This window comes from Streptomyces musisoli (assembly GCF_016741855.1).
Lineage (GTDB): Bacteria > Actinomycetota > Actinomycetes > Streptomycetales > Streptomycetaceae > Streptomyces > Streptomyces musisoli.
Genome location: NZ_JAERRH010000006.1, coordinates 55914 through 112188, shown reverse-complemented (window position 1 = coordinate 112188; position 56275 = coordinate 55914). Strand labels below are relative to the sequence as shown.

Below are 56275 nucleotides of genomic sequence, written 5' to 3'. Positions count from 1 at the left end.
CTGCTCCGCCTGGCCCACCCGGTCGACCCCCACGACCACGCCGAACCGTCCCGCCCGGCCCGCCGCCACACCGGCGAGGGCGTCCTCGAACACGGCCGCCTCGGCCGGTTCCCTCCCCAGGGCGCGGGCCGCCTCCAGGAAGGTGTCCGGGGCGGGCTTGCCCCGCAGCCGGCGCTCGTGGGCCACCACGCCGTCGATCCGCTCGTCGAACAGGTCCTCGATCCCGGCCGCCACCAGGACGTCCCGGCAGTTCGCGCTGGACGACACCACCGCGCAGCTCAGTCCGGCCGCCCGTACGGCGTGCACGAAACGGACCGAGCCCTCGTAGGGTTCCACCCCGTCTTCCCGGATCCGCTGGAGCACCAGGACGTTCTTCCGGTTGCCCAGCCCGTTCACGGTCTCCGCCTCCGGCGGGTCGTCCGGCGCTCCCTCGGGAAGGCTGATGCCGCGGGCGGAGAGGAACGTGCGCACCCCGTCCTCGCGGGGCCGCCCGTCCACGTACTCGTCGTAGTCGTGCACCGCGTCGAAGGGCACGAACGCGGCCCCTTCGCGGGCCGCGCGCTCGCGGAGATAGCCGTCGAACATCTCCTTCCAGGCGGCCGCGTGCACTTTCGCGGTTTGGGTGAGCACCCCGTCGAGATCGAACAGACAGGCACGGACGTGAGCAGGAAGCCCCAGCATGCCGCCGAGGCTAGAAGGCGCGCGCGGCCGACGGCGGCAGCCCGCCGCCCCGGCACGCCGGAAGGCACCCGCACGGCGCTCCGCCCACCGGCCCGGGGAGAACCACCGGGCCGGTGACATGGCCGGCTCGGGCCGCGGGAGCGGCTGGTGCGCCGCGCCCCCGGACAGCACCCGCGCGTGACCGCCCACGGCGACCCGGCCCACGGTTCACCGACCACATGCGGGACCGCCGACGCGCACCGCCCCACCCGAAGGCGGCGGAGCGGTGCGCGTCGGCGGACGGCTGCCCTTCCGGGCGGCTATCCCCTCCCGGCCCTGGCCGGTGCCGGTACCGCGCGGACGCCGGACGCGGCGGCCTGGTCGGGCAGGGTGAGGAAGAGGGTCATGGCGGCGCTCGCCAGATAGAGCCCGGCGAAGATCCACATCACGCCCTGGACGCCGAGCGGCCCGAGGAAGAGCGCGACCACGGCCGGGCCGACGAAGGTGCTGGCACCCGCGCCGAGATTGAGCGCCGACATCGCCTGGCCCTTGTGCTCGGGCGCCAGGCAGGGCATGAGCGCGGACAGCGGCACATAGCCGGCGAGCGTGGCACCGAAGAGGCTCACCAGCACCATGGCCAGCGGGAAGTCGTCGCCGGAGGCCACGGTCCCGTAGTAGAGCAGGAGCGTGGTGACCGCGCAGCCCACCCCGCCGAACCAGGCGACGGTGCGCTGCCAGCCGAGGCGGTCGCCGACGAGGCCGAAGAGCAGGTTGAAGAAGATGTTGGTGGCGAACATCGCCGACAGCAGGCGCAGCCACTCGGTCAGGGAGAAGCCCAGCGTGTCGGTGAAGAAGACCGGCAGGAACACCAGGAAGCCGAACTGCGCCGCGGTGTTGACGGTGCGCACCACCGCCCCGACGCCGATGCGCGGCCTGCGCCAGACGATGGACAGCGAGCCGAGCAGCGTGGCCACCGGCCGCTCACCCGCGGGCGCCAGCCGGCTCCGGCCCGTCGGCTCGCGCACGAGGAACAGCGCGATCAGGCCGCCCGCGACGACCAGGACCAGGGCCAACCACAGGGTGCGGTACGTGCCCACCCACGGCACCGTGAAGCTGGCGACCAGCGAACCGAGGGTGGGCAGCCCGCCCGTGAAGGCGAACCAGAACCAGCCCACGGCGGAACCGAGCCGGTGCCGCGGGGTCACCGCCGTCACCCAGACCAGGAAGCCGTAGGCGAAGAGCGGATAGCCGAAGCCGCGCAGACCATAGCTGACCATCAGCAGCCAGTAGTGGTGCGCCGGGACCGCGAGGCCGAGGAAGGCCACCTGGAGCGCGGCCCAGATGCCGAGGCCCAGCATCATCACGCGGCGCGGGCCCCACAGGTCGGAGAGCGCCCCCGAGAACCACGCGGAGACGCTCGCCGTGACGCCGTACACGGTGAACAGCAGCGCGACGCGTTCCTTCGAGATTCCCTCGTCCAGCAGATAGGGCGAAAGGAATCCCGATTCGACACCGTCACCGATCATGAAGACCAGGACACCGAGAAAACCCCAGGAAAGGGCCTTCGGAATGCCGATGCGGTCCAGAAAAGCGGGTGATTTCGTCACGGGCACGGAATGCGGATCCACGGGGACGGACACGGCGGCCACCTTCTTGCGGAAACGGGGAGAGCGGAGTGCCGAACGGCGTGGCACCGATGAAAAATCCGCAGCGGGGCGGGGTCAATCCGTCGGAGGGAAGACCTCGCGGGCCGTGTCGCCCCTGGCGTTAAGTCGTCGTCGCGGCGTTGTGCGGGAGGGCCGGGTGCGGGCAGATAGCCCCTGGTCAGACGGTTGTGCGGGGCGCCGTACGGGGAGGCGCGCCGAGTGAGGACCGTGTGATGTTCACGTGGCGCCGTGCGGCCGCGGCGGGCCGGCCGCCCCGGTGACCGTGCGGACGTGGACGCCGTTGTCGCGCAGCCGCCGTACCTCCGCCGCCGGCGCCGCGTCGTCGACGAGGACCAGGTCGAAGTCGGTGAGCGGAGCGAGCGCGTACAGGCCCTGGTTGGCGAACTTGGTGTGGTCGATGATCAGTACCCGCCGCGAGGCGGCCGCCATCATCGCCTGCTTGACCTGCACCGTCTCGGGCGACATGTGATAGCAGCGGCCTCCGGTCACCGCCGTCGTGGACATGAACAGCACATCCGCACGGAACGCCTGCACGCTCTGCGCCGTGTGCGCGCCCATGAAGGCGTCGTAGGCCGGGAAGTAGGTGCCGCCCAGCGCGACCAGTGCCACGCCGGGCTCGTGAGCCAGCGCCGAGATGGCCGGGAGCGAGTTGCTGATCGCCGTGATGGGGGTGTGGTCCGCCAGATGCCGGACCAGGTTCAGGCAGGTGGTGGAGTCGTCGATCATCACGATCTGTCCGGGCGCGAGTTCCTCGGCGGCGGCACGCGCCAGCGACTGCTTGGTCTGCGCCATCGTCGTCAGGCGCTCGCGGGTGCTGCCGTGGAACTGCGTCGAGGGCAGACAGCTCGCACCGCCGCGCACCTTGCGCAGCCACCCCTGGGCCTGGAGAGCGTCCAGGTCACGGTGGATGGTCATGACGCTCACCGCGAACTCGGCCGCCAGCTCGGCGGTGCGCACGAACCCCCTGCTCGTGACGAGTTCACGCAGCCGGTTCCGGCGCTCCTCCTGGGCGTCCGTACGGGCGTCGACACCGGTCATGGCAGCCCCTCCTTCCTGAGTGCCTGCGGCTCACCGTCACATCGGACGGGAAGGGACGAGAAGAGGCTTGTGAAAATCCCACATGAACGTAACACGGCCCCGACCTGGCCGGTGCCTGTGCGAGCGGCGCCCTGGCGGGGCGGTGCGCCCGGTCCGGCGGGAGACTTAACACGAGGCCGGGGGCCGGGCACGGGATAAGTCACCCGAGCGATTGACGCCCCTTCGGACAGGCGTTTCCCTGATTTCGCGAGCCGCCCGTGACTGGACCGCTCGATCCGACGGTCCGGTCCGTGGGCGCGGCCTTTGTGAAGGGGCAGGTATTGCAGTCATGTCGGTTCTCACCATCGACGTCGGAACCTCCGTCATCAAATCCGTCGTGTTCGACGACCAGGGTCAGGAGTTGGCGGTCTCCCGCATCGGCACCGAGGTGCTGCGGCCCCGTCCCGGATGGGCGGAGCAGGACATGGACGCGGTGTGGAACGGGGTCGTCTTCACCGTGCGCAGCGCCCTGTCCCGGCTCGGCCCCGGCCGGGACCCGGTGTGGCTGGTGAGTTTCACCGCCCAGGGCGACGGCTGCTGGCTCGTGGACGGCGACGGCCGCCCCACCGGACCGGCGGTCCTGTGGTCCGACGGGCGCGCCGGCGACCTGCTCACCCGCTGGCAGGCCGACGGCGTCCTGGAACAGGCGTTCCGCCGCAACGGCTCGCTCACGTGCAGCGGCATGCCGAACGCGGTGCTCAGCTGGCTCGCCGCGCACGACCCGGAGCGGCTGCGGCGCTCCCGCAGCGCGCTCACGGCGGCCGGCTGGCTGTTCCTGAAGTTCACGGGAGTCACCGCCGTGGACGAGTCCGACGCCTCCGCGCCCTTCCTCGACCATGCCACCGGCGCCTACGACCCGGTGATCCTCGACCTCTTCTCCATGCGGTGGGCCGAGCCGCTGCTGCCGCGCATCCTCGGCGAGCACGAGCGCATCGCCGAGATCACCCACCACACCGCCGCCGAACTCGGCCTGCCCGCGGGGCTGCCCGTCGTCATGGCCCCCTACGACATCGCCGCCACCGCCCGCGGCGCCGGAGCCGTCAGCCCCGGCCAGGCGTGCGCCATCCTCGGCACCACCCTGTGCACCGAGATCGTCACCCGCGAACCCGACACCGGCGGGGAGCCCTGCGGCATCAACATCGCCTACCGCGGCCGCGAACGCATCCTGCGTGCCTTCCCCACTCTCTCCGGCACCGAGGTCCTCGACTGGGCCTGCCGCACCCTGTCCGTCCCGGACCCCGCCCAGCTCGGCAGGCTCGCCTTCGGCACCGGACCGGGCGCGGGCGGGCTGGCGTTCCTGCCGTACCTCTCGCCCGCCGGTGAACGTGCCCCGTTCCTCGACCCGCGCGCCCGCGGGTCCTTCTGGGGCCTGTCCCTCGACCACACTCCCGCCCATGTCGCCCGCGCCGTCTTCGAGGGCCTGTCCCTCGTCGTCCGCGACTGCCTGGCCGCCTCCGGGACCGACGTCCACGAACTGCGCCTGTGCGGCGGCGGATCCGCCAGCGACGCCTGGTGCCGACTCATCGCGGACGTCACCGGGGTGCCGACGGCCCGCGGTGCCGACACGGAACTGGGTGCCAAGGGCGCGTTCCTGACCGGACTCGTCCTCACCGGGGCGGAGAGCAGCATGCACAGCGCCGCCGCCAAGTACGTGCGGATGCGCGCGAACTGGCAGCCGGACGCCGAACGGGCCGCGTTCTACGACGGCCTCTACGACTCGTACCTCACCTGGCGCGCCGCCGCCCGCTCCCTCGGCTGGGCACCGGCACCCACGGCCGGACCCGCACCGGCACCTACGGCCGGACCCGGACCCGCACCTACGGCCGGACCCGGACCCGCACCTACGGCCGGACCCGCACAGGCCCCCGCACCCGCGGCCGGACCCGCACCCGCACCCGCCCCCGCGGCGCGGCCGGGCGCCGCCCCCGCCGTACCGGCCGAGTCTCCCGCCGGCACCACGGAGGCCCCGCATGTCTGACGCCCTGTCTCCCGACGCCGTCCACCTCGGACTCGATCTCGGCACCCAGAGCGCCCGCGCGGTCGCCGTGGACGGCACCGGCCGGCTACTGGGCGCCGCCTCCCGTCCGCTGACCGGCCACCGCGACGGCGTACGCCACGAGCAGGACCCCGAGCAGTGGTGGACCGCGCTCGCCGCCGCCTGCCGCGAGGCCCTGACCGGCATCGACCCGCGCCGGGTGCGCGGCCTGGCCGTGGACGCCACCTCCGGGACCGTGCTCCTCGCCGACGCCACGGGCAACCCCCTCACCCCGGGGCTGATGTACGACGACCGTCGGGCCGACTCGTACGCCGAGCGCGTCAACACGCGCGGCGCGCGGGTGTGGGAGAAGCTCGGCTACCGCGCCATGCAGCCGTCCTGGGCACTGCCGAAACTGCTCTGGCTGCTGGACGGCCCGGCCGGGCCGACCGGGCCGACCGGGCCGGGCGGACGGGGCGTCCCGGCGGGCACCCGCCTGCTGCACCAGGCCGACCTGATCACCTGGCGGCTGGCCGGACACCAGGTCGCGAGCGACGCCAGCCACGCCCTGAAGACGGGGTACGACCTGATCGACGAGCGCTGGCCCGAGGCCGAGTTCGACGCGCTCGGCGTCCCGGCAGGCCTGCTGCCCGACGTCGTACGGCCCGGGACGGTGCTCGGCACCGTGTGCGCCGCCGCCGCGGAGGCGACCGGCGTCCCCGCCGGCACCCTCGTCACCGCCGGCATGACGGACGGCTGCGCGGCACAGATCGGCGCCGGGGCGCTCACGCCCGGCGCCTGGAACTCCGTGCTGGGCACCACCCTGGTGTTCAAGGGGGCGAGCCCCCGCCTCGTCCGCGATCCCGGCGGGGTCGTCTACTGCCACCGCGGCCCCGGCGGCACCTGGCTGCCCGGCGGTGCCTCCAGCAGCGGCGCCGGCGTCCTCGCCGACCGGTTCCCCGGCGCGCGCCCCGCCGACCTCGACGCGTTGACCGCCCGGGCCGCCGCGACCGGTTCCACCGCCGTCGTCTACCCGCTCGTGGGTTCGGGCGGCGAGCGCTTGCCGTTCCGGGCCCCCGAGGCCGAGTCCTTCGTGCTCGGCGAGCCCTCCGGCGACGCGGAGGAGTTCCATGCCTGCCTGCTCGGTGTGGCCTTCGTCGAACGGCTCTGCCTCGACTACCTCGACCACCTCGGCGCTCCCGTCGACGGCCCGCTCACGTTCACCGGCGGCGGCGCCCGCAACCGCTACTGGTCGCAGCTGCGCGCCGACGTGCTCGGCCGTGTGGCCCGGCTGCCGGAGCAGGCCGAGAGCGCCCTCGGCATGGCGGTGCTCGCCGCCACCGCCTCGGGTGCCACGCTGGGGGCGGCCGCGGGCGCCATGGTGCGGCTGCGCGAGGAACTGCGTCCCGACCCCGCCCGCACCGCCCGACTGCTCCCCGTCTACCTCGACTTCGTCGACGCGCTGGCACGCCGCGGCTGGCTGGACCAGGCCGTGGCCGACCACGCGCGCGGAAAGGCCCGACAGTGACCGACTTCGTCCTCGTACGCCACGGGGAGACCGTGTGGCACGCGGAGAACCGTTACGCGGGCCGCACCGACGTGCCGCTCACCGAACTCGGCCGTCGGCAGGCCGCCGAGCTGGGGGACTGGGCCACCGGGCAGCGCCTGGACGCCGTGCTGTGCTCACCGCTGTCCCGGGCCCGGCTGACCGCCGAGCCCGCGGCGGCCGCGCTCGGCCTCACGCCCTGGGTCGACGAGCGCCTGTACGAGGTGGACTTCGGCCGTGGCGACGGTCTCACCCGCGCCGAGATGGCGGAGGCGTTCCCCGAGGCACTCGCCGGCTTCCTCACCGACCCGGTCGCTCACCACCTGCCCGGCGGTGAGCATCCGGCCGCGGCGGCGACCCGCGCGATCGACTGCCTGGAGGAGGCCGCGCACAAGCTCCCCGACGGGCGGGTCCTCGTCGTGGCCCACTCCACCCTGCTCCGCCTGGTGCTGTGCCGGCTCCTCGGCATCCCCCTCGCGCACTACCGCCAGGTCTTCCCCGCCCTCCACAACGGTGCGCTGACCGAACTCCGGCTTCAGGACGGCCGGGCCTCACTGCTCCGCCTCAACGCACCCGTCCGCTGACCGCGCCCGCCGGACCTCGGCGTATCCGTCCGCGGCCTTCGCCCGCCCGGCTTCGACATCTTTTGCCGCCGCCCTCGCCCGCCGGGCCTCGACACATCCGTCCGCCGACGCTCGCACCCGAGCCTCGACGCATCGTCCGCCGACGCTCGCACCCGAGCCTCGACGCATCCTCCGCCGACCCCAGCTCTCCGGGAGAACCACCGTGCCCACCACCGTCCTCGCCGCCGGCGACCACTTCGTCCTGCCCGAGCTGCTCGAACAGGAACTGCGCGCCGCGACGCCCGCCGGCACCGAGCTGGACGTCCGGCAGCTGCGACTTCCCTGGCCGCACACCCCGTTCGGCAAGGTCGCCGAGGTCGACGAGGCGTCCGGGACCGAGGAGGAGATGATCGAGGCACTCAGCGGCGTGCGCATCTGCGTCACCCAGATGGCGCCCCTCACCGAACGGGTGCTGGTCGCCTCGCCCGAACTGGAGCTGTTCTGCGTGAGCCGGGGCGGTCCGGTCAACGCCGACCTGGCGGCCGCCACCCGGCACGGCGTCGCCGTCTGCTACGCCCCGGGCCGCAACGCCGTCGCCACCGCGGAGCACACCCTCGCGCTCATCCTCGCCGCCGCCCGCCGGATCGGCGACGTCCACACCGACCTCAAGCAGGGCAGGTGGCGCGGTGACTACTACGACTACACCCGCTGTGGGGTCGAGATCGACGGCTCGGTCGTGGGGCTGGTCGGCTTCGGCGCGATCGGCTCGCGCGTCGCCGCTGTGCTGGCCGCCATGGGGGCCACGGTGCTCGTCCACGATCCGTACGTGCGGCCGGAAGCGGTACAGGGCGTCGCCCGGCTCGTTTCGCTGGACGAGTTGCTGAGCCGCTCCCGGATCGTCTCCCTGCACGCGCGGGTGACGGACGAGACCCGGGGCATGATCGGGCGGGACCGGATCGAGACCATGCCGAGGGGGGCGGTCCTCGTCAACTGCGCCCGCGGCGCGCTGGTCGACTACGACGCGGTGTGCGACGCGCTCGACTCGGGCCGGCTGGCGGCCGCCGGCTTCGATGTGTTCCCCGCCGAACCGGTACCGGCCGGCTCACGCCTGCTGACCACCCCCGGAGTCGTGCTCACCCCGCACATCGCCGGCGCCAGCCGCGAGGTCGCCCACAAGGCCGCCCGGATCGTCGCCGCGGAGGCCGGCCGCTTCCTCCGCGGCGAGCCGCTGGCCCACTGTGCCAATCCCGGGGCCCTGAGCAGCTGACAGGGCGCCCCGGCAGGCAGGGCGCCCCAGCTGCCGGCCGCTGCCGGCGCGGTCTCAGTGACCGGCGGATCCCTCGGGGCGCGCGTGGCGCGGCAGGAGGAACGCCAGCAGGAAGGTCAGGGCGAGCAGAGCGTCCACGATCCACAGCACCGACTTCATGACGGAGCCGAAGCCGCCGCGGAAGGCCGACGACGCGGTGTCCTCCAGCGCGGCGGGTATCCGGGCACCGGCCCGGGGCGAGGTCAGGGCGGACCGGGTGTCCTTGTCCAGCCGCGTGCAGGATGCCGGGGTCGCCTCCGGATCCTTGGCGACGGCGCGGTCCGCGGCGCACGCGCGCAGATCGGTCACGATGTGCTCCCGGGCGGCGGGCGCGACGTGCGCGGCGGCCAGCTCCCGTCGCAGACCGTCCGAGCGGTGGTCGACGGCGTCGGCGATCCCGCCGCCCAGCAGACCGAAGAACACGGTGCCGAGGAGCGCCACCCCGAAGGCGCCGCCGAGCTGCTGCATCGCGGTCATCGTGCCGGACGCCGAGCCCGTCTCGTGCTGCTCGACGCTGGAGAGCACGATGTCGAAGAACGGCGCCATCAGCAGGCCCATGCCGATGCCGGTGACGAGCAGGGAGGGCACCAGCTGCCAGGGGCCGACGCCGTCGCCCACCATGTCGAGGGTCAGCCACACACCGAACACGCCGGCCGCCATGACCAGCGTGCCCGCCTGGAGCACCGCCCGCCCGAACCGGGCGACAGCCTGGGCGACGCCGAAGCCGACGACCATGCCGCCCGACCAGGGGACCATCAGCAGGCCCGCCTTGAGCGGGGCGTACCCGAGGCCGATCTGGGCGTAGAGGTTGAAGACCAGCATGAAGCCCTGCATGGTCGAGAAGAAGACCAGCCCGAGGGCCATGCCGCCGCTGAAGCCGCGCTTGCGGAAGAGGCTGGGCACGACCAGCGGGTCCCGGCCGGCCTTGCTGAGGCGCGACTCGTAGACGCCGAAGGCGACGAAGACGAGCACCGAGGCGGCCATCATCGCGAACGTCCAGCCGGGCCAGTCGTACTCGCGCCCCTGGACCAGCGGGAAGATGATGAGCAGCGCGCCCAGCGACACTAGGAGCATCCCGGGGATGTCCAGACGCGGCTTGCTCGCGGACCTCGTCCTCGGCAGGTAGCGCAGGGCGCCGAGCAGGGCCGCGGCGCCCAGCGGCAGGTTGATCAGGAAGATCATCCGCCAGCCGGTGCCGAAGTAGTCGGCGTCCACGAGCCAGCCCGCCAGGATCGGCCCGCACACCGCGGACAGCCCCATGACCGGGCCGAACAGGCCGAAGGCCTTCTGGGACTCCTTCGGCGGGAACATCTCCTTGATCATGCCGAGGCCCTGCGGCAGCATCACCGCGCCGAACAGCCCCTGTACGACGCGTGCGGCGATCAGCATCGCGGGCGAGACGGATATCGCGCACAGCAGCGAGCCCACGGTGAAGCCGGCCGCGCCCACCAGGAACATCCGGCGGCGCCCGTGGATGTCCCCGAGCCGGCCCCCGGTGACGAGCCCGACGGCCATGGAGAGGGTGTACGCGGCGGCGAGCCACTGGAGGGTGGAGGCACCGCCGCCGAGGTCGGCCCGCATGGCGGGGCCGGCGATGTTCGTGACCACGGCGTCGAGGAGATCCATCACCTCGGCCGCGAGGATCACGAAGAGGGCAGCCCAGCGCCGGCGGTAGGGCGCCGGCGTGTCGGCGGGCGTCTCGACGGACGCGACACCGGTCGTGGACATCGGAACTCCTCGAAAGAAGGCCCGCGCCGCGATGGGCGACCGCGGGCGCGGCGGGACGTACGGATTAGCAGCGAACACTGTTCACCAACAGAACAGCGTTCACTGTAGCGGAACGGCGCTCGGCTGGAGAACGCTGTTCATCAAGATATAGCGCAATGCCAGGGCCTAGACAAGATATATCGCGTTTCTGAAGGCGGGTGAACGGTGCTCGCCGCGGAGAACATCGTTCTCCCGCACCTAGACTGTTCTCATGACCGACGACACCGCCGGCACTCCCGCAGCCCCTCCGCCGTCCCCTTGGGAGCGCGAGCGTCCCGCCCGTGCCCGCGTGGCCCCCGCACGGGAACCCCTCTCCAGTGAACGGGTCGTCGACGCCGCCTTCACCGTGCTCGACCGGCAGGGGCTCGACCGGCTGTCGATGCGCCAGGTGGCGGCCGAACTCGGCGTCGCTGTCTCGGCGCTCTACGCCCACGTCAGTTCCAAGGACGACCTCCTGGAGCTGATGTACGCCCGGCTCTTCGACAGCTTCGAGATGCCCGCACCGGACCCCGAGCGGTGGCGGGAGCAGGTGCGGGACTACGCCCGGTCCTGGCGGCACTGCCTGCTGGCCCATCGCGACATGGCCAGGATCTCCCTGGCCCACGTCCCCTTCACCGCCGAACTGCTGCCGCACGTCGAGGCGTTGCTCGCCGTCTTCCGCACCGCGGGGCTGCCCGACCGCATCGCGGCGGAGGCCGGTGACCTCATCTCCACCTACATCGACGGGTTCGTCCTGGAGGAGGGCATGTGGCGGGACCGGGCCGCGATGCACGGCGGTGACGCGTCCTCCCTGGCCCGCCCCGACTGGCGCGAGATGGCCGGCGAGATGCAGAACTACTTCGCGTCGCTGCCCGCCGAGGACTTTCCCCATCTGCGCGCCCTCGCGGGCCTCATGGTCACGGACTCCGCCGACGAGAGGTTCGACATCGGTCTGGAGATCATCCTGCGCGGCCTGGCGAGCTATCTGCCCTCACCGTCTGCGTGACACCGCCGGTAGGGGACGTGCGGGGGAAGGCCTGACGTCCGCAACGGTGTCGCGCTGCGCGGAGTGCTCCAGGGCCTGACCCGAAGCGGACCTTGTGGCAAGATCGCGGGATGCTACGACTAACCGACTTCATCATCGACTGCCCGGACACGATGAAGCTGGCGGCCTTCTACTCCGAGGTGACGGGGCTCCCGGTCAAGGAGGGCAGTGACGGGAACTGGGCCGGTATCCGGTTCGGCGAGATCGAACTGGCCTTCATCCAGGTGGAGGACTACCGCGCCCCGCAGTGGCCCGACAGCGAGCACCCCAAGCAGTTCCACCTCGACTTCGAAGTCGACGACATCGAGGCCGAACAGCGCCGCGTCCTGGCCCTCGGCGCGACCCTGCAACGGGACTGCACCGGCCCCGACGGCTACGGCTTCCGCGTCTACACCGACCCCATCGGCCACCCCTTCTGCCTCTGCCGCAACAAGGGTGTCGTCTGGACCGATCAGGGCCTCATCTGGCCCGAGCGCGACTAGCGGGCCGTATCGAAGCAGGTCGAGCCGTTCGTCGACGGCGGTGATGTGGACGGTGGCCCGGCGGCGGGCGGCGCGCCCGTCGAACCGGGTGGCCGCCGCCCGGCGGCGTTCGCTCCTTCCCGATCAGGACACGCCGCCGCTCACCTCGCTTCGAACACGCCTCAGGCGTCGGCGGCCTTCGGTCCGCTGATCCGGCGGGCGGTCTCGACGACCGCCGTGCGGTGGCGCGCCAGCCGCTCCGGTGGCCAGGGCTGCCCGGCCTCGTCCGCCCAGAACCAGGCCTGGGCGGCGGCGAGGACCATGGTGAGGAGATCGGCGGGCTCCATCCCGGGGGTCAGTTTCCCGCGCCGCTGTGCGTCCGCCACCTGCGCGGTCTTGCGCCGGAGGGCCTCCGCTTCGGGCTCGGTGGCGGCGGGGCGTTCCAGCAGCTTCCACAGCCGCAGGCGCATGAGGTCCGGCCGGGCCACGAGATGGTCGAAGATCGCGCCGGCGTATCCGGGCAGGTCGTCGGCGTCGAACGGCACGGACTCGGCGCCCGCCTCCATCGCGCGTCGCAGCACCTCGTCGAACAGCTGCTCCTTGTTGCCGAAGTAGGCGTAGATCAGCCGCTTGTTCGCCCCGGCGGTCTCGGCGATCCGGTCCACCCGGGCTCCGGCGATGCCGTAGGCGGCGAATTCGGCGAAGGCGGCGTCGAGCAGCCGGGCCTTGGTGGCGTTGGAGTCCCGTGGCATGCTCGCCACCCTAGCAAGTAACTACCTAGTTATTGACACTGGTGTCCGGAAGGTCTACCGTCCTGTATCTATCCAGTTAGTTACTGAGTTGGAGGAACCCTCATGGAACATCGTGCACTGGGCGGCCAGGGCCTGACCGTCGGCGCCCAAGGGCTGGGCTGCATGGGCATGAGCGCCTTCTACGGCGCCACCGACGAGGCCGAGTCCCTGGCCACCGTCGACCGCGCGCTGGAGCTGGGCGTCACGCTGCTGGACACCGCCGAGAGCTACGGGCCGTTCGTCAACGAGCAGCTCGTCGGCAAGGCGCTGGCCGGGCGCCGGGAGGCGGCCGTGCTCGCCACCAAGACCGGCGTGGAGATCACCGACGACGGCCGCGCGCTCGGCCTGAACGGCCGGCCCGAGTATGTGCGCCGGGCCCTCGAACGCTCGCTGCGGCACCTGGGAACCGACCACGTCGACCTCTACTACCTGCACCGCATCGACCCGGACGTGCCGATCGAGGAGACCGTCGGCGCCCTGGCCGAGCTGGTCGCCGCGGGCAAGGTCCGCCACATCGGAGTCTCCGAGGCGTCCGCGCGAACCATTCGCCGGGCCCACGCCGTGCACCCGCTCACCGCCGTCCAGACCGAGTACTCGCTCTTCGAACGCGGCATCGAGCACGACGGGGTGCTCGACACCCTGCGCGAGCTGGGGATCGGCCTGGTCGCCTACTCACCGCTCGGGCGCGGCTTCCTGTCCGGTGCCATCACCGGCCCCGACGACTTCGCCGAGGACGACTGGCGCCGCACCGACCCCCGCTTCCAGGGCGAGAACTTCGGCCGCAACCTCGACGTCGTCCGGGAGGTCCGCCGTATCGCCGCCGCCAAGGACGTCACCCCCGCGCAGCTGGCGCTCGCCTGGGTCCAGCACCAGGGCGCGATCGCCATCCCCGGCACCAAGCGCCGCCGCTACCTGGAGGAGAACGTCGCCGCGACCGCGGTGACCCTCACCGCGGAGGACCTCGCCGCCATCGAGGCCGTCGCCCCGCACGGTGCCGTCACCGGCGACCGCTACGCACCCGAGCTGATGAACACCCTCAACGGCTGACAGCCACCCCCTCCGCCGCCGGCCCGCGGGCCGGCGAGGGCCGAGACCCCTGCCGACGGGTGCCACCGCCGCCGACCGAGTGCCATGCGGGCGTCCGTCCGGCACCGTCGGCGGCACTCCGGGGTAGACGTGGAGTGATGAACGGACGGCGAGGTGATGTCACACGGAACAAGGGTCACCCGGAAGGCGGGCATCGGCTTCGGTCACGGCGCACTCCCCGGCTCGCTGCCCTGGCCGTCCCAGGCCTCGTGCCTCATCGTGGAAAGGGCTGCTGATCTGCGGGTAATCCGTTTCGCCCGACCCGCGGGGCGAGGCGGACGCGCCGATGAGGCCGGCGGAGGGAAGGAGCGCGTGCGATGAGGCGAGCGAAGCAGCACCCGGAGCGGGCGGATCCGCTGGCGGGTGCCGCGGCGGACCCGAGCGGGCTGATGGACCTGCTGGGCGTCGCCGCGGTGCTGTTGGAGGCCGACGGCAGGATCGACATGTGGAGCCCGCAGGCCGAGGAGCTGTTCGGTTACGCCCGCAGTGAGGCGGTCGGGCAGTACGCGGCGCCGCTCCTCCTCCACCCCGAACACCACGACGCGGTGATCACACTGTTCGCCGAGGTGATGGAGACCGGGCGGGGGTGGGCCGGGGCGTTCCCCGTCCGGCACAAGGACGGCAGCACCCGCATGATCGAGTTCCGCAACATGCGGCTGACGGACAACCTCGGCGACCACTACGCCCTGGGGCTGGCCACGGACCGGAACACGCTCCGGCAGGTGGAGCGCGAGCTGGCCCTGTCCAACCGGCTGGTCACCCAGGCGCCGATCGGGCTGGCCGTCCTGGACACCGATCTGCGGTATCTGGCCATCAACCCGGCGCTGGCCGCCATGCACGGCGTCCCCGAGCCCGACCACGTCGGCCGGAGCTTCCGCGAGATCCTCCCCGGCGAACCCTTCCGGGGGGCGGAGACCGTGATGCGGCACGTCCTGGCCTCGGGCATCCCCGTGGTGGAGCAGCAGGTGGTGGGCCGCACCGCCGCCGATCCGGAGAACGAGCACGCCTGGTCGCTGTCGGTCTACCGACTGGAGGACCACCACGGCCAGGCACTGGGCATCGCCACCGTGGTGGCCGACGTCACCGACCGTTACGAGGCGGCCAAGAAGGCCGACCAGGCCCAGCGGCGCCTGCGCCTCATGGCCAACAGCTCGGCCAGGATCGGCACCACTTTGGAGGTGGAGCGCACCGCCCGGGAACTGGCCGACGTCGTGGTGCCCGACCTGGCCGACATGGTCGCCGTCGACCTCCTGGACTCGGTCCTCCAGACGGGCCGTACGGACGTCGAGGAGGGCCCGGCGCTGTTCCGCGCGCTGGCGGTGAAGACCGCGTACCCCACCGACGCCGCCCAGGCGATCGTTCCCCCGGGCCGCCTGACGACCTACCACGCCGACCACCCGGCGTCCCAGTGCATCCGCACCCGCCGCCCCCTCCTGATCGCCCACCTGGAGGGCCGGGAACTCTCCCGGGTCGCCGCCGACTCCGAGGCCGCCCGCCTGCTCGCCCGGGCCGGCGTCCACACCGACATGGCCGTCCCGCTCATCGCCCGTGGACAGGTGATCGGAGTCATGGGGCTGGCCCGCGCCCGCAACCCCCTGCCGTTCGACGAGGACGACCTCACCCTCGCCTGCGAGCTGGCCTCGTCCGCCGCGCTGAGCATCGACAACGCCGTCCTGCACCAGCACATCCGCAGCGCCGCCGAGACCCTCCAGCGCAGCCTGCTCCCGCAGCTCCCGCCGCGGCGGCCCGGCCTCCAGGTCGCCGCCCGCTACCGGCCCGCCCAGGCCTTCCACGAGGTCGGCGGCGACTGGTACGACGTGATCCCCCTCGGCGGCGACCGCACCGCCCTCGCGGTGGGCGACGTCATGGGCAGCGGCATCCCGGCCGCCACCACCATGGGCCGCCTGCGCACCGCCACCTCCACCCTGGCCTACCTCGACCTGGAACCGGCCCGGATCCTCACCCACCTCGACAAGATCACCCGCGACCTGGACCCCTACATCGCCACCTGTGTGTACGCGGTCTACGACCCCCACCGCGCCCAGCTGCACGTGGCGTCCGCCGGCCATCTGCCCCCGGTCCTGGTGCGGGCCGACGAGCGGCCGGAACTCCTCGACCTGCCCACGGGCACCCCGCTCGGCGTCGGCGGCGTCCCCTTCGAGACCACCACCCTCGACCTGGCGCCCGGCGACCGCCTCGTGCTGTACACCGACGGACTGGTCGAGACGCGCCACGACCCCATCGACGAACGCCTGCAAGACCTCCTCGGTCTCCTGGCACCGGCGGACCGGTCCGTGGAGGAGACCTGCGACCGGCTCCTGCGGCAGCTGCGGCACCCCGCCGACCACGACGACGTCGCCCTCCTCGTCGTCTGCGCACAACCACTCACCGCCACGGACCCGTCGTCGGCGGCGGCGGCCGTGCACACCGAGACCTGACCCCCGGGCGCCGGCGTGCCCGACCCGCAGGACGCCGGGCCGCCGGAGCCGGTGCGGATTTCGCCCATGGGTCCCCGGCCGCAATGCGGCCGGCTTTCCCGGACGGTCGAAGATCCCCCCGGCACCGGCACCGGCACCGGCAGTTGCAGGGGTACTTCCAGTGGGGCCCCTTCATCACCATCGAGGACTCCTGACGGTCCGGCCGTGACGGGCGGCGGCGCGGCCGGCACGCGCCGCCCCCGGTCCGGGAGAGGTCAGCGCGGGGTGGGTCTCCGGTCGGGACGGGCCGGGTCGAGGGTGAAGAGGGTGCCGTCGGAGGCCGCCAGGACCAGGGCACCCTTGTGGAACCACACGGTGGGGAGCAGGCCGCTGTCGAGTACCTCCGCGCGGGCCGAGGACTCCCACAGCAGGGTGCCGCTCGCCGCGTCCAGGGCGGCCACCCGGCCGCTGCCGCCGGCCAGGTACACGGTGCGCCCGCTCGGGTCCACCGAGACCGTGCCCGGCGTCTCCAGCGTCGTACGGCTCTGCCACAGCCGCTCTCCCGTCGCGGGTGAGACGGCGGTGACCAGACCGCTGGAGGTGGCGAAGTAGACAGTGCCGTGCGCCAGGGTGGGGATTCCTCCCCGGTAGTGCTCGGGCAGGTCCGTCACCGAGCGGTCGGCGGTGCCCGGGTCGACGTGCACGATCCGGGTGTAGATCAGGTCGGGGCTGTTGGTCACGGGCCGGTCGTCCGCCTCCACGAAGAGGAGCCGGCCGTCCTGGACGCCGGCCAGGCTCCGCTGCTGCGCGGGGACGTCAGGGTGCGCTCAGAGGTGCCGGTGGGGTCGACGACGAGCAGCTTCGTGGCGTGGGAGTTCTCGGCGCCGGCGGCGCACTCCACGTAGGGGCGGTCGCCGACGGCGAGCGGCGCGCAGTCGTACCCCGTCGGCAGAGGGATCTGCCGGCGCACCGTGCCCCGGAGTGCGGAGCGGACGGTCACCGTGCTGCCGTCGCCTTCCTGTGTCAGCGTCAGTCCGGCGGCGTAGGCCGAGCCCAGGCTGTCGGTGCGTACCGGGTGGGACCAGAGTTCCCTTCCGTGGGCGGCGTCGAGCGCGAGGACGGACTGGGACCTGCCTGTGCCGTCCTCGTTGGTGATCGTCAACTCGACCAGGACAACGCCTTCATGGATGCCGAGGACGGTCGTGATGTACCGGTCGGCCGGGAGGGAGGCGGGGGTGATGCCGGAGCGCCACAGGGTGCGGCCGGTGGAGGCGTCGATGCGTTCGGGCAGGAGTGCGGTGCCGGCGCAGTAGAGGGCGTCGCCGTGCGGCAGGCAGGTCGGCGCCCTGTCGCCCTCGTACCCAGGCTTCACGCCATGTTCGGCGACCGCGTACGCGGTGGTCTCCCATGGTTCCCAGCCGGTGGGCAGGGCGCTCCACCGGGCGGCGGGTGTGGAGTTCACCCGTGCGGTGCCGTCGCCGTGGCCGTCGCCCGGGACGAACAGGAGGCATCCCGCCAGGGCCGCGGCGAGCGCACCGGAGACGGCCATGAGCGTGCGCGCCGTGCGTGGCCGGGGCCGGCGGTCGGTGGCGGTCTCGCCGGCGGCGCGGGGCGGGGTGCCTGAGGGCGCGGAGGACGTCCACGGGGTCAGGGTCTGCGGTTCACCTGCGGGCGGCTCGGGCAGGGCGTCGGCCAACTCCTGTGCCAGTTGCCCGGGTTGCGGCCGGTCGTCGGGGTCCTTCGCCAGACAGCGGTCCAGTACCGCGCGCACGGGTCCGGTCACCCCGTCGAGGACGGGCTCGTGGTGGACCACCCGGTATCCGGTGAGGAAGGGGCTGTCGGCGTCGAAGGGGCCGCGTCCGCGCGCCGCCGGGTCTCCACACGTCACGGCCGTCGGCCGACCCGGATCTGGCCGAGCGGTGGCACGGCCCGTCGGCACGGGCGGGCGGCCGCCGGAACGGTGCCGATATCCTCGCGGACGTGATCTCAAGGGGAACGACGGGTATGGCCGAGGGGGCGCCGACAACAGCTCGGCTGCGGGATGTGCTGCAGCGTGCCGGGCGCGTCGTGATCGTCGAGGGATCGCCTGCCGATGCCGGCTCAGCCGAGCGGGCGCGCACCGTGGTGACCGGTGCCGGGATCGACGACCTGGCCGGCTGCTGGCCATCGTGGACGGTGGCACCGGCGACCGGTGCCGGTGCCTCGGCTGGCCGACGATCTTGGTGTACGACGTGAGCGGCGAGCTGCTCGCCTGCTGGACCCTGCACCACCAGACCGGTCTGAGCGGGATCGGTGACTGCGACGCCGACCTGCGGGACGGTCCGGCACTCACGGCATGGCTGGCCGAGCGGGGCCTGACCCGATCGCGGGAGGTGCAGTCGGCGCTGGCCGATCAGGAGGCCGAGGAGGAGCGGCGTCGGCTGCGCTGGGTGCAGGCCGCGCCCGCCGGGCTGCGGGACGCGGCCGAAGCCGTGTCCCTCCCGCCGCGGCGTGACCAGCAGACCTGGTCGGGCCGGCTCCGGGACGCCAAGGACCGGCTGGCCGCTCTCGTCCCGCACCGCTATCCCGACGGGATCGAGCGGATCCGTGTCCTGCTGGCCTGGGCCGGCACCGCCTCCAGAGAGCCCACCGGCGGCCTGAAGTGGTACGACTCGGCGATACAGCAGCAGTTGCTGGGTGAAGACCCCGACCTGATCCTCGCCGCACTCGCGGCGCGCCCGCCGGACCCGGCCCAGCTCGACGGCGCGGCCGAGCTCTTCAGCTCCCTCGAATGGACCGGAGCGCACGGCATGCAGCTGCCCGAGCCGCTGAGGTCGACGCTGATCAGGCACATCCAGGCCGACGGCACCGACGCCATGAGATTCCGGCTGCGCCATGGCTACTACGGCGCCGAACGATCCGTGTGACGGCACCTTGCCAGCGGCCGGCGGGAGCGCCCCGGCCGACGGCAGCGCCCCGGCCGGCGGGAGCGCTTCGGCCGGCGGGAGCGCTTCGGCCGACGCGAGCGGCGACGGGACCGCGCCCGGTCCGTCAGTGGTGCCGGGCGGACCGCCAGGCCGAGGCATCGAGGAAGTGGACGTCGAAGCGCTCCTGGTGCGGCATGAGGCTGTCGTGGGACTCCAGCCCCTGGGGGATCCGGCCCAGGGGGCGGAAGTGGTCGAAGCGGTCGACGCCCGGCGTCAGGACCACCAGCAGCTCGGCGGAGACACCCGGCGCCGCGCCGAAGGCGTGCGGTATCCCGGGCGGGACGACGACCAGTCCGCCCTGCCCCACGGAGACCGCGTCCCGCCTGGCGCGTGCACCGCGGGGCGTCCGGCGTGGCCGGGCGCCCCGCGTGCGTGGTGACCCGGCCTCAGCCGGCGGGGTCGAGGACGACGGGCAGTTCCGCCAGGCCGCGGAAGGCGGGGAACGGCACCTCCAGCCACCTGGGCCCGCCGGCACCGTCGGCCAGTGTCATCCGCGGGAACCGGTCGAACAGGAGCGTGAGGGCCAGCTGCGTCTCCAGCCGGGCCAGCGGGGCCCCCAGGCAGTAGTGGCTGCCGTGCCCGAACCCGAGATGGGCGTCCTGCGCGTTGTCCGGCCGCCTCACGTTCAGCTCGTCCGGCGCTTCGAACTTCAGCGGATCGCGGTTGGCCGAGGTGAGCGCGATCTGGACCAGGGCGCCTTTGGGGATCCGGGTCCCGCTGTACTCCAGGTCCTCGGTGGCGTAGCGGAACGTCGCGCTCTCGACGGAGCCGTCGTAGCGGACCAGTTCCTCGACCGCCGCGCGGATCAGCTCCGGGTCCTCCCGCACGGCGCGCAACTGCGCGGGGTGCGACAGCAGGTGGTGGACGGCGTTGCCGATGAGGTAGGCGGTCGTCTTGTGCCCCGCGAACATCAACAGAAAGGCCGTGGAGACGAGTTCGCTCTCGGTGAGCCCGCCGTCGTCGGTGTCCCGGACCGCGGTGAGCGCGCTGAGCAGGTCGTCGCCCGGGTGTTCCCGCTTGGCGGTGATCAGCTCGGTGAAGTACGCGTGCAGGTCCTCCTCCGCCCTCTGCTGGGCCCGCTTGAACTCCTCGCCGAAACCCGTCTGCGCCACGGTGGTGGACAGGTGCTGCATCCGCGTCCGGTCCTGCGGGGGTACGCCCAGCAGGTCGCAGATCACGATGATCGGCAGCGGGAACGCGAACGCCGGGAGCAGGTCGAAGGGCTCTCGGGCCGGGCAGTCGTCGAGCAGGTCCCGGACGACCTCCTCGATCCGCGGCCGGAGAGCCTGCACACGCCGCGGGGTGAACGCGGAGTTCACCAGCCTGCGCAGCCGGGTGTGCTTGGGGGCGTCGGAGTTGAGCATGTTGTCGTCCAGCGCGACGGACGAGTCACCGAAGATCCTCCGGTAGGCGTCCATGGCCCCGTACATGTCCTTGCTCAGCCGCGGATCCGCGAGCGCGGCCCGCGCGTCCTCGTAACGGGTGATCAGGTACGTCTCGTTGCCGTGCGGCGGTCGCATGGGGCAGACGGGCGCCGCCGTGCGGAGATGGGCGTATACCGGGTGGGGATCGCGCCGGAACTCGGGGATGCACCGTTCGGCCGCGGTCACGGCCTCTTGCGTGGTGGTCACGGACGACTCCTGAGGTCGAAGACTTCCTGGGCGTTGCCGCCGAGGATGAGCTGCTGGGACGCCTTGTCGAGCGGCAGCTTCTCGATCATGTGGACGAAGTCCTCCAGCGGCGCGGCCATCGGCGGTGAGTCGGTGCCGAAGAGCATCCGCTCGGGCCCCAGCACCTCCGCGTTCAGGCTCAGGTGCGCCGCGCTGAACGGGCTCGTGTCGACGTACATGCGCCGCAGCGCGGCGGCCGGGTCGGCCGCCGGCTCCACGACCGCCCGCCGGGCGGGGCCCGGGGCGGCGGAGGGCGCCCCGGGCCGGCCGGCGGGCGGCGCGCCCCCGGCCCAGTGCCGGGGGCGCGCCGCGGTCTGCAGGCGCTCCGGCAGCAGCGCCATCGCGCCGCCGCCGGTCGCGCCGATCAGTCGCAGACCCGGGTACTTGCCCAGCCATCCCGCGAACGCGATCATGGCCATGCCCATCGTGACGTCGCCGAAGCGGCCGATCTGCTCGACGAAGCCGATCTCGTCCACCCGTTCCGTGCCGGCCGGTTCGGCCGGGGCGTGCACCAGGACCGGCACCCCCGCCTCCGCGGCCAGCGCGAAGAACGAGTCGGCGCGTTGCGAGCCGAGCAGCTCCCCGTGAACGCTGGACGTGGTGATCAGGCCTACGAAGGCGGGGTCCGCCAGGGTCTCGCGCACCCCTTCGAGGTGATCGTCGTCCCCGAACGGGTTGGCGTAGACGTACCCGCGCAACTGGTCCGGGAACTTGCGGATCAGGCCCGACATCCAGGCGTGGAAGCCGCGCAGCCGGTCGCGGGGCTGGGCGTAGTTGTCGACGCCCGGCACCCGTGCCATCGCACCCGCCCCGACCGGGCTGCCGATGATGGTGAGGTCGATGCCGGCCTCGGCGCGGGCGGCGAGCATGCCGTCCACGTCGGTCAGGCTCGGGGGCATGGGGAAGCGTGCGGCCGCTTCCGGTGGGGACAGGTGCCCGTGGATGTCGATGATCACGTATCGGTTCCCGGTTTCGGTGCGAGTGCGCGGGTGACCGCGGCACAGTCCTGGTCGCCCAGTCCTTGCTCGGTGGCGCGGACGTGGGTCTCCGCCGCGGCGGTCGCCAGCGGCAGGCTCAGGCCGACTGCTGCTGCCTGCTTGGTAGCGAGCATGAGGTCTTTCGCCATCAGCCGCAGCCGGAAGTCCGGCTCGTCGAAGCGGCTCGCGGCCAGGCGCCGCGACTTGAAGGCCATGACCGGCGAGGCGAAACCGCTGCCGGCGATGGTCTTGAGGACCTGCTGCCGGTCCAGTCCGCAGGCGCCCGCCAACTCGGTCGCCTCGGCCAGGGCCTGCACCTCGATGCCCATCAGCAGGTTGAGGAGCAGTTTCATCCGCATGCCGGAACCGAGTGCGCCCAGATGGACCACTTCCTTGCCCAGCGTCTCCAGCAGCGGCAGGGCGGCGTTGAACGCCTGGTCCTCGCCGCCGATGAACAGCCGCAGCTCGCCGTCGCGGGCGTGGTCGCGATTGCCGAGCATGCCCATGTCGAGGATCCGGGGGATGTCCCCGGCGATCTGGACGACCTCCTCGGGGGCGACGGTGCTGGCGCAGAGCAGGACGCCGGGGTAGGGGCGCTCGGCCAGCACGCCGTCCGGGCCGCGCAGCACGGCGGCGAGGGCCTCGCCGTCGGCCACGGCGCAGATGGCGGCGCTCGTGCCCGCGACGGCCTCGGCCGGGTGGGCGGCGACGTGGGCGCCCGCCTCGGCGAGCGGTGCGCTCCGGTCCGCGGTACGGTTCCAGACCCGGACCTGTACGCCCTCCTCGAGGAGGCGGCCGGCCAGCCCGGCGCCCATGGCGCCGAGGCCGAGTACGGCGACGGGGCCGAAGGCGGTGCGCGTCACGACGACACCCCCTTCGTCTCCTTGACGACCCGGAACCGGAGCGACTGCCGCTGGTCGACGAACTCGCGCAACGGGGCCACGAGTTCCTGGTGCTCCTCGCTCTGCTGCCAGGCGAAGAAGGCCTCGGCCGACTCCCATTCGCTGGTGATCACCCACTGCCGGGAGTCGTCGGCGGGTGCGCCGAGCCGCTCGACGATGTGGCCGGGGGTGCCGGCGACGGACTTGCGGAGCTGCTCGTACAGATCCAGGAATCCCTGCTCGCCGCCCTCGATCACGCGGACCGCGAAGACGACGTTCAGCTTTTCGGCCGACTGGCCCTGGTGGTTGGTGCCCATGTCTCCTCCTGAGTGAGATCTGGCGGGACACGACTCCCACGGACTCATGTCGCCCGTACGGCCGCAACTCCGAATGGGGGAGGGGCCAGTGGGGACAAGGGCTGCACGTTCCGCGATTAGCCATTTCGGGTGAGTTGCGGCCCGGGCTCGTGACGCCGGAGGCCGGACCCGGGCGGCCGCGTCCGAACGGGTCCGGGACGCTGGCCCGTTCGAGTGACCACCCCCCCTGCTCCGCGCCGGGCCCGCCGCGTCGGGAGGCATCCGCGCCGGTCGCCGGCGGTGCTGTCGCCGGCCCCGGCGGGAAACGGGTGGGCCGGCGCTGCCGTGTGTGTCGGGCTCCGCCGATGTGTGAGCCCCTGGCATGCCCACCTGCGGGATCCGGGCCCGGCTGCCTCTTTCGGGTGAGGGTGGATCGATTCGGCGGACGGTGACCGCGCGGTGCGAAGTGATCTTGGGAAGGGTGACTGCGCACGTCGTCGCTCCGTACGTCGTGACTCCGCACGTCGTCATTCCTGGTGAAGGGACACCTCTTCCATGCGTCTTCGCAATGCCGCCGTGGCCGCCCTCGGCGCCCTCGCCCTGACCCTCGCCGTTCCCGGCTCCGCCTCCGCCGCGTCCGGGGAGTTCCAGTACACCTACACCGGTCTGGACGGCACGCCCCGTACCGCGGTGCTGGAGGACCCGGACAGCGGGGAGTGCATCACCCTGCCCGAGGTCGCGGACCCCGGGTCCAGTTCCCCGGCCCACTCCCCGCGCAACCGGACCGACGAGTACGCGCTGGTGTTCACCGAGCCCGACTGCACGGGGGACTCGTTCACGCTGCGGCCGCGCACCGGGTACGGGAGCGAGCGGCTCAAGCTCCGGTCGGTCGTCTTCTTCCGCTGACGCGGGGGGAGTCGAGGCTCCCCGCACCGGTCGCCCGGCGCCCCTCCACAAGGGGCCGGGTGACCGCGTGCACGCCCCTGATGGGATGATGGCCGGTGACATAAGGCGACGGCGGTCCGAGGAAGCCGGTGTGAATCCGGCGCGGTCCCGCCACTGTGACCGGTGAGCGAGTTCCGGCAGGCCACCGCCCCCGAGGGGGTGGGAAGGCGGGGCGAGCGGCGACCCGGGAGCCAGGAGACTCACGCGGTCGCCTCCTCAGGGAACACCGGGGCGGATCTCCCCGGGAGGGGAGTGGCGCGGCATGTTCGAGCAGTCGGCGGGAGAGGGACCGGGCGGGGGCGCGCCGGCGGGCGGTCCGGCCCCGAGCCGGGTCGTGGTGTGCAGGGACTGCTGCTGCGGGAGCCCCAAGGTGAGAGGCGTCGATCACGCCGCGCAGACCGCACGGCTGCGGGCGGAGGTGCCGGTGCGCATCTCCGAGTGCCTCGACGTGTGCGATCAGGCCAACGTCGTCGTCGTACAGCCCTCCGCCGCCGGCCGGGCCGCAGGTGCGCGGCCGGTCTGGCTCGGGCTCGTCAACGACGCGGACGCGACGGAGGACATCATCACCTGGGTGCGTGCCGGCGGCCCGGGTGTCGCCCCCCGGCCCGACATCCTCGACCTGTACGCCTTCGCGCCGCCGCGGAGCGGTGCGGGCACCTGACGACCGGGACGCCGAGGAAGCCGGTCGCGCCGGTGTCCGGCGGCCGGTCGCGCTCCGGCCGTACGGGGGCCGGGGCCACCTCGGCGCGTGCGGCTTGAGAAGATCGTCCGCGACCGTGGATGCACCACATCCTGGAAGGAACCGACGAGATCATGCGCGTCATCGTGTCCCGTGGCCCGGCGAAGGCGTTCCGATGAGCGGCGGCGAACAGTCGGTCCGGCCCGGCACCGCCGACCCCGTCCTGCTGCACACCAGGGGACGGGCCGCGTACATCACGCTCAACCGGCCCAAGGCGCTCAACGCCCTCAACCACGAGATGGTCCGCCGGATCGACGAGGCGCTGCGCGCCTGGGAGCACGATCCGGCCGTGGAGACCGTCGTCCTCACCGGCGCGGGGGAACGCGGGCTGTGCGCGGGCGGTGACATCCGCGCCGTCCACGACGACGCCCGCGACGGCGACGGCACCGCCTCCGCCGCGTTCTGGCGCGACGAGTACCACCTCAACGCCCGCATCGCCCGCTACCCCAAGCCGTACGTGGCCGTCATGGACGGCATCGTCATGGGCGGCGGCGTCGGCCTCTCCGCGCACGGCGGCGTCCGCGTCGTCACCGAACGGTCGCGGATCGCCATGCCCGAGACCGGCATCGGCTTCGTCCCCGACGTCGGCGGCACCTATCTGCTCGGACTCGCCCCCGGCGAACTGGGCACCCACCTCGCGCTGACGGGTGCGCAGATCGGCGCCGGCGACGCCCTGTTCTGCGGGCTCGCCGACCACTACCTGCCGTCCGCGGCCCTCCACTCCTTCGTCGACGACCTGGCCGGCACACCTGTCGGGGACGCCCTCGCGCGGTACGTCCAGCCGCCGCCCCGGGCCCAGCTGGCCGAACGGCGCGAGTGGATCGACGCCTGCTACGCCGCCGGCACGGTCGAGGAGATCGTCGAACGGCTGCTCGCGCACGGCGGACCCGAGGCGAAGGAGACGGCCGAGACCCTGCTCACCAGGTCGCCCACCTCCCTCAAGGTCACCCTGGCCGCGATCCGCCGGGCCCGGCGCCTCGGCCCGCTGGAGCGCGTCCTCGACCAGGAGTACCGCGTCTCGTGCGCCGCCCTGAGCACCCCCGACCTGGTCGAGGGCGTCCGCGCCCAGATCGTCGACAAGGACCGCGACCCGCGCTGGTCGCCCGCGACCCTCGCCGAGGTCGGCGACGCCGACGTGGAACGCTTCTTCGCCCCGCTCGGCGAGCGCGAACTGGGACTTGCTGCGCCCGACACAGGCCAGGAGGCGGCCCGCTGAGCCGTACCGCCGCGAACGGCGCCTGGAGCACGCGGTGTTCGCGACCGCCGATGACGCGGGGCAGCGCTTCCCGCGGCCGGGCGATCAACGGAATCCGCCACCGCCGGCCCACGGGCACCAGGACCGGCCGCCCGTGCGAGAGGAAGATCACGCCGGGTGCGGGCGGTCTTGGCCGGGCGCCGGTCACGCGGTACGGTCTGTCCGATATCGACGACGGCGAGTCGGAAGCCGGTGAGAATCCGGAACGGTCGCGCCACTGTGTGCGAGGCGTCCCCTGGTCGTCTCGTGAGTCAGACCCGTGGCCGTCGTCCTGTGCACCACCGAGATGGGACGCGAACTCCCAGAGGAGGTCCTGCCATGGCGCAGACCGTCGCCCAGCCGACAGCCACCACCCCCGCCGTTCCCGCCACGCTGCCGCTGAAGGCGATAGCTCCCTGGGCGGTCTTCTTCGGCATCCTGATGCTGGTCCTGCTCTACTTCGTCGGCGCCGAGCAGGGCGCCACCTCCGTGTTCAACGGCACCGATGTCCACGAGTGGGTGCACGACGCCCGCCACCTGCTCGGTTTCCCCTGCCACTGACGCGAGGGGACAGCGCACCACCATGAACTCCGCAACGGTAAGAAACCTCCTCGTGCGGGGCATGCTCGCCGGCCTGGCCGCCGGTGTGCTCGCCCTGCTCGCGGCCTACCTCCTCGGCGAGCCGAGCGTCGACAAGGCGATCGGCTTCGAGGAAGCCCACGCCCACGCCCACGCCCATGAGCACGAGGTGGAGGTCGTCTCCCGCTCCCTCCAGTCCACCGCCGGCCTCGCCACCGGCGTCCTCGTCTACGGCGTCGCCTTCGGCGGCATCGCGGCGCTCGCCTTCTGCTTCGCCCTGGGCCGCGTCGGCCGCTTCGGTCCGCGCGCCACGGCGCTGCTGCTGTCGGGCACCGCACTGCTCACCGTCTACGTCGTGCCGTTCCTGAAGTACCCGGCCAATCCGCCGTCGGTCGGCGACCCCGACACGATCGGCAAGCGGACCACCCTGTACTTCCTGATGATGCTCCTCAGCGTCCTCCTCGCGGTCGCCGCCACCATGCTGGGCAAGCGCCTCGCGCCCAGCCTGGGCAACTGGTGGGCGACGGTCGTCGCGGTGGCCGCGTTCGCCGCCGTGATCGGTCTGGCCTACGCGTTCCTGCCGGTCGTCAACGAGGTGCCGGAGCACTTCCCGGCCACCCTGCTGTGGCGGTTCCGCCTGTCCGCGCTGGCCATCCAGGCCGTCCTGTGGGGCGGATTCGGGCTCGCCTTCGGCGAGTTGGCCGAACGGCTGCTGAACCCCAAGCCGGCGACGGCCACCGGTCGGGCGGTTCCGGCCGCGCATTGACTCCTTCCGGACAGCAGAGGGCCCTTCGGAACCATCCGGGGGCCCTCTGGCGTTCTCCGGACACCGACGAGGACCGGATCCGCAGCCGTGGCACGGAAGGCCGGTCGGCGGCGGGCACCCGGGCGAGGAGCGGAGGAACCGAGTGGCCAGAACCCCCCAGCCGCGCCGCATCAGGCTCGCCGGCCGCGAGGCGGTCGCCCTCACCCCGGAGGAGTACGAGCAACTGGTCGCCGGCCGACGGCAGATCGGCGGCCAGAGCGCGCGGGTCCGGGTGCTCGCGCACCAGGCCAAGCGCACCGAACAACTCCTGTACGAGCTGGAGACCCTGATAGCCGCCCAAGGGGACGTCTGCCGGGACCGGACCCATGTGCCGTCGGTGACCTGCCCCGACACCGAAGCCGCCCGGAAGGACGCCGACACCGCCTGCCTGCGCTGCGCGGTGGCGGCACTGCTGCGCCGCCACCGCGACGCGACGTCCTGAGGCCCCGCCGTCCGGCGGTCGGCCGGCCGGAGCCTTGTGCGGCACCTTCAGTCGCTCCCCCCTGCGGCCGGCGGGCGGCCCAGCCGTAGGTTCCAGCGTCCGGCCCGGCCGCTGAGTTCGGTCACGGTCAGCGGCGGCACGTCCAGGCGCCAGAACACCGAGTCGGGGATCCCCAGCGCGTCGACGACGGCCGCCCGCACCACCTCCGGCTCCACCACGGCGAGCGTACGGCCCTCCAGGTCCTGCGCGTTCGCCAGCCAGCGCGCGACCCTCGCGCACAGGTCCCGCACGGACTCGCCGCCGTGCGGCGCGCAGCCGGGGTCCGAGAGCCAGCGGCCCACGGCCTCCGGCTCGGCCGCCCCCACCTCGTCCAGCGTGCGGCCCCGCCAGCGGCCCACATCGAGGCCCGCCAGCTCCTGCACCGGCACACCGTCGAGGCCCAGCGCCGCCGCCGTCCGACGGCAGCGCTCGCCGGGGGAGACGAGCACTCGGGCCGCGGAGGGGAGCGCCCCGGCCGCCGACCGGGCCCGCGCCACGCCGGTGTCGTCGAGCGGGCCGCCGTCGTCGAACCGGGCCTGCCGCAGCGAGACGCTCATGGCGGGGGAGACGAGAAGGACTCGACCGGTCACGCGGGTGCTCCTGTTGCAGTCGTCACGGGACGCGGGCCGCCACCCGAGATGTAGGGTGCCTGGGCCCGATGTGGCCGGCCGGTTCAGCGGCCGGGGGCAGGCGGTGCGGCTGCGCACGGGCGTCGGCCTTCCGTTCCTCCGGCCGCCGGGCCATGCGGTGTCCGGCCTGCCCGCCCGCCACGGCCGCGAACATAGCATCGGCGGCAGGAGCCAGGCGCCGCCGGGGCGGCACGGCCGGGGCGGGCGGTCCCTCCCCGGCCGTGCGGCGCCCGTGTCAGGACCCGGAGAGCTCCTGGCGCACCGTGCGGGCCGCCTCCACCAGGTTCTCCAGGGAGGCCCGCGTCTCCGGCCAGCCGCGGGTCTTCAGTCCGCAGTCCGGGTTGACCCACAGCCGCTCGGCCGGGATCGCCCGCAGACCGGTGCGCAGCAGCTCGGCGGCCTCCTCGGCGCTCGGCACGCGCGGGGAGTGGATGTCGTAGACACCCGGCCCCGCCTCACGCGGGTAGCCGTGCGCGGCCAGTTCGCGGGCGACCTGCATGTGCGAGCGGGCGGCCTCCAGGCTGATGACGTCGGCGTCGAGGTCGTCGATGGCCTGGACGATGTCGCCGAACTCGGCGTAGCACATGTGGGTGTGGATCTGGGTGTCCGGGCGCACCCCGCTCGTGCTGAGACGGAAGGCCTCCGTCGCCCAGGACAGGTACCCGGGACGGTCGGCGGCGCGCAGCGGCAGCGTCTCGCGCAGGGCGGGCTCGTCCACCTGGATCACCGGCGTGCCGGCCGCCTCCAGGTCGGTCACCTCGTCGCGCAGGGCGAGGGCGACCTGCCGTGCGGTGTCGCCGAGGGGCTGGTCGTCGCGGACGAAGGACCAGGCGAGCATGGTGACGGGGCCGGTGAGCATGCCCTTGACCGGGCGGCCGGTGAGGGCCTGCGCGTACCGCGTCCAGCGCACGGTCATCGGTTCGGGGCGCGAGATGTCGCCGGCCAGGACCGGTGGGCGGACGTAGCGGGTGCCGTAGGACTGGACCCAGCCGTGCTGCGTGGCGAGGTAGCCGGTGAGCTGCTCCGCGAAGTACTGGACCATGTCGTTGCGTTCGGCCTCGCCGTGCACCAGGACGTCCAGGCCGGCCTTCTCCTGGAAGGAGATCACCTCCTGGATCTCTGCCCTGACGCGTTCCTCGTAGCCGGCGGTGTCGAGGCGCCCACCGCGCAAGGATGCCCGTGCGGTGCGCAGTTCGTCCGTCTGCGGGAAGGAGCCGATCGTCGTGGTCGGCAGCAGCGGCAGGCCGAGATGGGCCCGCTGGGCCGCCGCGCGTTCGGTGTACGCCGGGGAGCGGCGGGTGTCGGCCTCCGTGACGGCGGCGGCACGTGCCCGTACGGCCGGGTCGTGGGTGATGGGGGAGTTCGCGCGGGAGGCCAGGTCGGCCCGGTTGGCGGCGAGTTCGGCGGCGATCGTGTCGGTGCCCCGGGCCAGGCCTCTGGCGAGCGTGACGGTCTCGCGCGTCTTCTGCCTCGCGAAGGCGAGCCAGCGCAGGATCTGCGGCTCGATGTCGCGTTCCGCGGTGGCGTCGAGCGGGACGTGCAGCAGGGAGCAGGACGCGGACACGTCCACCCGGTCCGCCAGACCCAGCAGGGTCCCGAGCGTGGAGAGCGACTTCTCCAGGTCGTTCACCCAGATGTTGCGGCCGTTGACGACACCGGCGACCAGACGCTTCCCGGGGAGCCCGCCGACGGCGGCCAGGTCGTCGAGGTTGGCGGCTGCGGCCTCGGTGAAGTCCAGGGCCAGCCCCTCCACCGGGGCCTTGGCGAGCACCGGCAGGGCCTCGCCGAGCCGGCCGAAGTAGGACGCCACGAGCAGCCGGGGACGGTCGGTGAGGGCGCCGAGGTCACGGTAGGCGCGCGCGGCGGCGTTCAGTTCGGCCGGGGCGCGGTCCTGGACCAGGGCGGGCTCGTCCAGCTGCACCCATTCGGCGCCGGCCGCGCGGAGGTCGGCGAGGACCTCGGCGTACACGGGCAGCAGGCGGTCGAGGAGGGTGAGCGGTGCGAAGCCGGCGGCCACGCCCGGCGCCGGCTTGGCGAGCAGGAGGTAGGTGACCGGGCCGACCAGGACCGGCCGGGCGGTCAGGCCCAGGGCGAGGGCCTCCGTCAGCTCCGTGACCTGCTTGGCCGAGTCGGCGCTGAAGACCGTGTCCGGGCCCAGTTCCGGCACCAGGTAGTGGTAGTTGGTGTCGAACCACTTCGTCATCTCCAGCGGCGCGGCGTGCTGGGTGCCGCGCGCCATGGCGAAGTAGCCGTCCAGCGGGTGGGTGGCGACGGCCTCCCGGTGCCGTGCGGGGATCGCACCGACCATGACGGTGGTGTCCAGGACGTGGTCGTAGTAGGAGAAGTCGCCGGTGGGAACCTCGTGGATGCCGGCCTCGGAGAGCTGCCGCCAGTTCGCGCGGCGCAGTTCGGCGGCGGTGGCGCGCAGGGCGTCGGTGGTGACGCGGCCCTTCCAGTAGCCCTCGACGGCCTTCTTGAGTTCCCGGTTCCGGCCCTGGCGGGGGTAGCCGTACACGGTGGCCCGTGCTGCCGCGGCTGCGGACTTGGTGGTCACGGAGATCTCCTTCGCGAGATGAATCCCTGAGATCCCGGGGACGGGACGAGAGCGCGAAGGGGTGGCCCGACCGGACGGCGGTGTTCTGCCCGTCCGCTCGTGTGCACGCCGACCCGCCCTCGAGGTCACCGGAATGTCCGCGCCCGAATCGTTCGCGCGCGGGCAGTTGGCAGGTCTTCGGACTCGCGGGCGCGTCTCGTTGTCGGACGAGACACCTAGTGGCCGTCGCTTCCCAGGCCCTCGCGGACCCAGTGCGTATGACGGCGGTCGTTCCCGCTCACCGCTGCGGGGCAGTCCCGGATTCCCACCGGGTTCCCTCTTGCGACGCATCCCGCCTGGCGGACGGGGCGAACCAGCTGCACGGGTCAGCCTAACGGGCCGCGGCCGGGCCGGGGCCGCGCACCCGTGATTACCGGCCGACTCCACGGCCCGCCCGCCAACCGCCCGCGACGCCGGTCGACGACCGGACTGGTCACCCCGCTCGGCCTCGCCTTCCGCCGCCGTACCGACCGGGCGTCCCGGCCCTGGACGCCGCGGGGGACGCCCCGCCCTGCTCTCGAGCGGAGGGCATGACGAACGCGGTGCCGTGTGACGGCGTGCCGCGTGCTACGACGTCTGCGCCCTGTCGTAAAGGGACTTGACCACGTCGCCGAAGTACGGGCCGAACATCCGGTTCGGCAGGAAGATGTAACCGAAGCTGTTCACGGAGACCTGTAGACCGGTGCCGGTGGCCTCGTCGAAGCCGGTGAACCACGGACCGCCGCTGGAGCCGCCCGTCATGTTGCAGCCGAGGCTGTGATCCTGCGAGAACAGGAAGTCCTTCGAGCTGTTGCCGCTGCAGTAGATGAGCTTCGTGCCGTCGTACGGCGACGCGGCGGGGAAGCCGAAGGAGTACATCGGCTTGTTGTAGCCGCCGTTGAACTGGATGCCCTGCGCGCCGACGACCGAGGTGAGCGTCTTGCCGTTCAGGGGTGCCACGACGGCGGCGCCGACGTCGTAGTTGATGTCCTCGTTCGCCTCCCACTGCGGTGTCGTGAGCGTCTTGGCCGCGGTCCACTGGCCGTACGGCGCCTTGCCGTTGTCGTAGGCGGGCACGAAGACCCAGTTGGTGTGCCAGCTGCCCTGGTACTTCACGCAGTGGCCGGCCGTGATGACGGTGCTGGCGTTCTGGCTGGTGATGGCATTCCCGGTGCAGGAGGCGGTGCGGCCCTGGAAGGTGAAGAACACCCGGCCCGAGGTGGTGACGGCGGCCCCGCCGCCGGTCCATGGCCCACCGGCCTGCGGGAAGGACGCGAGGGCCTGGGTGGGGGCGACGGTGGTCGGACTCCCGTGCGTATCAGGGGCCTTGAGGGTCCTGGCCGCCTGCCGGGTGAGCAGCAGATCGAGGGGGGCGGCGCCGCGCATGCGCTCGGCGGTCCAGAAGGTGCGGGCCTTGCGCTGGTCCGTCGCCGGTGCGGTGTGGGCCGTCGCCCGTCCGGTCGCCGGTGTGGTGTGGGTCGCGGCCGGCGGTCCGGAAGGCATCGCGGCCGGCACCGCGTCGGCGGCCCCGGCTTGGACGAGGCCGCCGGTGAACAGGGCTGTGACGGTCAACAGAATGCCCGCAGCGGTGCGATGTCGTCTCACGCAGGTCTCCTTCTGCCATGCCGGGACTGGTCGGGTCCGGGCAGGGTGGGGGAACGAAGAACGGTGCGGACGGACGTGCGTGAGGCAGGGTGCCACGGAAACGCTGGAATGTCAGGGGCACGTAAAGTTGTTTCGGCCGGGAGCCGGGACGCGCGGGCTCCGGCGGCCGGAGGGCGGACGGCGGAAGGCGGAAGGCGGAGGGAACGGGTCGGGGGCGCGGGCTCCTGGGGTTGGTCGGACGGCGGAAGGGAGGGGCCGGGAGGCGGGGACGCCGGGATGCCGGGATGCCGGAAGGCCCCCGCTCCCGTCTCAGTGGCCGGGGCGGCGCAGCAGAAGGTCGGCGACCACCGGCCGGTGGTCGGAGGCCGTCGTCCGGGCCTCGTGCGTGCGGGCGACGGTGACGTCCGGTGAGACGGCCACGACGTCGATGCGCTTGACCGGGTCGAGCGCCGGGTAGGTCTTGCCGCCGTTCGGGGCGGCGTCGCGCAACGGGCCCCACAGCTCCGCCAGTTCGGGCGCCTCCGGCTCGGCGTTGAACTCGCCGAGGAGCACCTTCGGTCCACAGTCCTCGGCCAGCACGGCCAGCATGTCGTCGGCCTGGGCGCGCCGGACCGAGGGGTCCGTCCGGTAGTCCAGGTGGGTCGAGTACACGTGCACGATCGCGCCCCGGACCGTGACCGTCACCTCGGCGAAGCCCGGCGCCGGGGCCGGTACCGGGTCGGGTGTCTGCGTGGACAGCCGGGTGATCTCGTGGTTCTGCGCGTCGCGCACCGGAAAACGGCTGAGCACGGCGACGCCGTACTGCCGCCGCGGTCCGTCCGCCGGGTCCGCGGGAAGGTCGTAGATCGGCGCGAAGAAGACCCGCATGTGCAGTCGTCCGGCCAGTTCCCGGGCCTCGTCGGTGAAATCGCTCCGGGCGCCCCAGTGCACGTCGACCTCCTGGAGGCCGATCACGTCGGCGTCCAGGTCGCGGATCGCGGCCGCCGTGCGGTCGAGGTCGAAGACGTTGTCCTCGCCTGCGCCGGCGTGGATGTTGTACGTGGCCACGCGCAGCGGCACACGCGGGCCGTGCGGGGGAGCCGTGGCCGGTCCGGTGTCCGCCACCCGGCCGGCCGCGGTCAGCGGGCCGTGCGGGGGAGCCGTGGCCGGTCCGGTGTCCGCCACCCGGCCGGCCGCGGTCAGCGGGCCGTGCGGGGGAGCCGTGGCCGGTCCGGTGTCCGCCACCCGGCCGGCCGCGGTCGCGGTCGGCGACAGCGCGCCGAGCGCGGCGGTGACGGCGAGCACGGCGGTGGCCAGCGCGCGGTGAGCGAGCCTTCGGTTCCTGCGGTCCACTGAACCTCCAGATCGTGTCGGAGAGTTGCGGAGCGTGCGGTACCGGGCCGACGGGTCGTGCGAGTGCGACGCCGCTCTCCCACGGCCACGGCCCGGAGCCGTACGAGCGATGCCGGACGCGGCTGCCGCGGTGCCGCCATGAGCACGGGTACGCCGCAGGCCCGCAGGCCCGCAGGCCCGCAGGCCCGCAGGCCCGCAGGCCCGCAGGCCCGCAGGCCCGCAGGCCCGCAGGCCCGCAGGCCCGCAGGCCGGCAGGCCTGGAGGGCGCCGTGCCCGGAGGTCGTGATGTCCGTCGCGACGCCGGGACGTGCACAGCGGCTCGCATCAACTCCGCGGGCTTGGTGAGGGGTTGACGCGCGTAACCGTAAAACACGCTTGGGGCCCTGGCAACGGTCCCTCGCCTGCGCCACCGAAGGCGAACCGGCCCGGCGGAACTCTCGCGTCGGACAGCGGCGTTTCGGCCACCCGCGTCCCGCGCGGTTCCGTTGCCGGGCAAGGGTCCATGCATCCCGCATGTTCGAGGACCCGCTCCCTGCGGCGGATCGGACTCCGTCCGAAATACGTGTGTTCGATATCGCGGCCCGGTCGTTGAACCTGACGACACCACCGGACGACCGTCGAAGAGGGGACCACGGTGATCTGGGCCGGACAGAGGGAGCACAAGGAGCGTGGCCCCGCAGCGGGCGGGATCTCGGACGCGGAGCGGGAACTGTTCGACGGGATCCGCGCCGGCCGGCTCTACACCGAGATGGGCTGGAGAAGGAGTTGACCACCGCAGAGACGCCCGCGAGCCGCACCGCCCGCGAGCGGCACCGGGAGCCGCTGGACGTCCACCTGATCCTGAGACGGGAGACCGCCGGCGGGCCGGAGGTGCTGATGTCACGCCGGGCCGGCGCCGTGTACGCCGCCGGGCTCTGGCACCTGCCGTCCGGGCACCTGGACGGCCCGCACGAGGACGTCGTCACCGCCCTGCTCCGCGAGGCCCGGGAGGAGACCGGCGTCACCATCGATCCGGCCGACGTCCGGGCCGCCGTCACCGTGCACCACCGCGGTCCCGGGGGGCGCTCCAGGACCGGGTTCTTCTTCGAGGTCCGGCGGTGGCGCGGCGATCCGCGGATCACGGAGCCGCAGGTGTGCGACGCGATGGACTGGTTCCGCCTCGACGTCCTCCCCGCCGGGACGGTGGCCTACTGCAAGGCAGGGCTCGACGCGTACTCGGCCGGCGCCCTGCTCGCGGTGCACTTCCAGCAGCCGCAGGACGAGATCGCCTACGACCCCGCCGCCGACAGACTCCGCATCGTTCCGGGTGCCGACCCCGCCCGAGGACCGCGTGTGCGGCGTCCTGAGGATGCCCGATGACCGGCGCGGTCCTGGAGCCGCCGGGCACCGTCACCGGCCCGGCTCCGGCCCGCGCGACCCCGGCTCCCGGACCGGAGCCGGCAGGAAAGGAGACCGCGTGAGCCGGACCTGGCTGTGGTGACGGCACCCGCCTCGGCGGCCGGTGACCGCACCCGCCTCGGCGGCCGGTGACGGCGCCCGCGTCGTCAGCCGGTGACGAGTGAGGTGAAGCGGTCGACGTCGATGTTGCCTCCGGACGCGATGATGCCGATCCGCCGCGGCGGGTTGTCGACGCGCCCGGCGAGCAGCGCGGCCAGGGGCGTGGCGCCGCTGGGCTCCAGGACGATCTTCAGGCGTTCGAAGGCGAACCGCATCGCGGCCACGATCTCGGCGTCGCTGACGAGCGCGATGGAGTCCACCAGGCGCTGGTTGACGGCGAAGGTGATCTCGCCGGGGGCGGCCAGGGCCTGCCCGTCGGCGATGGTGCGGGGGACCGGGATGGTGACGCGCGCACCGCTCTCCAGGGAGCGCTTGGTGTCGTCACCCGCCTCGGGCTCCACGCCGATGACGCGGATGCCGGGATGCAGCGCCGTGGCCGCGGTGGCGCTGCCGGCGATGAGACCGCCACCGCCCACGGGCACCAGCAGGGCGTCCAGCGGCCCGGTCTCCTCGAGGAGTTCCAGGGCGGCCGTGCCCTGGCCGGCGATGACGTGCGGATGGTCGTAGGGCGGGATCAGGGCCAGACCGCGGTCCACGGCCAGCGCGTGGCCTAGCGCGGTGCGGTCCTGGGTGTAGCGGTCGTAGGTGACGATTTCCGCCCCGTATCCGGCGGTCGCCTCCAGCTTGGAGCGGGGAGCGTCCTCGGGCATCAGGATGACGGCGCCGGTGCCCAGTTCGCGGGCGGCAAGCGCGGTGGCCTGGGCGTGGTTGCCGGAGGAGTAGGCGGCGACGCCCTTCGCCAGCTGGTCCGGCGGGAGCTGGGCGATGGCGTTGTAGGCGCCGCGGAACTTGAAGGCGCCGATCCGCTGGAAGTTCTCCGCCTTGATGAACACCTCTGCCCCGACAAGGGAGTTCAGGGTGCGGGAGGTGAGGACGGGGGTGCGGTGGACGATGCCCTCGAGGCGGGCGGCGGCCTCGCGGACGTCGGCGAACGAAACGGGCGGTTCGGCGGCCATGGGCTGTCCTTCGTGTGGTGGGTCGGATGCCGGCCGTGGTGCCGGGGCGGACACCGGCCGGGGCAGGCGTGGCGGGCGGGCGGTCACCAGCCGGTGACACGGGGCCAGTAGGCCTCGACGGCGGGCGCGGCCGTCGTGCCGCGGCTGCCGTCGATGACGTGGTAGCCGTGGTGCTGGGCGGCGGTGGCGCAGGCGTGGTTGGGCAGGACGCGCAGGCGGGTGCCGATGGGCAGTTCGGGCAGGACGGCGCCGTTCCGGGCGGTGAGGGTGCCGTGTTCCTGGCTCGCGGCGGTCATCACCAGGTCCGGGATCAGGGCGCCGGAAAGGTCGGTGACCAGGCCGTAGCCCTGGTCCTGGGCCTGGACGGCGGTGCCGCGGTCGCGGGACATGGCCATCCAGCCGCCGTCGGTGACGATCCAACCGTACTCGGGGCGGTGGCCGATGACGGTGACCACGACCGACAGGGCGAGGTCGGCCAGGTCGCAGACGCCGAGGCCGGCCATCACCAGGTCGAAGAAGACGTAGTTGCCCGCGCGGAGTTCGGTGATCCCGGTGAGGTCGTCGGCGGCGTGGGCCGTGGGGGTGGAGCCCACGCTGACCGTGGCCACGGGCAGGCCGGCCGCCCGCAGCCGCCCGGCCGCGGTGACCGCGGCGTCGCGTTCGTTCCGCGCGGCCTCGCGCTGTTCCTCGGCGGTCCGGCAGAAGTACGACTCGCCGGCATGGGTCAGCACGCCGTCCAGACAGCCGGCGTCGTGCAGGATGCGGCCGATCCCGGTGAGGCCGGAGGCGTCGGGTTCGAGGCCGCCGCGGTGCCCGTCGCAGTCGATCTCGATCTGGGTGGGCAGGGCGATGCCGGCCTCCCGTGCGGCCGCGGCAACGAACGTCGCCTGCTCGGTGCTGTCCAGCAGGAGGCGCAGGGTGACGCCGCGGCGCGCCAGGGCGATCACGCGCGGGAGCTTGTGCGGTTCGATGCCGACGGCGTAGGTGAGGTCGGAGTGACCGGCGTCGGCGAACGCCTCGGCCTCGGCGAGAGTGGAGACGGTGACGGGCCCGGGGGAGCCGTCGTGCAGGAGGGCGGCGTCGGGGCTCTTGGCCGTCTTCACATGGGGGCGCAGGGCGACGCCGAGGCGGTCCGCCCGCTCCCGCAGCCGGGCGATGTTGCGCCGTGCCCTGTGGACGTCGACGACGGCGAACGGGGTGTCGGCATCGGCCAGGGTCCGGGCGGCGGGCCCGGAACCGGCACGGGAGGAAGGAGCGGGGGAGGGGGCGGTGCTCATCTGCGAGAACCCTTCACTTCGCGTAGTTGTAGACCGTCGCCCGGGACACGCCGAGCAGGTCCGCGATGGTCTGCGCCGCGTCGCGCGAGTCGAAGTAGCCGTCGCGTTGCAGCTGTCGCACGAGGGCCTTCTTGTCCTCGCGGCTCAGCGAGCGGGGCGTGGCGGCACGCTCGGCGGCCTGGGCCTCGACCGCTTCGCGCAACTCGCGCGCGGTGCGGTCCCGCAGGGTCTCCAGCGGCTGGTCCCGGTGCTCGGTGTCCGTGGCCACGAGGTTCGACAGGGCGAGGGTCACCGGGGACAGGACCGACACGTCGAGGTTCAGGCACAGTGCCGCGACGTACTCGCCGGCGGCGTTCTTGATGCCGATGGACGTGCTCTTCGCGGGACGGCCGTCGGGGAACCGGTTGGGATAGTTCTGGATGACGCTCGGGTACGCCGGATCGGCGATGCGCGCCAGCCCCAACTCCGTCGCAGGGTCCCCGACCTGACGCCCCGACAGGTTGTTCTCGATCGCACGGATCGCGTGGTCCGGGTCGCGCAGGTCGTGCAGCACCACCTCGCACAGGCCGGGGAACATGCGGCCCAGCGCGACAGTGATCTTCTCGGCCTCCCGGACGAGGTGTTCGTCCGCGCTGTCCGGGGCGTCGTCCATGACACCGTCCCCCCGGTCGTCGACGCGTGGTCTAGATCTAGACTTGAAGTCTAATTCGTTGGCGGTCGGCTGTCCAGGGAGGCCGGTCCGGGTGACCGGCGGTTCGCCGGCCGGGCGCCTCACGGCGTCAACTACCTTCGGGGGAGGCAGGTTTCACGGACGGCACGTTCCACCGAGGGGGACACATGGTCGACCTGTACAGCGCCGGACACTCGTCGTGGCTGCGCCGTTTCCACGAGTCGAAGCCGGCCGCGCCGCGGCTGCTCTGCCTGCCGCACGGGGGCGGCTCCGCGAGCTTCTACTTCAGCGTCTCCAAGGCGCTGTCACCCGCGGTGGACGTACGGGCCGTGCAGTATCCCGGCCGTCAGGACCGGTGCGAGGAAACCCCGGCGGAATCCATCCAGGAACTCGCGCAGGGTGTGTTCGATGCGCTGGACGAGCGGGACGGGGCGCCCCTGGCCCTGTTCGGGCACAGCATGGGCGCCATGGTCGGCTTCGAACTGGCCCGGCTTCTGGAAGCCGCCGGGCGGCCCCCCGCGGTGCTCTTCCTGTCCGGCCGCCGGGGCCCGTCCATCCGGCGGGCCGAGAACGTCCACCAGAGCGGCGACGAACGGCTGATCGAGGAGGTCACCCGGCTCGACGGCACCAACTCCGTCCTGTTCCGGGACGAGGAACTGCTGCGGGCCATCCTGCCCGTGCTGCGGGCCGACTACCGCGCGGCCGAGACCTACCGGCCCACCCGCGGCCCACGGCTGCGCAGCCCCTTCGTCGTGCTGACGGGCGACGCCGACCCCTGTGTGACCGTCGACGAGGCCCGGACCTGGTCCCAGGAGACCGACGGCCCCTTCGAACTCCACGCCTACCCCGGGGCCCACTTCTACCTGGTGGCGCAGCAGCAGGCCGTACTGGACCGGATCGAGGTCACCCTGCGGCGGCTCGGTCCCGGCGGCGGGGCGGCCGCCTGAGACAGACCACGCGGTGCCCGGCACGCGGAGCCGCGGGGCCGGGCGGTATGACGCGGGCGGCACCGCTGGACCGGTGCCGCCCGCCGGTGTGCGTCAGCCCAGAACCTTGGCGGACTCGATGACCACGGACTCGGTGGGGACGTCCTGGTGGCCGTGCCGGCTGCCGGTCTTGACGCCCTTGATCGAGTCGACGACCTCCTGGCCCTCGGTGACCCGGCCGAACACGGCGTAGCCCCAGCCGTTCGGGTTCTTACCCGAGAAGTTGAGGAAGGCGTTGTCCGAAACGTTGATGAAGAACTGGGCCGTCGCGGAGTGCGGGTCGCCCGTCCGCGCCATCGCCACGGTGTAGTTGTCGTTCTTCAGCCCGTTGTCGGCCTCATTCTGGATCGGCGCCTGGGTGGGCTTCTGGTCCATGTCCGGGGTGAAACCGCCGCCCTGGATCATAAAACCCTTAATTACACGGTGGAAAATCGTGCCGTCGTAGTGGCCGCTGCGGACGTACGCAAGGAAGTTCTCGACGGTCTTGGGCGCCTCGGCGTCGTTGAGTTCCAGCACGATCCGGCCGAAGTTGGTGTTCAGCTCGACTGTCGACATCCAAATCTCCTTATTCCTGTGGGGCTTGCCCACGTTACGGTACGACCCTGGTGGCCGCTCTCCGGTGCGATCGAGGACCACGCCGATCCGACGGCTCAAGCGCACCAAGGAATATACGACCACAGGGCCCTCACCCGACGCTGCGGCGCCCCGTGCTTCGAACGGCCATCCGGGTCATGGCCGACCGGCACAACCGGTCCGCCGAGCCAATTCGCCGACATTCCCCAAGGCGGCCGGAGCGCCGCCTCGGCCCGTCCGTTCCGGACCGTCGGCGCCCAGGGCCCCGACGGCTTCACCCGCGTGCCGGTCACCGGCCGAGCGGTCAGGACGGCCGGGGCGCGTCGTGCGGCGTCGGCGGCAGCGCCAGATGGGCCAGGTCGTCCGGCGGCGGTGTGCTCACCGGCCACAGCGGAGCGGCGTCCCCGTCGGCGAGAGCGGCCGGCGCGTCGGTGAGGTTCATACGCTCGCGCAGCCGCCCGTAGAAGTCCGTCGGACCGAGCCGGACCGCCTTCAGCCGGCGCGGAGCGGCGTACACCCCGATCCAGTCCCCGGGACTCAGCACCCCGCGCAGCTGGCCGTCGATGCTGACCGCGGCCCGGCCCGACCGCTGGAGCACCCGCAGCGCGATGGGCTCGTCCGGCGCGGCCACCACCGAGCGGTTGAACACCATGTGCGGTGCGACCGGCGTGAACACCAGGCCCTCCGCGCGGGGCGAGACCACCGGGCCGCCCGCGGCGAAGCTGTACGCCGTGGACCCCGTGGGCGTGGCCACCAGCAGGGCGTCGGCCGAGTAGCAGGCCAGGAGCCGGCCCGCCAGATACACCCCGACCGACACCTGCCGGTCCCGGGCCAGCTTCTCCAGGACCACGTCGTTCAACGCGGTGACGTTCAGCGCGACACCCCAGTCATTGCCCGCGACGCACTCCGTGCGCACCCGCGGCGGGGGCAGCATCGGCCCGCGGCCGTACCGCAGCAGGGCCTCCATCTGCGTGGGCACCTCCAGCCGGCACGACGCCCGCAGCGTGAGGAGCATCCGGCTCTCGACATCGATCCGCCCCTCCCGTACGGCGTCCAGCGCCTCGCGCACCGCCGTGGCGGGGACCTCCGTGAGGAAGCCGACCCGGCCGAGGTCGACACCGAGCACCAGGGCGTCGTTCTCGGCCGCCAGCCGGGCACCGCGCAGGAACGTGCCGTCGCCGCCCAGCGTGACGATGAGGTCCGGGTCGCCCGCGCTGTCGACCTCCTCGCGGGCGCTGTGCCGCGCGCCCTCCTGCCACACGTCGATGTCCGAGCAGCCCACCGCGTGCTCGGCACACCACGCGCGCACGGCCCGCGCGGCGGCGACCGCCTCGGCACGTCCGCCGTGCACGACCAGGCCGACACGGTTCACCGTCATACCCGCACACCCGCCTCCCGGTCGGCTCCTGCCCAGCGCCATCCTCGCCGCGGACCGCACCGGCCCGGCGCACGCCACGCCGCCGGAGCCCGAGGCACTACGCCGTCGGCCCGCCCGGCCCCGCCCCACGTGTCCGCGCTCCCCCCGCCCCTCCGGCTCTGCACGTCCGTCCGGTCCTGCGTGCCCAGGGGACCCAGCGAGGCCGCTTCCAGCCCGGCACGCCGTCCCCTTCGTCCACCGTCTCGGACCCGGCAACCCCGGCGCCCCCTGCAACCCCGGCGGCCCCGGCCACCAAGGCCCGCGGGCCGGCGGGCGGCACCCGGTCCGCGAGGCCGCCCGGGGTACCCCGGCCCCGCCTCCCCGATTGCCTCCGGCGACGGCGTGTTCGCCGATTGCGACGACAAGGTCACGATGACGGCGGTGTCGTCGGCGAAGCCCGCCTGACGGCGTCGCCCTCCGACCACACGCCGGGCCGAGTGGCGTACGGGACGGGTCGAGTGGCGTACGGGACGGGCCGAGCGACGGACGGGACGGGTCGAGTGGCGTACGGGACGGGCCGGGTGACGGACGGGACGGGTCGAGTGGCGTACGGGACGGGCCGGGTGACGGACGGGCGGGGCCGGTGCGGCGACGACCGGTACCGGTGGGCGAGGAGTGAGGGAACGCTGCCCGGATGTGCCCGGATGTGATCTCTCTCCTTGCGGCCGTCGCGCCACTCCTGTGAGCTTCCCCCTCGAACGATTTTCCGAAGAACTGTTATCGGCACCGCACCGAGCGGTCTCCCAGGTAACGGACAGCATCGTTCGGCGTCGAGGACAGGGAAGTTCTGATGAGCACACAGCACACGGTGGACACGGCGGCACTGGTGAACGCCGCCCGAGCGGGGGACGGGGCAGCCCAGGACGCCCTGGTCAGCGCTTACCTCCCGCTGGTGTACAACATCGTGGGGCGGGCTCTGAACGGTTCGGTCGACGTCGACGACGTGGTCCAGGAGACCATGCTCCGGGCCCTGGGTTCGCTCGGCGACCTGCGGACCCCGGAGAGCTTCCGCTCCTGGCTCGTGGCCATCGCGATGAACCGGGTGCGCGCACACTGGCAGGACCGGCAGCTCGCACCGGACGCCGTGGACGAGACCGCCGATGTCGCCGACCCGGGCGCCGACTTCGTGGACCTGACCATCGTCCGGCTCCAGCTGTCCGGCCAGCGCCAGGAGACCGCGCGCGCCACCCGCTGGCTGGAGCCGGAGGACCGGGAGGTGCTCTCGCTGTGGTGGCTGGAGTGCGCCGGTGAACTGACCCGGGCCGAGGTCGCCACGGCCCTCGGTGTCTCGCCGCAGCACACCGCCGTACGGGTGCAGCGGATGAAGGCACGGCTGGAGGCGGCCCGCGTGGTGGTACGGGCGCTGGACACCCGGCCCCCCTGCGAGGAGTTGCGCGGTGTGCTGGCCACGTGGGACGGCCTGCCCTCCGCGCTGTGGCGCAAGCGGATAGCCCGGCACGCCCGCGACTGCGTGCGCTGCGGCGGCCTGTGGAGCGGTCTGCTGCCGGCGGAGGGCCTGCTGGCCGGGCTGGCGCTGGTCGGCGTGTCCACGGCGCTGCTCGCGACGACCCGGTCCGCGGCGACCGGCATGACCGCGGCCGGCTCGGCGGTCCCGCTCCCGACGGACATGGAAACCACCCACCCGGCCATGGACATGGGCACCGCCGGACCGGACGGCGGCGCGGCCGGCTGGGACCAGGGCTCCGCGGTGCCGGGCCAGGACGCCGGCGGGACGGACGCGGGCGGCTACGGCCGGGGCGCGAAGACGGAACAGGTCGGGCTGCGTGCCTCGCGCCGGCGTACGACCGCTCGCGACGACGCGCGGCGACGGCGGCGGATCCGGCGCCGGGCCGTCGGAGGCGCGGTGGTGGCGGTCTGCGTGGCGGGCGGCGGCCTCTGGTACCTCGGCCCCGGCTCCGGAACGGAGAAGAAGGAGACGACCGCGGCGCCGGCCGCCAACGCTCCCGTGGCGGACCTCGCGAAGCCCAGTGCCGCCGTGACCTCGTCGTCGCCGTCGGCGTCCGCGTCACCGTCCCCGTCGCACTCGAAGAAGCCGAGCCCTTCCAAGAGCCCCCGGCCCGTGAAGAAGAAGACCAGCACCCCCAAGGCACAGCAGACCGTGCGCGTCACTCCGCAGGCCACCCGCACTCCGCAGGCACAGCCTGCGCCCACGGGCACGGTGGCGCAGGTGGTCGCGCTGGTGAACAAGGAGCGGGCGTCGGCCGGATGCGGTCCGGTCACCGAGGACTCGCAACTGGACAAGGCCGCGCAGGGCCTCTCCGACGACATGGCCGCCCGCGGCTTCTTCGACCACACGGACCCGGACGGCAACGGCCCCGGCGAGCGCATCACCGCGGCGGGCTACCGCTGGTCCACGTACGGCGAGAACATCGCCCGGGGCCAGCAGACCCCGCAGTCGGTGATGGACTCCTGGATGAACAGCCCCGGCCACCGGGCCAACATCCTCAACTGCTCGTTCAAGAACATCGGCGTGGGCGTCCACAATGGTTCGGGCGGCCCCTGGTGGACCCAGGACTTCGGCTCCAAGCTCTGAACCACCGCCCGGCGGGGCCCTCATACCCGCCGGACCCACTGTCAGGAACGAGCCGAGCCGTCACCGGGCCGCACCGTACCCGGCCGGACGAACCGTCACCAGCTGGTGCGAGCCGTCACCGTGCGAGCCGTCACTGGGCCGGGCCGTCACGACCGGCCGGGCCCGTCACGACCGGGCCGGGCCGTCCCGGCCGGTGCGGGCCCTCACGACCCCGGTCCGTCGGCGCGGCCGGCGTACGGCCGGGCCGGTTCCGGAGTGCTGCCCGGCGTGTGCCCGAACGTGCGCCGGAAGACGTCGATGAACGCGCTCGCCGAGGACCAGCCGCAGCGGTGCGCCACGATGGTCACCGGCGTCCGCTCGGCGAGCAGGACCAGCGCGTGGTGCAGCCGCAACTGGGTACGCCACTGCGGGAACGTCATGCCGAGGTCGCGGCGGAACAGCCGGGAGAGGGTACGGTCGCTCGCCCCGACCTCCCGGCCCAGCTCCGTCAGGGTGCGGCCGTCGGCCGGATCCGCGCACAGGATGTCGCACAGCGCGCGCAGCACGGGGGACACGGGCGTGGGCAGGCGCAGCGGCTGCTGCGGCGAGGCGCGCAGTTGGTCGATCAACACCGCGCGCAGCCGGGCCCGTTCGGGACTGCCGTCCTCCGGGGTACGGGTGTGGGCGACGATCAGTTCGCGCAGCAGCGGGCCCACGGCGAGCACGGTCGGCGCGTCCAGGCCGAGCGGGTTCTCGGTCGCGGGCAGTCCCACCAGGTGCAGTTCGAGCGCGCCGTGCGCCTGATGGGCGTGGACGGTGCCGGCCGGGACCCAGATGGCGCGGGTGGCCGGTGCGATCCAGGAACCCGCGTCGGTCGCGACGGCCAGCACGCCCCGGCCCGCGTACACGATCTGGTGCTCGTCGTGCCGGTGGGCGTCTATCGTCGCGCCGGAGTCCAGCCACTGGGTGCGCGTGGGGGCCACCGGCTCATGGCGGATCTGCGGCATCACCCGGCAGTTTATCGAAAGCGCGACATGCGGGCCGGGCCGGAGCATGGCCGGATGCGAAGGAAAGCTTCCATCACCCTGCTGTCCGTCGGGCACGCCTGTGTCGACGTCTACCAGGGGGCCGTCGCGTCCCTGATCCCGTTCCTCGTCGCCGAGCGCGCCTACGGCTACGCCGCGGCCTCGGGCGTCGTCCTGGCCGCCTCCCTGCTGTCCTCGGTGGCGCAGCCGCTGTTCGGGGTGCTCACCGACCGCCGGGCGGTCCCCTGGCTGCTGCCGGCCAGTACGCTCCTGGCCGGCCTCGGCATCGCGCTGAGCGGCACCGGTGACTCGTACGCGTTCACCCTGGTGTGCGTGGCGGTGTCCGGAGCCGGCGTGGCCGCCTACCACCCCGAGTCCGCCCGTGTCGCACGGCTGGCCGGCGGGGGCGGCCACGGCGCCATGGGCTGGTTCTCGTTGGGCGGCAACGTCGGCTTCGCCCTGGCGCCCCTCCTCGTCGCGGCCGTCGTGGGCACCGGCGGACTGCGCTGGACCCCGCTGCTGGTGCTGCCGGCGCTCGCCGGTGCGGCGCTGACCCTGACCGTGCTGCGCGCGCCGGGGCAGCGGCAGCGCCTCCTGGGTCCGGCACCGGCGGCGGGCACCGACGACCGGGCGTCCTTCCTGAGGCTGTCGCTGGCCGTGGTGTGCCGCTCGGTCGTGTTCACCGGCCTGAGCAGCTTCCTGTCCCTGTACGCGGCACAGCGCCTGGGCGGCAGCGTGGCGGCCGGTACGGCCGCGCTGTTCGTGCTCTATCTGGGCGGCGCGGCCGGCTCCGTGCTGGGCGGCCGGCTGGCCGGGCGCAGGGACCGGGTCACGGTGTGCCGCTGGTCGTACCTGCTCTCGGCCGCGGCGGTGGCGGGCGTCGTGTTCGTCCCCGGCCCGGCCCTGTACCTGTGCGTGGCCCTGACCTCCGCCGGCCTCTACGTCCCGTTCTCGCTCCAGGTGACGCTCGGCCAGGACTACCTGCCCTCTCGGGTCGGCACCGCCGCCGGCATCACCCTCGGGCTGACCGTCAGCGTCGGCGGCCTGGTGAGTCCCCTCATCGGCCGGGTCGCGGACGCGACGTCCCTGCGGACCGCGCTGGCCCCGCTGGTCCTGATGCCGCTACTGAGCTGGCTGTTCTTCCGCACCCTCCCCGAGCCACCGGGCCCCGGCCGGCGGGCGGACCCGCCGGCCGCCGGCGGTCAACGGGACGTGCCGAAGTCCTGGGTCCAGTAGCTGCCGGGCTGCGCGAGACCGACACCGATCTCCTTGAACCCGCAGTTGAGGATGTTGGCCCGGTGGCCCGGGCTGGACATCCAGCCCGCCATGACCTGCTGCGCCGTGCTGTAGCCGTAGGCGACGTTCTCGCCGTAGCTGCTCCAGGTGTAGCCGGCGCGCGTGATGCGGTCGCCCGGGTTCGACCCGTCGGATCCGGTGTGCGACATGTTCTGGTGAGCCGCCATGTCGGCACTGTGGGCCTGCGCCGCCTTGGTCAGCGTCGCGTTCAGGGTCAGGGGCTGACAACCGGCCTTGCCCCGCTCGGCGTTCACGAGCTGGAGGATCTCGGCGGTGACCCCGGACGCCGTGGTGGCGGGCTTCGGGGTGCTGGGCGCGGAGGGGGACGAGGCCTTCGGGGTGGTGGGGGTCGAGGCCTTCGGGGCGGTCGGGGCCGAGGCCTTCGGGGCGACCGGGGCCGTAGTGGCCTTGGGAGCGCTCGGAGCCGTGGTCCGCTGGGGACGGAGGACCGTGACCTTCTTCTTGGCCCTCGGGTGAACGGTGACCGGAGGCCTGGCCGGTGCGGTGGTCTTCGGCGCGGCCGTCCGCGGCGCGGTGGTCGGTACGACGGTCTCGACGCCGTTGCGGTGGTGATGCCCGGGAGTGTGCTGCCACTGCACCACGGGCGCGCTCGTCAGGGCGGCCTGCGACTGGGGGTCCGTGGCGGACGGCCAGTCGGAACAGGCCAGGGCGACGGATGGCACGCCCACGGCGCCCATGGCGGCGACGGCGATGACTATCCGCCGGTAGTGCTTCGTTTTGCGGTGCTGGCCCATACGTCAACCTCGCTCGGTGATCGCGGAGCACTCATTCTTGGGACGGCCTCACAAGGAGCGCAAAGGGCGCTTCTACTATCGGGCTTCGTACGCCCTCGTGGCCCTTGTCAGGCACATCAAGACATGTCGACTTCGCGATCGCGATGTTTGCGCAACACTGTCGCACCGTCAGGAACGCCCACTCGGCGACCGATACGGCGGGATGCCGATCGGCCGGTCCGTCGGCATCCGGGCGGCGGCTCACGCCTATGGCAAGCCGGACAAATCCCATATGTCGAGAGTGGGGCACCTACTAGGGAGCATGGTTAGTAGTTGACAAGACTGTGATGGATGTCACCTCGCGAGGGGGCGCCGTCGCAGGCTCGCGCACATGAGGCGGCGGCCGGAGCCACAAGGCGTCCGGCCGCCGCGCGTCCGTGGCGATCGCTGTCACTCGTTCCGGAAGACGGCCTTACTGACCTCGGCCGGGTTCTGGAACTCCTTCTTCCCGAGGTGGGAGATCCGCTCGGTGATCTCCTTGGGGGCGTGATTGTTCTCGGCGACCTTCCGAAGCTGCTCGGAATCGGCCGGGTACTCCACGCCGGACAGGGCTTTTTGCAGGTCGGTGGGGCTGACATCCGCCATGGCTCCTCCAGGGCGGTCGGATGGGACACGGTCCTGTCGCCGGCGCCGCATGCTGCGCCGGACCGGTCAGGTACCCACGCGAGCGAAGCGGATTCAGGGATTCCGTCCGGCGGTGCGCCCCGCGACGCACGGGTACTCGGGGGCTCCGGAGAGACACGGGATCACGTGCGAGAGGAGCCGAGGACCAGATGAGCGAGAACACCCCTTCCCAGGCCGAGGGCGAGCCGGAGGCGGACGCCCATGACGCGGAGCAGCCGGACCGCACCACTCCGTCCCAGGCGGAGGGATCGGACCCCGCCGATGACACCACGGACGAGGACGACGCGTGAGGGGGACGAGGACGACGCATGAGGGAGACGTCATGGGCACGGCACACACCAGCGTCCCGGAGGTGCTGGACGCGTTGAAGGAGGTGACCTACCCGGCCGACAGGGACCGGCTCGTCACGGCGGCGGAGCAGGCGGGCGCCTCGGACGACGTCGTCATGGCCCTGCGCGGCCTGCCCGCCGAGGAGTACGCCGGCCGGGCGGAGGTGGCGAGGTCGGTCCGCGTGGCCCCGGAACCGGAGCACGGCCACGGCGCCGCGCAGCGGCGACAGCGGGCGGGGCGCGGAGGCAGGCCCGGCGTCGCCCAGCACCTGTGGGAGGAGCCGAAGACCCCGATCCAGGAGGAGTTCGACCGCTGAGACGGAGATGCGCGACGAGGTGAACGGCCCGTACGGCGCCGCCCCCGGGACGCCTTGACGCCCCCTCACCACCGGCCTAGCGTGATCGTAAACGTCTAGACAGGTGGGGCAGGTGGCTCAGTGATGGCGTCTCCGCAGGACCCTCTCGGCGGCGCGTCCACCGGCCGGGCCCTCCGAGTGGAGACCCACGGTCTCGACGTGATCGAGGACACGGAGCGCCGGGGTACCCCGCGCACCCTGTTCTGGCCCTGGTTCGGGGCCAACGTCTCGGTGCTGGGCCTCAGTTACGGCGCCTTCGCGTTCGGCTTCGGCATCTCCTTCCGGCAGGCCCTCGCCGCCGGCGTGCTCGGCATCGTCGTCTCGTTCCTGTTGTGCGGCTTCATAGCGGTCGCCGGCAAGCGGGGCTCGGCACCGACCATGGTGCTGAGCCGCGCCGCGTACGGTGTGCGCGGCAACCGGCTGCCGTCCGTGGTCTCCTGGATGCTCACCGTCGGCTGGGAGACCGTGCTGACCGCGCTCGCCACGATGGCCACCGCGACGGTCTTCAGCCGGCTGGGCTGGGGCGGCGGCACCAGCACCGAGGTGCTCGGCCTCCTGGTGGTGGCCGGGCTGACCGTGGCCGGCGGGGTCATGGGCTTCGACCTGATCATGCGGCTTCAGACCTGGATCACCCTGGTCACGGGCGTCCTCACGATCGTCTACGTCGCGCTCGTCGCCGACCGCATCGACTGGAGCGCGGTCGGCGCCGTCCCGGCGGGTTCGACGCAGGAGTTCATCGGCGCGCTGGTGTTCATGATGACCGGCTTCGGCCTCGGCTGGGTCAACGCCGCCGCCGACTACTCCCGCTATCTGCCCCGCAGTTCCTCCAGCCGGGGAGTGATCGGCTGGACCACCTTCGGTGCCTCCCTCGCCCCGCTGGTCCTGCTGGTCTTCGGCCTGCTGCTGGCCGGTTCATCCGAGGACCTGAGCAAGGCCGTCGCGGCCGACCCGATCGGCGCGCTGACCACGATCCTGCCGACCTGGTTCCTGGTGCCGTTCGCCGTGGTCGCCGTCCTCGGCCTGGTCGGCGGTGCCGTCCTCGACATCTACTCCTCAGGCCTGGCCCTGCTCTCGGCCGGCCTGCGGGTGCCGCGCTACCTGGCCGCGCTCGTCGACGGCGTGCTGATGATCGCCGGCGCGGTCTACATCGTGTTCTTCGCCGACGACTTCCTCGGCCAGTTCATGGGCTTCCTCACCACGCTCGGCGTGCCCATCGCCGCCTGGGCCGGCGTCATGCTCGCGGACCTGGCCCTGCGCCGCCGCGACTACGACGAGGCCGACCTGTACCGGCCGCACGGCCGCTACGGCGACGTCCCGCTCCTCCCGCTGTGCCTCACCCTCGCCGCCACGGCCGTCGGATGGGGGCTGGTCACCAACACCGCCGCGAACTGGCTGACCTGGCAGGGCTATCTGCTGGAACCGTTCGGCCTCGGCGGTAGGACCGGCGCCTGGGCGTACGCCAACCTGGGCGTCCTCGTCGCCCTGGCGCTCGGCTTCCTCGGCACGCTGCTGCTGGGCCGCGGCCGCGTGCGCGACCAGGAGAACCGGGCCCCGAGCCCGACACCCGACGGGGAGCCGCAGCACGCATGACCGCCGGAACCCCGGCGATCGCGGAGGGGGCGGTACGTATGACCGCCGGGGTCCTCGCCGGTCGCGGAGGGCGGCGTACGCATGACCGCCGGAATCCCCGCCGGCCACGAGACGGCCGGCGGCCGTGGCAGCCCACGGTCAGGCTCGCCGAAGCCCGCTACGGTTCCGCCCCCGACCTACGGCCGTCGGAGTCCCGTAGCCCCCGATCTCCGGCCATCGGAGTCCCGTAGCCCCCCGGGCCTCCGGCCCCGGGGCCCCGTACGATGCGCCCCCGACCCCTGGCCGCCGGAGCCCGGTGCGGTTCCGTCACCGGTCCTCCCGGCGATCTGCACGCATGCCCCGGACCCCACCGGGTACGCGAGCCGGAGCACCCCGGGCGCCAGCCCGCCCGGGCGGCCCGTACGACCGCCGCTACCTGGGGATCAGCCATGGAGACACCCGCACACGACGCCACGCCGACGCCGGCCCAGCAGGCCTTGGACGCGTTGGCCGTCAACGCCGAGGACCAGATCGCCCTGGACACCCTCGCCCACAGTGACGTGCTCGTCCCGGTGCCGGACGACGCGGTGGACGGAGAGGGGGCCGACGCCACGACCGTGGCCCTGCCGGTCCTGGAGCAGCCCGGAGGCGACCAGGTCGTCCCGGTGTTCACCACGGAGGGCGAGATGGCCGAGCTGCTGCCCTTCGTCTCGCGCTACCGCCTGATCCCGCTCGGCGCGCTCGCCGCGCAGTGGCCCGCGGAGGACCTCTCCCTCGCCATCGACGGCAGCTCCACCCACTCGCTGACACTGACCTCGCAGGGGGTCCGCACGCTGCTGGCCCGCTGACCCCACCGCAGCCGCGCCCGCCCGCCAGGCCGGTCGTTCCCTGCCCCCGGGCGGCGGATGGGTCCTGTGCCTTGCCCCCGGGCGGCGCAAGGGCCCTGTTCCCTGCCTCCGGGCCGCGGAAAGACCTCGTTCCCGGCCCGGGCGGCGCAAAGACCCCGTTCCCTGCCTCCGGGCGGCGGAACGAGCCCGGGGCATGCCGTGAGGCGCGGTCGGCCTGCTGGTTCCGGGGCCGGCCCTCGGCAGCGTCCTTCGCACCCTCTCGGTTCCCCGGGGCCCTGTGCCCCGGGCCGGTGTTCCGCCTCCGGCGGCTGCCGCTGTGGAGCGCTCCGGCTCACCGGCGCTCCGGCTCACCGGCTCACCGGCGTGGATCGGCCCGAACCCGGTTGATCCCGGCTTCGCGATTCCCCGGCCCCTCCCGTCCCGCGGCGCCGCCCGGCGGACCTGCGGCCCGGCGAAGGTCGGCCGGAACTCTTCCCCGCTCCCGGGTGGTCACCGGCCCGGGGAAGGGAAGATCCCAGCGGAGGACAAGTCCGGGCGAACGCGAAGGGACCGATGGCCGTGAGGGTCGTCCTGCTGGGCACCGCCGCCGGGGGCGGCTTCCCGCAGTGGAACTGCGCGTGTGCGCTGTGTGCCGCCGCCCGGGACGGCAAGCTGCCGTCCCGGACCCAGGAGTGCGTCGCCGTCAGCGGCAACGGCCGCGACTGGTGGCTGCTGAACGCCTCACCCGACCTGCGGGCACAGCTCGCCGCCACCCCGGCCCTGTGGCCGGGGCCGGGCCCCCGGCAGACCTCGGTGCGCGGTGTGCTGCTCACCGACGCCGAGGCCGACCATGTGAGCGGCCTGGCGTCGCTGCGCGGGGCGGCGGGCCTGAAGGTGTACGCGGCACCGCCGGTACGCGCCGTCCTCGGCCCCGCCCGTGCCGCGCTGGACCGCTACGCACCCTGGGAATGGGCGGACAGCCTCGCCGACGGCGGCTTCGTGCTGGCCGGGGGACTCGTCGTGACCGCTCACCCGATGGGCGCGAGGATCCCGAGGTACGTGCCGGCCCAGGCGCCCGCGCCCGCGGGGCCCTGGGTGACGGCCTACCGCATCGAGGACCTGGCCAGCGGGGGAGTGCTGGTGTACGCGCCCTGCGTCGGGGCCTGGAGCCCCGCCCTGGACGAGCTGTGCGCCGAGGCCGACTGCGTGCTGCTGGACGGCACGTTCTTCGCGGCCGACGAGATGGGCACGACGGTGCGCTCCGGCGCCGGGCAGGCCGCCCTGGGACATCTGCCGGTCACCGGGCCGGACGGCACGCTCGCCGCGCTGGCCCGCCACCCCCGCCCGCGCCGGATCTACACCCACCTCAACAACACCAACCCGCTGCTCGACCCCGGCTCACTCGCACGCGCACGCGTGGCCGAGCACGGCGCCGAGATCCTGCCGGACGGGGCCGAGCTGGTGCTCTAGGGTCTTCCGTTCGGATCAGACCGCGCGAACCCGGCATGATCCGAACGAGAGGCCCTAGCGCTCCTGCTCGGTCAGCATGCGCCGGAGCACAGCGCGCTGGAGCGGAAGCACCTCGGCGTGCAGCGTGCGGCCCCTCGGGGTGAGCGCGACCCAGACCCCGCGGCGGTCCTCCGCGCACACCGAGCGCACCACCAGACCGTCCTTCTCCAGCCGGCCGATCAGCCGGGACAGCGCGCTCTGACTGAGGTGGACCCGGCCGACCAGGTTCTGCACCCGGCACTGCTCGCCCTGCTCGGGCCGTTCCGTCGCGAGGATGTCCAGCACCTCGAAGTCACTGGCGCCGAGCCCGTACGGGTGCAGGGCGCGGTCGATCTCGCACATCGTGCGCGCGTGCACCGCGAGGATGTCCCGCCAGCGTTCCTCGAGCCGGGTTTCGACCGTTGTGACTGCCATACCCGCACCGTAGCACCGATCCAGCCAATCGTTGAGTGTGCAACTAGTTTGCGGTGGGGGCGGCCCTCGGGGCTCAGGCGGCCGGGTCCTGAAGCAGGCCCACGAGGTTGCCTTCGGCGTCCTTCACGGAGGCGATCAGCCGGCCGCCGCCGACGTCCTGCGCGTCCTGGAGCACCTCCGCACCCGCCTCCACCAGCGCCGCCAGACGCTGCCGCAGGTCCGTCACGTGCCAGTACGGCACCGGCCCGGTCATGCCCTTGGCGTGCCCGTTCGGGTCCAGGCCGACGTCCTGGCCGGCGGCCTTGTAGCCGACGTAGTAGGGCTCGTCCGCGTACGGCTCGACGCCCAGCAGCGCGCCGAACAGGGCCTTGGCGCGGTCCAGGTCCTTGACCGGGTAGATGATCGTCTGCAGGCCGGCGGTCATGAGGCTCACTCCTTCGAGAGACGTGACCCGACGGGTTCCTCGTCGGTGCTCCCACGCTAGGGCCGGGGCGCCCGCGGCGGCTTCTCGGATCCTGACCGGTTGCCGCCGTCACTCGTTGTGCAGCACCTCGGCGACGGTGAGGCGGGCGGCGCGGCGGGCCGGGACCAGCGCGCCCAGGACGGCGATCAGCACGCCGGCGAGCGCCAGGACGGCCAGCAGGGGAGCGTGCCAGACGTCCGTCATGGCCCGGGGCAGGGTGATGTCCACCCCGGCGGCCATGCGCGGGACGACCACCCCGTGGGCGGCGATGCCCAGCGGCACACCGATCAGGGACCCCAGAGCGCCCAGCACCCCCATGGACGTCACCGTCATCACCGTCACCTGCCGCGGGGTCATGCCGATGGACTTGAGCATGCCGAGATCGCGGCGCCTGTCGTGGGTGTTCAGGACGACGGTGTTGAAGACCCCCAGCGAAGCGACCAGAGCGAGCATGAGGGTGAGCCCGGTCGCCGAGCCGATGATGGTGCCGGTGACGCTGTTCGAACCGCTCAGCTGGACGGACAGCCCCGGATCGGCGGCCCGGACGGCGCGGGCGTACGCCTCCTGGCCCGCGCCCTCGCGCAGCTTCACGTGGTAGGCGATCGGCTGGACGCGTGGCATGAGGGCGGTCGCCGTCGGCCAGGCGCCGATCACCAGCCGGTCGTCGGTGTCCAACGTCTCGCCGACGACGGTCACCTCCTCCTCGCGGCCGTCCTTGCGCAGCCGTATCCGGTCCCCGAGGTGCACCCCGTTGCGGCGCAGGAACGGCGAGCCGGCCACGACCTCTCCGGTCCGCCGCATCCAGCGGCCCCGCACCAGCGCGCTGTCCAGCGACCGGCCGCCGCGCCGGCCCTCGAACATGACCACCTGTGTGCTGCCGACGAGGAGCGCCTCGTCGTCCGAGCGCGCCGTGACATGGGTCGCGCCCGGCAACCCGCCCAGCAGCGACTGGAGTTCTCTGTCGCCGTGCACCGGCCGCACCTCCTTGCCGTGCCGGTGGTTGCCCACGTACACGGTCACGTCGTAGGTGGAGTGACCGACGTTCCCGTAGCTGTCGAGCGTCGCCGCCAGGCCGGCCGCGAACGTCACCGTCGTCACCCCCAGCACCACGGCGGCCAGCGTGAGCGCGCTGCGCGCGGGCCGGGCGAACGGAAGCCCCGCGCCGAGGCTGACCGACCGGGGCAGCCGGGCGCTCGCCAGCCGCCGCTGGATGCCGAGCGCGCGTCCGTGACGGGGGGCGCTGCCCGCGCTGATGGCCCGAGCCGCCGGCATCCGCCGTGCCCGCACCGCGGGCCCGAGCGCGGCGAGCACGCAGACCAGGGGCATGCCGAGCAGGGCGAGCAGGTTCACCCACGGCGCGATCCCCAGGCTGTCGTGCAGCACCCCCGAGGCGGGCCCGGTGAACGCGAACTTCAGGAACGGATGGGCCAGCAGGTTGCCGACGAACGTGCCGAGCGCACAGCCCAGGACGGCCGGAACGCTGATCATCGTCAGATAGACGCCCAGCACCTGCCCCGGGGTGAAACCGAGCGCCTTGAGGATCCCGATGTGCCGGAATCCGGACACCACGGCCCCGCTGACCACGTTGGCGACGATGAGCACCGCGACCAGGATGCCGAGGACACCGAACGCCATCAGGTACGGCGCGTAGGCACGCGCGTTGCTGCCGATCCGGTGTTTCAGCGCCAGGTGCGTCCGGGACCCGGCGAGCGCGCCCCGCGGCAGCTTTCCGGTCACCTCGGCCAGTTGCTTGCGCAGCCCGCTCTCCGTCGCCGCGTCGTGGAACCGGAACAGCAGCTGGCTGCCGGTCGGATGCAGGGCCCCGATCTGTTCCGGGGCGACCCAGGCGTCCGCCGTGTGGCTCAGGTCGAACGCGAACCCGACGATGGTGAGCGTCGGACCCGACGGCACGTGGAACTTCCTGCCGAGGTCGTCGGCGGTCCACTCGGACTGCCGGTTCAGGACCATCTCGCCCGGCCGGGTGGCCCACCGCCCCGCCCACAGGTCGACCCGGCCCACCGCACCGCCCGGACCGGCACGGCCCACGACCGTGATCTCACCGCCGAGACCGTAGTCCGACGCACCGCGCGGAACGTTCACCGCGGCCTGTGCGAACGGCCCGGCCACCGCCTCCACCCCCGGCGCCCGGGCCGCGCGCGTCAGCTGGGCGTCCGGCACCCTGTCCCGCGCGAACACCGCGACGACATGCGGCCCGTGCTGCGCGCCGAAGATGCGGTCGAACGGCGCGGACGCGGCGTCCACCAGCCCGAGCGCCACCACGAGCGCCCCCGTCGACACCAGCGTGACCAGCCAGATCACCAGCGTCTGCAACCGCCTGCGGCGCACGGCGGCCCGCGCGGCCTTCCACACCGCCCTCATGCCGCCGGCTCCAGGGCCTGCTCGCCGGTCACCCGGCCGTCGGCCAGCTCCACCAGACGGCTCGCGCAGCGCTGCGCCAGATGCCTGTCGTGCGTGACGATGATCAGCGTCTGACCGATCTGGTTCAGATCGATCAGCAGGTCCATCACCTGCTCCCCGGCCCGGCTGTCCAGCGCGCCGGTCGGCTCGTCCGCCAGCAGCAGCGCGGGCCGGTTCATCAACGCCCGGGCCACGGCGACCCGTTGCCGCTCGCCGCCGCTGAGCACCGCCGGATGGGCGTTGCGCCGGCCGGCGATGCCCAGCTCCTCGAACAGTTCCAGCGCGCGCCGGCGGGCCTGCCGGGCCGGAGTCCCCGTCAACTGGGCGGCGAGCGCCACGTTGTCCAGGGCGGACAGGTCGTCGATGAGGTTGAAGAACTGGAAGATCATGCCGATCCGGCGCCGCCGGTACAGTGCGAGACCCTTCTCGCTCAACTCCCCGACGCTCTCGCCGTGTACGACGACCGTGCCGTCCGACGGCCGGTCCAGGCCGGCGATCATGTTGAGCATCGTGGACTTGCCGCACCCCGAGGGGCCCATCACCGCGACCGCCTCACCGGCCCTGATCTCCAGGGACACCCCGTCGAGCGCCACGGTCTCGCCGTACTCCTTGCGCACCCCGTCGAGCCGTA

At 73.2% G+C, this 56275-nt stretch carries 53 protein-coding genes and 2 riboswitches (2 of these 55 only partly in view); of the genes, 25 read left to right on the top strand and 28 right to left on the bottom strand.

Features of this window, described 5'->3' with window-relative positions:
• From JK361_RS18230 to JK361_RS18220, 3 genes are all read right to left on the bottom strand, one after another.
• Positions 1-681, bottom strand: partial view of a beta-phosphoglucomutase family hydrolase gene (locus JK361_RS18230; RefSeq protein ID WP_201819113.1) — the 5' portion only. It extends 63 nt beyond the left edge of the window; the window shows 681 of its 744 coding nt (coding positions 1-681); it begins with the start codon at positions 679-681; its stop codon lies beyond the left edge, outside the window.
• 299 nt (positions 682-980) lie between these two features.
• A complete protein-coding gene (locus JK361_RS18225) occupies positions 981-2300 on the bottom strand; it encodes an MFS transporter (protein ID WP_307787267.1) in 1320 nt (439 codons plus the stop codon).
• A gap of 243 nt (positions 2301-2543) precedes the next feature.
• Positions 2544-3365 (bottom strand): DeoR/GlpR family DNA-binding transcription regulator, encoded by an 822-nt coding sequence (locus JK361_RS18220; protein ID WP_201819111.1) that lies wholly within the window; start codon positions 3363-3365, stop codon positions 2544-2546.
• 328 nt (positions 3366-3693) lie between these two features.
• On the opposite strand from JK361_RS18220, the gene JK361_RS18215 reads away from it, so the two are divergent.
• From JK361_RS18215 to JK361_RS18200, 4 genes are all read left to right on the top strand, one after another.
• Positions 3694-5382: an FGGY-family carbohydrate kinase gene (locus JK361_RS18215; protein ID WP_201819109.1), complete on the top strand. Its 1689-nt coding sequence runs from the start codon at positions 3694-3696 to the stop codon at positions 5380-5382.
• A complete protein-coding gene (locus tag JK361_RS18210) occupies positions 5375-6907 on the top strand; it encodes an FGGY-family carbohydrate kinase (RefSeq protein ID WP_201819106.1) in 1533 nt (510 codons plus the stop codon). Before JK361_RS18215 ends, JK361_RS18210 begins: the two co-directional genes overlap by 8 nt.
• Positions 6904-7509, top strand: a complete 606-nt coding sequence (locus JK361_RS18205) for a histidine phosphatase family protein (RefSeq protein ID WP_201819104.1) — start codon at positions 6904-6906, stop codon at positions 7507-7509. Before JK361_RS18210 ends, JK361_RS18205 begins: the two co-directional genes overlap by 4 nt.
• Positions 7510-7711: 202 nt before the next feature.
• Positions 7712-8755 carry a 2-hydroxyacid dehydrogenase gene (locus tag JK361_RS18200; RefSeq protein WP_201819102.1) on the top strand — a complete coding sequence of 348 codons (1044 nt, stop codon included), beginning with the start codon at positions 7712-7714 and terminating at the stop codon, positions 8753-8755.
• Positions 8756-8809: 54 nt separating this feature from the next.
• Here the strand turns inward: JK361_RS18200 and JK361_RS18195 are convergent, their stop codons facing one another.
• Entirely contained in the window at positions 8810-10522 is a 1713-nt protein-coding gene (locus tag JK361_RS18195; protein WP_201819101.1) for an MFS transporter, read from the bottom strand.
• Between the two features lie 250 nt (positions 10523-10772).
• Between JK361_RS18195 and JK361_RS18190 the strand changes: the two genes are divergently transcribed.
• Together JK361_RS18190 and JK361_RS18185 are read left to right on the top strand one after the other, a co-directional pair.
• Positions 10773-11546 (top strand): TetR/AcrR family transcriptional regulator, encoded by a 774-nt coding sequence (locus JK361_RS18190; protein ID WP_201819099.1) that lies wholly within the window; start codon positions 10773-10775, stop codon positions 11544-11546.
• Between the two features lie 110 nt (positions 11547-11656).
• Positions 11657-12067 carry a VOC family protein gene (locus tag JK361_RS18185; RefSeq protein WP_201819098.1) on the top strand — a complete coding sequence of 137 codons (411 nt, stop codon included), beginning with the start codon at positions 11657-11659 and terminating at the stop codon, positions 12065-12067.
• A 161-nt stretch (positions 12068-12228) separates the two neighbouring features.
• Here JK361_RS18185 and JK361_RS18180 read toward each other — a convergent pair whose 3' ends face one another.
• Positions 12229-12798, bottom strand: a complete 570-nt coding sequence (locus JK361_RS18180; RefSeq protein WP_201819097.1) for a TetR/AcrR family transcriptional regulator — start codon at positions 12796-12798, stop codon at positions 12229-12231.
• Between the two features lie 102 nt (positions 12799-12900).
• Here JK361_RS18180 and JK361_RS18175 point away from each other — a divergent pair, with 102 nt between their 5' ends.
• The gene (locus JK361_RS18175) at positions 12901-13884 is read left to right on the top strand and encodes an aldo/keto reductase (RefSeq protein WP_201819096.1); all 984 of its coding nucleotides are present in this window, start codon (positions 12901-12903) and stop codon (positions 13882-13884) included.
• Between the two features lie 356 nt (positions 13885-14240).
• Positions 14241-16361, top strand: a complete 2121-nt coding sequence (locus tag JK361_RS18170; protein ID WP_201819095.1) for a SpoIIE family protein phosphatase — start codon at positions 14241-14243, stop codon at positions 16359-16361.
• Positions 16362-16615: 254 nt separating this feature from the next.
• Here the strand turns inward: JK361_RS18170 and JK361_RS18165 are convergent, their stop codons facing one another.
• Both JK361_RS18165 and JK361_RS18160 read right to left on the bottom strand, forming a co-directional pair.
• Entirely contained in the window at positions 16616-17080 is a 465-nt protein-coding gene (locus JK361_RS18165) for an outer membrane protein assembly factor BamB family protein (RefSeq protein WP_201819090.1), read from the bottom strand.
• Positions 17077-18228: an outer membrane protein assembly factor BamB family protein gene (locus tag JK361_RS18160; RefSeq protein WP_201819088.1), complete on the bottom strand. Its 1152-nt coding sequence runs from the start codon at positions 18226-18228 to the stop codon at positions 17077-17079. Before JK361_RS18160 ends, JK361_RS18165 begins: the two co-directional genes overlap by 4 nt.
• A gap of 343 nt (positions 18229-18571) precedes the next feature.
• On the opposite strand from JK361_RS18160, the gene JK361_RS18155 reads away from it, so the two are divergent.
• Positions 18572-19246: a hypothetical protein gene (locus tag JK361_RS18155; protein WP_201819086.1), complete on the top strand. Its 675-nt coding sequence runs from the start codon at positions 18572-18574 to the stop codon at positions 19244-19246.
• A 124-nt stretch (positions 19247-19370) separates the two neighbouring features.
• On the opposite strand, the gene JK361_RS18150 is transcribed toward JK361_RS18155, so the two are convergent.
• From JK361_RS18150 to JK361_RS18130, 5 genes are all read right to left on the bottom strand, one after another.
• Entirely contained in the window at positions 19371-19613 is a 243-nt protein-coding gene (locus tag JK361_RS18150) for a hypothetical protein (RefSeq protein ID WP_201819085.1), read from the bottom strand.
• 79 nt (positions 19614-19692) lie between these two features.
• Positions 19693-20937: a cytochrome P450 family protein gene (locus JK361_RS18145; RefSeq protein WP_201819082.1), complete on the bottom strand. Its 1245-nt coding sequence runs from the start codon at positions 20935-20937 to the stop codon at positions 19693-19695.
• Complete coding sequence (locus JK361_RS18140) at positions 20934-21932, bottom strand: amidohydrolase family protein (RefSeq protein WP_201819080.1); 999 nt, start codon at positions 21930-21932, stop codon at positions 20934-20936. Before JK361_RS18140 ends, JK361_RS18145 begins: the two co-directional genes overlap by 4 nt.
• Positions 21929-22816: an NAD(P)-dependent oxidoreductase gene (locus tag JK361_RS18135; RefSeq protein ID WP_201819078.1), complete on the bottom strand. Its 888-nt coding sequence runs from the start codon at positions 22814-22816 to the stop codon at positions 21929-21931. The genes JK361_RS18140 and JK361_RS18135 overlap by 4 nt, the downstream gene beginning before the upstream one ends.
• Positions 22813-23151 carry an antibiotic biosynthesis monooxygenase family protein gene (locus JK361_RS18130; protein WP_201819076.1) on the bottom strand — a complete coding sequence of 113 codons (339 nt, stop codon included), beginning with the start codon at positions 23149-23151 and terminating at the stop codon, positions 22813-22815. The genes JK361_RS18135 and JK361_RS18130 overlap by 4 nt, the downstream gene beginning before the upstream one ends.
• A gap of 534 nt (positions 23152-23685) precedes the next feature.
• Here JK361_RS18130 and JK361_RS18125 point away from each other — a divergent pair.
• The 6 genes from JK361_RS18125 to JK361_RS18100 all read left to right on the top strand — a co-directional run bounded on the left by JK361_RS18125 (position 23686) and on the right by JK361_RS18100 (position 27874).
• Positions 23686-24036: a hypothetical protein gene (locus JK361_RS18125; protein WP_201819075.1), complete on the top strand. Its 351-nt coding sequence runs from the start codon at positions 23686-23688 to the stop codon at positions 24034-24036.
• 119 nt (positions 24037-24155) lie between these two features.
• A riboswitch (cobalamin riboswitch) is annotated at positions 24156-24276 on the top strand.
• Positions 24277-24337: 61 nt separating this feature from the next.
• A complete protein-coding gene (locus JK361_RS18120) occupies positions 24338-24736 on the top strand; it encodes a (2Fe-2S) ferredoxin domain-containing protein (RefSeq protein ID WP_236053174.1) in 399 nt (132 codons plus the stop codon).
• A 193-nt stretch (positions 24737-24929) separates the two neighbouring features.
• On the top strand, positions 24930-26030 hold the full coding sequence (locus JK361_RS18115; RefSeq protein ID WP_201819074.1) for an enoyl-CoA hydratase/isomerase family protein: 1101 nt from the start codon (positions 24930-24932) through the stop codon (positions 26028-26030).
• Positions 26031-26387: 357 nt separating this feature from the next.
• Positions 26388-26609: a CbtB domain-containing protein gene (locus JK361_RS18110; protein WP_086692985.1), complete on the top strand. Its 222-nt coding sequence runs from the start codon at positions 26388-26390 to the stop codon at positions 26607-26609.
• A gap of 22 nt (positions 26610-26631) precedes the next feature.
• Positions 26632-27393: a CbtA family protein gene (locus JK361_RS18105; protein WP_201819073.1), complete on the top strand. Its 762-nt coding sequence runs from the start codon at positions 26632-26634 to the stop codon at positions 27391-27393.
• A 142-nt stretch (positions 27394-27535) separates the two neighbouring features.
• Positions 27536-27874 (top strand): hypothetical protein, encoded by a 339-nt coding sequence (locus JK361_RS18100; RefSeq protein ID WP_201819072.1) that lies wholly within the window; start codon positions 27536-27538, stop codon positions 27872-27874.
• Positions 27875-27921: 47 nt separating this feature from the next.
• Here JK361_RS18100 and JK361_RS18095 read toward each other — a convergent pair whose 3' ends face one another.
• The 4 genes from JK361_RS18095 to JK361_RS18080 all read right to left on the bottom strand — a co-directional run bounded on the left by JK361_RS18095 (position 27922) and on the right by JK361_RS18080 (position 33901).
• Positions 27922-28503 carry a histidine phosphatase family protein gene (locus JK361_RS18095; RefSeq protein WP_201819071.1) on the bottom strand — a complete coding sequence of 194 codons (582 nt, stop codon included), beginning with the start codon at positions 28501-28503 and terminating at the stop codon, positions 27922-27924.
• Positions 28504-28777: 274 nt separating this feature from the next.
• The gene (gene metE, locus JK361_RS18090) at positions 28778-31096 is read right to left on the bottom strand and encodes a 5-methyltetrahydropteroyltriglutamate--homocysteine S-methyltransferase (RefSeq protein WP_201819067.1); all 2319 of its coding nucleotides are present in this window, start codon (positions 31094-31096) and stop codon (positions 28778-28780) included.
• Between the two features lie 151 nt (positions 31097-31247).
• Positions 31248-31468: riboswitch (cobalamin riboswitch) on the bottom strand.
• Positions 31469-31702: 234 nt separating this feature from the next.
• Entirely contained in the window at positions 31703-32719 is a 1017-nt protein-coding gene (locus tag JK361_RS18085) for a trypsin-like serine peptidase (protein WP_201819065.1), read from the bottom strand.
• A gap of 309 nt (positions 32720-33028) precedes the next feature.
• Positions 33029-33901, bottom strand: a complete 873-nt coding sequence (locus tag JK361_RS18080; protein WP_201819883.1) for an endonuclease/exonuclease/phosphatase family protein — start codon at positions 33899-33901, stop codon at positions 33029-33031.
• A gap of 784 nt (positions 33902-34685) precedes the next feature.
• Between JK361_RS18080 and JK361_RS42065 the strand changes: the two genes are divergently transcribed.
• Entirely contained in the window at positions 34686-34820 is a 135-nt protein-coding gene (locus JK361_RS42065) for a hypothetical protein (RefSeq protein ID WP_262418223.1), read from the top strand.
• Positions 34817-35410: an NUDIX hydrolase gene (locus JK361_RS18075; RefSeq protein WP_201819063.1), complete on the top strand. Its 594-nt coding sequence runs from the start codon at positions 34817-34819 to the stop codon at positions 35408-35410. The genes JK361_RS42065 and JK361_RS18075 overlap by 4 nt, the downstream gene beginning before the upstream one ends.
• Positions 35411-35595: 185 nt before the next feature.
• On the opposite strand, the gene JK361_RS18070 is transcribed toward JK361_RS18075, so the two are convergent.
• The 3 genes from JK361_RS18070 to JK361_RS18060 form a co-directional block, all read right to left on the bottom strand.
• Positions 35596-36564, bottom strand: a complete 969-nt coding sequence (locus JK361_RS18070; protein WP_201819060.1) for a threo-3-hydroxy-L-aspartate ammonia-lyase — start codon at positions 36562-36564, stop codon at positions 35596-35598.
• Positions 36565-36647: 83 nt separating this feature from the next.
• Positions 36648-37841, bottom strand: coding sequence for an alanine racemase (locus JK361_RS18065; RefSeq protein ID WP_201819058.1), 1194 nt, complete (start codon positions 37839-37841; stop codon positions 36648-36650).
• A gap of 13 nt (positions 37842-37854) precedes the next feature.
• Positions 37855-38493, bottom strand: coding sequence for a helix-turn-helix transcriptional regulator (locus tag JK361_RS18060; protein WP_201819056.1), 639 nt, complete (start codon positions 38491-38493; stop codon positions 37855-37857).
• A gap of 185 nt (positions 38494-38678) precedes the next feature.
• On the opposite strand from JK361_RS18060, the gene JK361_RS18055 reads away from it, so the two are divergent.
• Positions 38679-39458: a thioesterase II family protein gene (locus JK361_RS18055; protein ID WP_201819054.1), complete on the top strand. Its 780-nt coding sequence runs from the start codon at positions 38679-38681 to the stop codon at positions 39456-39458.
• Between the two features lie 93 nt (positions 39459-39551).
• On the opposite strand, the gene JK361_RS18050 is transcribed toward JK361_RS18055, so the two are convergent.
• Positions 39552-40052: a peptidylprolyl isomerase gene (locus tag JK361_RS18050; protein WP_201819052.1), complete on the bottom strand. Its 501-nt coding sequence runs from the start codon at positions 40050-40052 to the stop codon at positions 39552-39554.
• A 322-nt stretch (positions 40053-40374) separates the two neighbouring features.
• Positions 40375-41448: an NAD(+)/NADH kinase gene (locus tag JK361_RS18045; RefSeq protein ID WP_201819050.1), complete on the bottom strand. Its 1074-nt coding sequence runs from the start codon at positions 41446-41448 to the stop codon at positions 40375-40377.
• Between the two features lie 829 nt (positions 41449-42277).
• Between JK361_RS18045 and JK361_RS18040 the strand changes: the two genes are divergently transcribed.
• Positions 42278-44041, top strand: coding sequence for a sigma-70 family RNA polymerase sigma factor (locus tag JK361_RS18040; RefSeq protein ID WP_201819048.1), 1764 nt, complete (start codon positions 42278-42280; stop codon positions 44039-44041).
• Positions 44042-44244: 203 nt separating this feature from the next.
• On the opposite strand, the gene JK361_RS18035 is transcribed toward JK361_RS18040, so the two are convergent.
• On the bottom strand, positions 44245-45027 hold the full coding sequence (locus tag JK361_RS18035) for an AraC family transcriptional regulator (RefSeq protein ID WP_201819046.1): 783 nt from the start codon (positions 45025-45027) through the stop codon (positions 44245-44247).
• Between the two features lie 54 nt (positions 45028-45081).
• Here JK361_RS18035 and JK361_RS18030 point away from each other — a divergent pair, with 54 nt between their 5' ends.
• Positions 45082-46281, top strand: a complete 1200-nt coding sequence (locus JK361_RS18030; RefSeq protein ID WP_201819044.1) for an MFS transporter — start codon at positions 45082-45084, stop codon at positions 46279-46281.
• Here the strand turns inward: JK361_RS18030 and JK361_RS18025 are convergent.
• Positions 46248-47096, bottom strand: coding sequence for a CAP domain-containing protein (locus JK361_RS18025; protein WP_201819042.1), 849 nt, complete (start codon positions 47094-47096; stop codon positions 46248-46250). The genes JK361_RS18030 and JK361_RS18025 overlap by 34 nt on opposite strands.
• Before the next feature lie 429 nt (positions 47097-47525).
• Positions 47526-47720, bottom strand: a complete 195-nt coding sequence (locus tag JK361_RS18020; RefSeq protein WP_201819040.1) for a DUF2795 domain-containing protein — start codon at positions 47718-47720, stop codon at positions 47526-47528.
• Positions 47721-47908: 188 nt separating this feature from the next.
• On the opposite strand from JK361_RS18020, the gene JK361_RS18015 reads away from it, so the two are divergent.
• From JK361_RS18015 to pqqB, 5 genes are all read left to right on the top strand, one after another.
• Entirely contained in the window at positions 47909-48049 is a 141-nt protein-coding gene (locus JK361_RS18015) for a hypothetical protein (protein ID WP_201819038.1), read from the top strand.
• A 32-nt stretch (positions 48050-48081) separates the two neighbouring features.
• A complete protein-coding gene (locus tag JK361_RS18010; RefSeq protein ID WP_201819036.1) occupies positions 48082-48405 on the top strand; it encodes a DUF2795 domain-containing protein in 324 nt (107 codons plus the stop codon).
• 123 nt (positions 48406-48528) lie between these two features.
• Positions 48529-50034 (top strand): purine-cytosine permease family protein, encoded by a 1506-nt coding sequence (locus tag JK361_RS18005; protein WP_201819034.1) that lies wholly within the window; start codon positions 48529-48531, stop codon positions 50032-50034.
• 428 nt (positions 50035-50462) lie between these two features.
• Positions 50463-50861 (top strand): SseB family protein, encoded by a 399-nt coding sequence (locus JK361_RS18000; RefSeq protein ID WP_201819032.1) that lies wholly within the window; start codon positions 50463-50465, stop codon positions 50859-50861.
• Positions 50862-51413: 552 nt separating this feature from the next.
• Positions 51414-52310, top strand: a complete 897-nt coding sequence (gene pqqB / locus JK361_RS17995; RefSeq protein WP_236053173.1) for a pyrroloquinoline quinone biosynthesis protein PqqB — start codon at positions 51414-51416, stop codon at positions 52308-52310.
• Between the two features lie 54 nt (positions 52311-52364).
• On the opposite strand, the gene JK361_RS17990 is transcribed toward pqqB, so the two are convergent.
• The 4 genes from JK361_RS17990 to JK361_RS17975 form a co-directional block, all read right to left on the bottom strand.
• Positions 52365-52763 (bottom strand): MarR family winged helix-turn-helix transcriptional regulator, encoded by a 399-nt coding sequence (locus tag JK361_RS17990; RefSeq protein ID WP_201819031.1) that lies wholly within the window; start codon positions 52761-52763, stop codon positions 52365-52367.
• Positions 52764-52836: 73 nt separating this feature from the next.
• Positions 52837-53187: a VOC family protein gene (locus JK361_RS17985; protein ID WP_201819029.1), complete on the bottom strand. Its 351-nt coding sequence runs from the start codon at positions 53185-53187 to the stop codon at positions 52837-52839.
• A gap of 108 nt (positions 53188-53295) precedes the next feature.
• Complete coding sequence (locus JK361_RS17980) at positions 53296-55605, bottom strand: ABC transporter permease (RefSeq protein ID WP_201819027.1); 2310 nt, start codon at positions 55603-55605, stop codon at positions 53296-53298.
• Positions 55602-56275 carry the 3' portion of an ABC transporter ATP-binding protein gene (locus JK361_RS17975; RefSeq protein WP_201819025.1) on the bottom strand. 34 nt of this gene lie beyond the right edge of the window, so only the last 674 of its 708 coding nucleotides appear in the window; the start codon falls outside the window, past its right edge; its stop codon occupies positions 55602-55604. The genes JK361_RS17980 and JK361_RS17975 overlap by 4 nt, the downstream gene beginning before the upstream one ends.

Coding starts and splice junctions, on each gene's coding strand:
- JK361_RS18220 (WP_201819111.1), bottom strand. CDS start 3,365: ATGACCGGTGTCGACGCCCGTACGGACGCCCAGGAGGAGCGCCGGAAC.
- JK361_RS18215 (WP_201819109.1), top strand. CDS start 3,694: ATGTCGGTTCTCACCATCGACGTCGGAACCTCCGTCATCAAATCCGTC.
- JK361_RS18210 (WP_201819106.1), top strand. CDS start 5,375: ATGTCTGACGCCCTGTCTCCCGACGCCGTCCACCTCGGACTCGATCTC.
- JK361_RS18195 (WP_201819101.1), bottom strand. CDS start 10,522: ATGTCCACGACCGGTGTCGCGTCCGTCGAGACGCCCGCCGACACGCCG.
- JK361_RS18190 (WP_201819099.1), top strand. CDS start 10,773: ATGACCGACGACACCGCCGGCACTCCCGCAGCCCCTCCGCCGTCCCCT.
- JK361_RS18185 (WP_201819098.1), top strand. CDS start 11,657: ATGCTACGACTAACCGACTTCATCATCGACTGCCCGGACACGATGAAG.
- JK361_RS18180 (WP_201819097.1), bottom strand. CDS start 12,798: ATGCCACGGGACTCCAACGCCACCAAGGCCCGGCTGCTCGACGCCGCC.
- JK361_RS18175 (WP_201819096.1), top strand. CDS start 12,901: ATGGAACATCGTGCACTGGGCGGCCAGGGCCTGACCGTCGGCGCCCAA.
- JK361_RS18170 (WP_201819095.1), top strand. CDS start 14,241: ATGAGGCGAGCGAAGCAGCACCCGGAGCGGGCGGATCCGCTGGCGGGT.
- JK361_RS18130 (WP_201819076.1), bottom strand. CDS start 23,151: ATGGGCACCAACCACCAGGGCCAGTCGGCCGAAAAGCTGAACGTCGTC.
- JK361_RS18125 (WP_201819075.1), top strand. CDS start 23,686: ATGCGTCTTCGCAATGCCGCCGTGGCCGCCCTCGGCGCCCTCGCCCTG.
- JK361_RS18120 (WP_236053174.1), top strand. CDS start 24,338: ATGTTCGAGCAGTCGGCGGGAGAGGGACCGGGCGGGGGCGCGCCGGCG.
- JK361_RS18115 (WP_201819074.1), top strand. CDS start 24,930: ATGAGCGGCGGCGAACAGTCGGTCCGGCCCGGCACCGCCGACCCCGTC.
- JK361_RS18110 (WP_086692985.1), top strand. CDS start 26,388: ATGGCGCAGACCGTCGCCCAGCCGACAGCCACCACCCCCGCCGTTCCC.
- JK361_RS18105 (WP_201819073.1), top strand. CDS start 26,632: ATGAACTCCGCAACGGTAAGAAACCTCCTCGTGCGGGGCATGCTCGCC.
- JK361_RS18070 (WP_201819060.1), bottom strand. CDS start 36,564: ATGGCCGCCGAACCGCCCGTTTCGTTCGCCGACGTCCGCGAGGCCGCC.
- JK361_RS18065 (WP_201819058.1), bottom strand. CDS start 37,841: ATGAGCACCGCCCCCTCCCCCGCTCCTTCCTCCCGTGCCGGTTCCGGG.
- JK361_RS18060 (WP_201819056.1), bottom strand. CDS start 38,493: ATGGACGACGCCCCGGACAGCGCGGACGAACACCTCGTCCGGGAGGCC.
- JK361_RS18055 (WP_201819054.1), top strand. CDS start 38,679: ATGGTCGACCTGTACAGCGCCGGACACTCGTCGTGGCTGCGCCGTTTC.
- JK361_RS18050 (WP_201819052.1), bottom strand. CDS start 40,052: ATGTCGACAGTCGAGCTGAACACCAACTTCGGCCGGATCGTGCTGGAA.
- JK361_RS18045 (WP_201819050.1), bottom strand. CDS start 41,448: ATGACGGTGAACCGTGTCGGCCTGGTCGTGCACGGCGGACGTGCCGAG.
- JK361_RS18040 (WP_201819048.1), top strand. CDS start 42,278: ATGAGCACACAGCACACGGTGGACACGGCGGCACTGGTGAACGCCGCC.
- JK361_RS18035 (WP_201819046.1), bottom strand. CDS start 45,027: ATGCCGCAGATCCGCCATGAGCCGGTGGCCCCCACGCGCACCCAGTGG.
- JK361_RS18030 (WP_201819044.1), top strand. CDS start 45,082: ATGCGAAGGAAAGCTTCCATCACCCTGCTGTCCGTCGGGCACGCCTGT.
- JK361_RS18025 (WP_201819042.1), bottom strand. CDS start 47,096: ATGGGCCAGCACCGCAAAACGAAGCACTACCGGCGGATAGTCATCGCC.
- JK361_RS18020 (WP_201819040.1), bottom strand. CDS start 47,720: ATGGCGGATGTCAGCCCCACCGACCTGCAAAAAGCCCTGTCCGGCGTG.
- JK361_RS18015 (WP_201819038.1), top strand. CDS start 47,909: ATGAGCGAGAACACCCCTTCCCAGGCCGAGGGCGAGCCGGAGGCGGAC.
- JK361_RS18010 (WP_201819036.1), top strand. CDS start 48,082: ATGGGCACGGCACACACCAGCGTCCCGGAGGTGCTGGACGCGTTGAAG.
- JK361_RS18005 (WP_201819034.1), top strand. CDS start 48,529: ATGGCGTCTCCGCAGGACCCTCTCGGCGGCGCGTCCACCGGCCGGGCC.
- JK361_RS18000 (WP_201819032.1), top strand. CDS start 50,463: ATGGAGACACCCGCACACGACGCCACGCCGACGCCGGCCCAGCAGGCC.
- pqqB (WP_236053173.1), top strand. CDS start 51,414: ATGGCCGTGAGGGTCGTCCTGCTGGGCACCGCCGCCGGGGGCGGCTTC.
- JK361_RS17990 (WP_201819031.1), bottom strand. CDS start 52,763: ATGGCAGTCACAACGGTCGAAACCCGGCTCGAGGAACGCTGGCGGGAC.
- JK361_RS17985 (WP_201819029.1), bottom strand. CDS start 53,187: ATGACCGCCGGCCTGCAGACGATCATCTACCCGGTCAAGGACCTGGAC.
- JK361_RS17980 (WP_201819027.1), bottom strand. CDS start 55,605: ATGAGGGCGGTGTGGAAGGCCGCGCGGGCCGCCGTGCGCCGCAGGCGG.